Annotated in this window: 36 protein-coding genes (1 of these 36 running past the window's edge); 1 reads left to right on the top strand and 35 read right to left on the bottom strand. The window is 39.1% G+C overall.

Annotated elements, in window-relative coordinates; genetic code table 11:
* The 8 genes from Q8M41_RS06350 to Q8M41_RS06315 form a co-directional block, all read right to left on the bottom strand.
* Positions 1–1,329, bottom strand: the 5' portion of a protein-coding gene (locus Q8M41_RS06350) for a metal-sulfur cluster assembly factor (RefSeq protein WP_305364410.1). Its footprint begins 705 nt before the window's first position; 1,329 of the gene's 2,034 nt are visible here — the first part of the coding sequence; its start codon is at positions 1,327–1,329; the stop codon falls past the left edge of the window.
* A gap of 74 nt (positions 1,330–1,403) precedes the next feature.
* Positions 1,404–3,404, bottom strand: coding sequence for a metal-sulfur cluster assembly factor (locus tag Q8M41_RS06345; protein ID WP_305364409.1), 2,001 nt, complete (start codon positions 3,402–3,404; stop codon positions 1,404–1,406).
* 23 nt (positions 3,405–3,427) lie between these two features.
* Positions 3,428–5,464: a metal-sulfur cluster assembly factor gene (locus Q8M41_RS06340; protein ID WP_305364408.1), complete on the bottom strand. Its 2,037-nt coding sequence runs from the start codon at positions 5,462–5,464 to the stop codon at positions 3,428–3,430.
* Between the two features lie 106 nt (positions 5,465–5,570).
* Positions 5,571–7,619: a metal-sulfur cluster assembly factor gene (locus Q8M41_RS06335; RefSeq protein ID WP_305364407.1), complete on the bottom strand. Its 2,049-nt coding sequence runs from the start codon at positions 7,617–7,619 to the stop codon at positions 5,571–5,573.
* A gap of 231 nt (positions 7,620–7,850) precedes the next feature.
* The gene (locus Q8M41_RS06330) at positions 7,851–9,413 is read right to left on the bottom strand and encodes a SusD/RagB family nutrient-binding outer membrane lipoprotein (RefSeq protein WP_305364406.1); all 1,563 of its coding nucleotides are present in this window, start codon (positions 9,411–9,413) and stop codon (positions 7,851–7,853) included.
* Positions 9,414–9,465: 52 nt separating this feature from the next.
* Complete coding sequence (locus Q8M41_RS06325) at positions 9,466–12,933, bottom strand: SusC/RagA family TonB-linked outer membrane protein (protein WP_305364405.1); 3,468 nt, start codon at positions 12,931–12,933, stop codon at positions 9,466–9,468.
* Between the two features lie 115 nt (positions 12,934–13,048).
* Complete coding sequence (locus Q8M41_RS06320; protein WP_305364404.1) at positions 13,049–14,299, bottom strand: FecR family protein; 1,251 nt, start codon at positions 14,297–14,299, stop codon at positions 13,049–13,051.
* A gap of 81 nt (positions 14,300–14,380) precedes the next feature.
* Complete coding sequence (locus Q8M41_RS06315) at positions 14,381–14,938, bottom strand: RNA polymerase sigma factor (RefSeq protein WP_305364403.1); 558 nt, start codon at positions 14,936–14,938, stop codon at positions 14,381–14,383.
* 314 nt (positions 14,939–15,252) lie between these two features.
* Between Q8M41_RS06315 and Q8M41_RS06310 the strand changes: the two genes are divergently transcribed.
* Positions 15,253–15,450, top strand: coding sequence for a hypothetical protein (locus Q8M41_RS06310; RefSeq protein ID WP_305364402.1), 198 nt, complete (start codon positions 15,253–15,255; stop codon positions 15,448–15,450).
* 3 nt (positions 15,451–15,453) lie between these two features.
* Here the strand turns inward: Q8M41_RS06310 and Q8M41_RS06305 are convergent, their stop codons facing one another.
* The 27 genes from Q8M41_RS06305 to Q8M41_RS06175 form a co-directional block, all read right to left on the bottom strand.
* Positions 15,454–16,590, bottom strand: coding sequence for a formylglycine-generating enzyme family protein (locus Q8M41_RS06305; RefSeq protein ID WP_305364401.1), 1,137 nt, complete (start codon positions 16,588–16,590; stop codon positions 15,454–15,456).
* The gene (locus tag Q8M41_RS06300) at positions 16,590–18,179 is read right to left on the bottom strand and encodes a sulfatase (protein WP_305364400.1); all 1,590 of its coding nucleotides are present in this window, start codon (positions 18,177–18,179) and stop codon (positions 16,590–16,592) included. The genes Q8M41_RS06305 and Q8M41_RS06300 overlap by 1 nt, the downstream gene beginning before the upstream one ends.
* Positions 18,180–18,718: 539 nt before the next feature.
* Complete coding sequence (locus Q8M41_RS06295; protein WP_305364399.1) at positions 18,719–20,008, bottom strand: aminotransferase class V-fold PLP-dependent enzyme; 1,290 nt, start codon at positions 20,006–20,008, stop codon at positions 18,719–18,721.
* Between the two features lie 43 nt (positions 20,009–20,051).
* Positions 20,052–22,232, bottom strand: a complete 2,181-nt coding sequence (locus tag Q8M41_RS06290) for a PQQ-binding-like beta-propeller repeat protein (RefSeq protein ID WP_305364398.1) — start codon at positions 22,230–22,232, stop codon at positions 20,052–20,054.
* A gap of 161 nt (positions 22,233–22,393) precedes the next feature.
* Entirely contained in the window at positions 22,394–23,374 is a 981-nt protein-coding gene (locus tag Q8M41_RS06285; protein ID WP_305364397.1) for a PKD domain-containing protein, read from the bottom strand.
* Between the two features lie 429 nt (positions 23,375–23,803).
* A complete protein-coding gene (locus Q8M41_RS06280; RefSeq protein ID WP_305364396.1) occupies positions 23,804–24,637 on the bottom strand; it encodes an RES family NAD+ phosphorylase in 834 nt (277 codons plus the stop codon).
* Positions 24,638–24,952: 315 nt separating this feature from the next.
* Positions 24,953–25,426 (bottom strand): RidA family protein, encoded by a 474-nt coding sequence (locus tag Q8M41_RS06275; RefSeq protein ID WP_305364395.1) that lies wholly within the window; start codon positions 25,424–25,426, stop codon positions 24,953–24,955.
* A gap of 69 nt (positions 25,427–25,495) precedes the next feature.
* On the bottom strand, positions 25,496–26,761 hold the full coding sequence (dctA, locus tag Q8M41_RS06270; RefSeq protein WP_305364394.1) for a C4-dicarboxylate transporter DctA: 1,266 nt from the start codon (positions 26,759–26,761) through the stop codon (positions 25,496–25,498).
* Positions 26,762–27,035: 274 nt separating this feature from the next.
* Positions 27,036–28,268 (bottom strand): amidohydrolase/deacetylase family metallohydrolase, encoded by a 1,233-nt coding sequence (locus Q8M41_RS06265; RefSeq protein WP_305364393.1) that lies wholly within the window; start codon positions 28,266–28,268, stop codon positions 27,036–27,038.
* 58 nt (positions 28,269–28,326) lie between these two features.
* Positions 28,327–29,598 carry an amidohydrolase/deacetylase family metallohydrolase gene (locus tag Q8M41_RS06260; protein WP_305364392.1) on the bottom strand — a complete coding sequence of 424 codons (1,272 nt, stop codon included), beginning with the start codon at positions 29,596–29,598 and terminating at the stop codon, positions 28,327–28,329.
* Between the two features lie 86 nt (positions 29,599–29,684).
* On the bottom strand, positions 29,685–30,947 hold the full coding sequence (locus Q8M41_RS06255; protein WP_305364391.1) for an amidohydrolase/deacetylase family metallohydrolase: 1,263 nt from the start codon (positions 30,945–30,947) through the stop codon (positions 29,685–29,687).
* Between the two features lie 39 nt (positions 30,948–30,986).
* Positions 30,987–32,225 carry an aminotransferase class V-fold PLP-dependent enzyme gene (locus Q8M41_RS06250; protein WP_305364390.1) on the bottom strand — a complete coding sequence of 413 codons (1,239 nt, stop codon included), beginning with the start codon at positions 32,223–32,225 and terminating at the stop codon, positions 30,987–30,989.
* A gap of 25 nt (positions 32,226–32,250) precedes the next feature.
* Positions 32,251–33,759, bottom strand: a complete 1,509-nt coding sequence (locus tag Q8M41_RS06245; protein ID WP_305364389.1) for a SusD/RagB family nutrient-binding outer membrane lipoprotein — start codon at positions 33,757–33,759, stop codon at positions 32,251–32,253.
* A 110-nt stretch (positions 33,760–33,869) separates the two neighbouring features.
* Positions 33,870–37,238 (bottom strand): SusC/RagA family TonB-linked outer membrane protein, encoded by a 3,369-nt coding sequence (locus Q8M41_RS06240; protein ID WP_305364388.1) that lies wholly within the window; start codon positions 37,236–37,238, stop codon positions 33,870–33,872.
* Between the two features lie 175 nt (positions 37,239–37,413).
* Entirely contained in the window at positions 37,414–38,481 is a 1,068-nt protein-coding gene (locus Q8M41_RS06235; protein WP_305364387.1) for a FecR family protein, read from the bottom strand.
* Between the two features lie 115 nt (positions 38,482–38,596).
* Positions 38,597–39,163: an RNA polymerase sigma-70 factor gene (locus Q8M41_RS06230; RefSeq protein WP_305364386.1), complete on the bottom strand. Its 567-nt coding sequence runs from the start codon at positions 39,161–39,163 to the stop codon at positions 38,597–38,599.
* Positions 39,164–39,398: 235 nt separating this feature from the next.
* Positions 39,399–40,595: a mannonate dehydratase gene (gene uxuA, locus Q8M41_RS06225; protein WP_305364385.1), complete on the bottom strand. Its 1,197-nt coding sequence runs from the start codon at positions 40,593–40,595 to the stop codon at positions 39,399–39,401.
* The gene (locus Q8M41_RS06220) at positions 40,595–41,410 is read right to left on the bottom strand and encodes an SDR family oxidoreductase (protein ID WP_305364384.1); all 816 of its coding nucleotides are present in this window, start codon (positions 41,408–41,410) and stop codon (positions 40,595–40,597) included. Before Q8M41_RS06220 ends, uxuA begins: the two co-directional genes overlap by 1 nt.
* Positions 41,411–41,989: 579 nt before the next feature.
* Positions 41,990–45,142 (bottom strand): heparinase II/III family protein, encoded by a 3,153-nt coding sequence (locus tag Q8M41_RS06215; protein ID WP_305364383.1) that lies wholly within the window; start codon positions 45,140–45,142, stop codon positions 41,990–41,992.
* A 122-nt stretch (positions 45,143–45,264) separates the two neighbouring features.
* Positions 45,265–46,584: a sugar MFS transporter gene (locus tag Q8M41_RS06210; protein ID WP_305364382.1), complete on the bottom strand. Its 1,320-nt coding sequence runs from the start codon at positions 46,582–46,584 to the stop codon at positions 45,265–45,267.
* 73 nt (positions 46,585–46,657) lie between these two features.
* The gene (locus tag Q8M41_RS06205; RefSeq protein WP_305364381.1) at positions 46,658–47,410 is read right to left on the bottom strand and encodes a glucosamine-6-phosphate deaminase; all 753 of its coding nucleotides are present in this window, start codon (positions 47,408–47,410) and stop codon (positions 46,658–46,660) included.
* 13 nt (positions 47,411–47,423) lie between these two features.
* Positions 47,424–48,611, bottom strand: a complete 1,188-nt coding sequence (nagA, locus tag Q8M41_RS06200) for an N-acetylglucosamine-6-phosphate deacetylase (RefSeq protein WP_305364380.1) — start codon at positions 48,609–48,611, stop codon at positions 47,424–47,426.
* Between the two features lie 197 nt (positions 48,612–48,808).
* On the bottom strand, positions 48,809–51,037 hold the full coding sequence (locus Q8M41_RS06195; protein ID WP_305364379.1) for a transglutaminase-like domain-containing protein: 2,229 nt from the start codon (positions 51,035–51,037) through the stop codon (positions 48,809–48,811).
* A gap of 290 nt (positions 51,038–51,327) precedes the next feature.
* Positions 51,328–54,537 carry a DUF4962 domain-containing protein gene (locus Q8M41_RS06190; RefSeq protein ID WP_305364378.1) on the bottom strand — a complete coding sequence of 1,070 codons (3,210 nt, stop codon included), beginning with the start codon at positions 54,535–54,537 and terminating at the stop codon, positions 51,328–51,330.
* 76 nt (positions 54,538–54,613) lie between these two features.
* A complete protein-coding gene (locus Q8M41_RS06185) occupies positions 54,614–55,438 on the bottom strand; it encodes an amidohydrolase family protein (protein WP_305364377.1) in 825 nt (274 codons plus the stop codon).
* Positions 55,428–56,378, bottom strand: a complete 951-nt coding sequence (locus tag Q8M41_RS06180; RefSeq protein ID WP_305364376.1) for an amidohydrolase family protein — start codon at positions 56,376–56,378, stop codon at positions 55,428–55,430. The genes Q8M41_RS06185 and Q8M41_RS06180 overlap by 11 nt, the downstream gene beginning before the upstream one ends.
* A 335-nt stretch (positions 56,379–56,713) precedes the next feature.
* On the bottom strand, positions 56,714–57,082 hold the full coding sequence (locus Q8M41_RS06175) for a hypothetical protein (protein ID WP_305364375.1): 369 nt from the start codon (positions 57,080–57,082) through the stop codon (positions 56,714–56,716).
* Between the last annotated feature and the right edge of the window lie 589 nt (positions 57,083–57,671).

Raw genomic sequence — 57,671 nt, 5'->3', positions numbered from 1 at the left:
AATTCCCCATAATTTCTCACTTAACTCTGCAGGAACATTTCCTGTTTTTAATTTTTCATCTGGTCCCATCCATAACATATCGGTAAATGACTGTCCGGTTATTACCCATTCATCATCTCTTAAAGCTGCAGGTGAGAATTGCTTGACTGCAGTCATATGCCCGAACTTATGGAAATAAGGTAAACCAGCATAAAAGCGATACTCTATATCCATGATCATCCTGGCAGGCGAGAATATAGGATGTACGGGTGAATAAGGGAATCCCCAGCGACGAATAATAGTACATATCGGACCTTTAACAACCTCAAAATCAGGACACTCATCCCATAATGAGATGCGCATTTTTTGAACCCCATCTTCTGAAACATAATCATGAGCCCAATCAATTCCGGCAGGTTCGCCATGACCCTGACCACCGGAATAGATCTCCAGGCCATGCTCACGTTTTAAGATCATTCGGGCAAGCTGTCCGGTTTGTTTGGATAGAATGGCTGTAAAAAATTCATTTTCTATATCCAGTCCGTAGCCTTCACCGGTAACCTTCAAATCAGACTGATAGTTAGGTAATTCTGCATCCGGATTACCGTAGAAAACAATGTATTGTCTCTTTTCCTTACCCTGATTATCAGCAAGGAATAATAATTTACAGATCTTTTCTGACCCTCTTCGTACCTCGGAGAACACCTGAGAAATTACTTCAGTCAAAACACCGTCTTTAATTTCTGCTACCCGTATTTCACGCGTCAGTGATGCAGTTTGAGCTGCCTGAAAACTCAACAAAACTTCAACCGGTTCTGCTTTACGCGGAGTACCAATTTTTTCTTCCAGACTTACAACCTTATAATATTTCCAGCCTTTAGCCCAGGTTTTCCAGGCTGAAGGAAGTGACTCAACCGTTGCAAACTGGCTTGCAGCAACATGAGGGGTTCCGAAATCCTCCTCTTCAGCCTGAGATTGTATTTCTGATATCCGGATTGAATTAGTAAGGGCTCTGGCTGTTCTGTAATCATTCTTTCCCAATGCTTCCTGAAGCAATTGAATTTTTTCCTGAATACTATCAGTCTGACTGGTTGTTTTATCAGCAAAAGGTGCAATGCTCTCCTTTACAAAATTCTCAATAGAATTCTGAGCTTCTGATTTTGAACTTAAAGGTAAGGTCAAACCTGCAAAACCTAAAAGACCCATACCCAAGAATTTACGACGTTTCATCCCGTCAGTGAACTGCGGTTCTGAACCGGCTTTTGTAATTTCTGTTAGCTCTCCTATTCCTTTTTCAGAGGAATTATCATGCATTTTTAATGCAGACTTGCTTGGATTAAATTTCTTCATGTTCATTCTGTTTATGTCAAATATTCATTAGTAAAAAGTATCTTTTTAGATAAACTAATTATATAATCTCAATTCTAAATACCCAATTTTTTGCGTCCATCATCCGTCAGCATATTAGAACTCCAGCCCGGATACCAGGTCTGTTCCATGATCACTTTCTTAACCCCCGGAACCTCATACACCGCTGTTAAAATATTTTTGGAAGTAGTGGGATGCACCACATTAGATCCATAGGCAAAATAGGTCCCAAGCGGGCGGCCCCGATGAGGCATTGCTATTAATACTTTTACAACACTCCCCCTTACTGTCACATCATATACTAAGCCGAGATCTACTATGCTGGTATCTGATTTATAGAATTGGGGATCTTTAACATCTCTAAGAGCCTTCCAGATCAATTCTTTTGAAATCGGGCTATCCTGAGCCTCTGCAAGTCTGGCCAAACGTCCCGGACTTTCCTTTGCAAGACCATTCACTTGAAGCGAACTTGCAGAACCATGCAATGGATTCATTAATTCTTTTCTCAATCCTTCGATCTTTGCGGGACCATCTTTTGTATCAAAAGGAAGGGTAACATAGGCGTTCTTTTGATGAAAAACAGCACCTTCCGGTATTGTTTTTACCCCTTTTGGCACCGGCATTCTTTGCCAGAACTGACCATGCCATTTGTAATAGAAGTTCGGTGATCCGTTATGACTTGGTTCCTGGAATCCATCAGTATGATGGTCAAGAAAGAGCCCAATAAAAGAATCCTTCGTGTCTTTGTTAAAGAAGCCTACTCCCCATAATTTTTCTGCTGATTCTTCAGGCACCGGCCCCAATTGCACCTCACCTTCAGAATTCATCCAGAGCATATCAGTAAATGATTGTCCGGTAATTACCCATTCATCATCTCTTACATAGACCATATCAAATGTCTTAAGCGCCGACATATGACCAAACTTGTGAAAATAAGGTAAACCGGCATAGAAACGATACTCGATATCCATATTCATCCTGGCAGGAGAGAAAATTGGATGTACCGGGGAATAAGGTACTCCCCAGCGACGAATGATTGTACAGATAGGACCTCTGACAACTTCAAAATCCGGGCATTCTTCCCAAAGGGAGATCCGCACTTTTTGAAAATTATCCTCAGTCACATAATCATGTGCCCAATCGATACCGGCAGGTTCACCATGTCCTTGTCCGCCAGAGTAGACCTCTAATCCATGCTCGCGTTTCAAAATCAATCTGGCCAGCTGACCGGTTTGCTTTGAAAGATAAGCGGTGAAATATTCGTTTTCAATATCCAGACCATAACCTTCGCCAGTCACCTTCAGATCCGATTGATAATTGGGCAGTTCTGCATCCGGATTACCATAAAAAATGAGGTAAGTCCGCTTCTCTTTACCCTGATTATCTGCAAGAAACAGAAGTTTACAAATCTTTTCAGCTCCTCGTCTAATTTCTGAAAATACCTGTGATATAACCTCTGTCAATGCTCCATCCTTTATCTCGGCAACACGAACCTCGCGGGCAAGTGAGGCAGCCTGAGTTGCCTGAAAACTCAGCAAAACCTCTACAGGTTCTGCTTTACGCTGGATACCCGCCTTCTCTTCCAGATTCACAACTTTATAATACAACCAGCCCTTCGCCCAGTTCTTCCAGGCAGATGGAAGTGAAGCAACAGTCCCAAATTGATTTGCTCCAACCAGAGGAGTTCCCAAATCCTCATGATCTGCCTGTGCCTGAATTTCAGAGATTCGAAGCGAATTTGTTAATGCCCGGGCCAGACGATAATCTTTCTTATCCCAGGCCTTCTGAAGCATTTTCATCTTATCCTCGAAACTATCCGACTGGCTGGAGACAGACTCTGAGATTGAAACAGATTCAGCCACAAAATTCTCAACGGCGGTATTAGCTTTGGCTGTATTGGCAAGTGGCAAACTTAGACCTGCCACACCCAATAAACCCATACCAAGAAATTTTCGTCGCTTCATTCCTTCCGAATCCCGGGTTTCATTCGGATATGGTCTTGCTGAGGTTGCTTCCTGAAGCATTGATTCTGATTTAGCTGGATTAATTTTTTTCACGGTAAAAATTTAATTCTTCGAAATTATATGCCTAATTTTTTACGACCCTCCTCAGAAATGAGATTGGAATTCCATTCCGGATACCAGGTCTGATCAACAATAACTTTTTGAACACCCGGAATTTCAGTAAGTGCTCCCATTACGGTTTTTGAGACAGTACGATGTACTACACTTGATCCCCAGATAAAGAAACTCGATAATGGTCTGCCTCGATGTGGCATTGTCATCAAAACTTTTACTACACCATCATCATCCATTGAAAGATTATAAATATATCCCAGCTCAACAATATTGACATCTGCGATATACAACTGCTGATCTTTACAATTCCGTAAAGCATCCCACAAAACCTGTTTTGGAATCTGCCCATTCTGTGCTTCACCTTCTCTTGCAAGAACCCTCTTATTTTCTTTCGCCGCTACTCCAGTTGGCAATGCAGCCTGAAAGGTTGATAGCGGACTTAATAATTCTTTTCTTAATGCTTCAATTTTAGCCGGTCCATCAGCTTCGGTAAAACCAATAGTTACATAGGCATTTTTCTGATGCAGAATTGCTCCTACCGACACGATTTGATTTCTTTCGAGCGGATAGCGTGACCATGTGGTTCCATGCCAGTTATAATATAGCATGGAATGTCCGGCATGAAGAAATGTCGGAATTTCTTCTGCAGAATGTTCTAAATACAAACCTACAAATGAATCTTTGGAGTCTTTGTTGTAGTATCCGAAGGCCTTAACACTGTGTTTATTTGCTTCATCTATCTCCCCGAATTTCAACTTTTCATCAGCTCCCATCCACAAACTTCCTGTAAAAGGCTGACCTGTAAATACCCATTCATCATCTCTGAGAGCGGTAGAAACAAATTGCTTGACAGCTTTCATTTTACCAAACTTGTGGAAGAAAGGTAGTCCGGCATAGAAGCGGTACTCAATGTCAATATTTAAACGGGATGGATTATAGACAGGATGCAGGGCCGAATGCGGGAATCCCCAGCGACGGACAATAGTACAGATTGGACCACGTACAATTTCATAATCGGGGCATTCACCCCAGTACTGGATTCTGACCTTCATAAAATTATCTTCAGAAACATAATCGTGAGCCCAGTCGATACAAGGAGTTTCTCCGTGTCCGGGACCTCCTGCATATAATTCAACCCCATGCTCCCTTTTAATTAACATCCGCTCCAATTGACCAGTTTGTTTAGAAAGTGAGGCAATAAAGTATTGATTTTCTATTTTTAAGTGATAGCCTTCTCCGCTTACTTCAAGATCTGAAGTATATTCAGGCAGTTCGGCATCCGGATTACCGAAAAACACGAGATAATTGCGTTTTTCACGACCCTGATTATCAGCAAGAAACATCAGTTTACATAATCTTTCAGCTCCCCTTCTTACAACTCCGTAAACCTGAGAAGTGACTTCCTTTATCTGACCATTACTGATCTCGGCAACACGAATTTCCCGTGCAAGAGAGGTTACCTGTTCAGATTGAAAAGCTAAGAGAACCTCCACAGGCTCTGCATTTCTTTTAATACCTGCTTTTTCTTCTAAACCAATTACTTTATAATATTTCCAACCATTCGCCCATGATTTCCAGGCCGCAGGAAGCGTTGCAACAGTGCCAAACTGGCCCGAACCTACCAAAGGCTTTCCCGGATCTTCATCTTCAATTTGTGCCTGAATACCTGTATTCCGCAATGAATCACTTAATGACCGCACCATTCGGTAATCCTTTTCTGCCCAGGCTTTTTCAATTAATTTTATCTTTGTTTCGAAGGTATCCGACTGCTTCTTATAAAGTTCAGTTTCTGCAGCTATAACTCCTTTTACAAAGTCCTCAACAGAATTATTTTCGGCTCTAGCCCCAAAGGGCAAACTCAGACCAACAATGCCTAACAAACTCATTCCCAGGAATTTTCTTCGTTTGATAGGATCCGAAATCTGAGCTGAGAGCTCATTCTCATTTGCTTTGGAAGGCGAAAAACCTTCATCTAATTTTTCAGAAAATGAGTCATTAAGCATCTTTATTTCGGATTGATTTGGAATATTTGTTTTCATTTTTCTAATTTATATTTCAAATTACTATTGTCATAAAATAAGGTATATCGTATCGGATATCAGGTTAATAATACCAGAACAAAATATTGAATTTGTATCTTATTGCTCATATTCCTAATTTTTTACGACAGTCGTCGGTCATTAGATTGGAATTCCATTCAGGATACCAGGTTTGGTCTACAACAACTTTGCGAACTCCCGGAATTTCCATTAATGCGCCGACAATTGTTTTTGAAACTGTACGATGTACTACACTGGAACCCCAGATAAAGAAACTCGATAATGGTCGTCCCCTGTGTGGCATAGTCATGAGAACTTTAACTACGCCATCATCATCCATAGAAAGATTATAAATGTAGCCGAGTTCAACCAGATTTACATTTGAAATGTACATTTGCTGATCAATACAGCTTTTCAATGCCTCCCATAAAACAGCCTTAGAGATCGGGCTATCCCCGGCTTCACCAGGTCTTGCCAGGGAGCGTTTACTTTCCTTTGCAGAAGCTATAGCTGTTAAGCCGGAAGAATAACTGTCCATAGGACTTAATAGTTCTTTCCTCAGTGCTTCAATTTTGCCTGGCCCATCCTTTTGAGTAAAGGCAATCGTAACGTAAGCGTTCTTTTGCTTAAGAATAGCGCCTTCCGGTATGGTATGGTTTTTTATTCCCACCATGGTTGGATGGCGGACCCATACTGTTCCGTGCCAGTTATAGTAAAACAAGGAACCACCACCATTCAGAAGATCTGGTATTACTTCCGAAGAATGATCTAAATAAAGACCCACAAAAGAGTCTTTCGAATCTTTATTATAGTAGCCAAATCCCCTTACACTGTTTTTATTGGCTTCATCAACTTCGCCGAACTTTACTTTCTCATCAGCTCCAATCCATAAACTTCCGGTAAAAGGCTGACCTGTGAAAACCCATTCATCATCCCGCATAGTCTGGATAACAAACGCTTTTACAGCCTTCATTTTACTGGATTTGTAGAAGTATGGCAATCCTGAATAAAATCGATACTCTACATTAATATTCAGACGTGAAGGATTATAGATTGGATGAAGTGCTGAGTGTGGAAAGCCCCAGCGTCTGACTATTGTACATATTGGTCCACGAACAATCTCATAATCAGGGCATTCACCCCAGTACTGAATCCTGACTTTCATAAAAAAATCTTCAGCAACGTAATCATGGGACCAGTCAATGCAGGGAGTTTCTGCATGAGCCGGACCACCGGCATATAATTCAACACCATGCTCCCTCTTAATCAGCATCCGCTCCAATTGACCAGTTTGCTTAGAAAGTTTGGCAATAAAATACTGATTTTCAATTTCAAGATCATAGCCTTCCCCTCTCACTTCAAGATCTGTTGTATATTCGGGTAATTCAGCATCAGGATTTCCGTAGAAAACTAAATATTGTCGTTTTTCAGACCCATTATTATCAGCCAAAAACATGACCTTACACAACCTGTCAGTTCCTCTTCTCACAACTCCAAAAACCTGGGAGGTAACTTCTTTTAGTAAGCCATTATTAATTTCTACCACACGAATTTCACGTGCCAATGAGTTAACCTGATCAGAACGGAAGCCTAACAGAACTTCTACCGGTTCAGCTTGTCTTGATATTCCGGCCTTTTCTTCAAGACCAATGGTTTTGTAATATTTCCAGCCTTTTGCCCAGGTTCTCCAGGCTAGCGGAAGGCTTGCAACAATCCCAAACTGACTCCCACTGACCAAAGGCTTACCCGGATCTTCATATTCATTCTGAGCCTGAATACCCGTATTCCTGATAGAGTCACTTAGGGAACGCACCATCCTGAAATCCTTTTCATCCCAGGCCTTCTGCATCAATTTCATTTTATCCTCAAAACTATCCGAATGCTTTTTAAACAAATCAGTTTCCGAGGCAACAATATCATTTACAAATTCTTCAACAATTTTATTATCAAATCCATTTGCTCTAAATGGTAATCCAAAACCAGCCATTCCCAGTAATCCCAGGCCTAAGAACTTCCTTCGTTTCAATTGAAGGTTTGCAGAAGATATATTTTCATCAAAAAGTTGACGAGGAAGTGTAGAGATATCATTTTCAGTACTACCACCCGAATGCTCCATATCAGTTAAGGCAGAAAAGTTCTCATTAGATTCTAGCATGATTTGAGATTATCAGGATTATAAGCAATCAAATTTTAAAATGAACATCTGACAAATTCTAACAATGAATCAAAATCCACGCTGTTAAAATCTGGGGACTTTCAGACAAAAAATATCAAAGCAACATCAATACCAATTGATGGGTAAATTAGGGCATACCTGCTTACGCAGGTATGCCCGGGGTATTATGATGATGCATTTAAAGAAATAAGCAACCCGTTAAAAGGGTACTTAATTTGATTTTGATTTATCCCACCACAAACGGGTAGCCACGTTATCGGGACCACCACCCAACAATGGAATTGCTGCCTTAACTGCAACACCATTAGCAATGATCTCCCTGTCGAGGAAGGATATTCTCCGGATCATTTTATCCGGTGTTATATCAGGATTTTGAGAATTCAACAAAGGATAAAATTTAGGATATCCTGACCTTCTGATACTAGCCCAAGCCTCATGACCTTCCGGAAATAAAGCAATCCATTTCTGGGTTCCGATTTGTTCACGCTGTCTTTCAGTAGCAGATTCCCACTTTACAGGAATATCTGTTAATGGGGGAGTAGGGAACAGATTATTAGGTGCGATAGGTAGACTTGTACCATTAACATAATCAGAAATAACTGCCGCACTGGTAATGCCATGCTCACGCAATGAAGTTTCAATCCCCATCTCATATAGTTCTTTGGCGGTTCCACCCATATTCCAGCCATTCAATGCACCTTCGGACCTAAGAAAATATGCCTCAGAGGCATAAAAAACAACCTGTGGAGTTGTAGTCATCGTGGCAGGAGCATACTTCGGACCAACTGCTGAATTATTGTTAATACTATTTGCAGGCAAATTTTGTTGAGCAACGGTCATTCCGTTTCTTACACCACGGAACTTACCATCGGAAAGTGCAGGGCTCCAAAATACAGGTAGCCTTGGGTCATTATAGCCTACTAATAAACTTTCCATAGTGGTACTCATCCGAGAGCCATTTCTACCCATAAAATTATTTAGTCCATTGGTAAAATCTGCATTAGTTGCAAAATATGCTCCATCTGCAACCGCTGTCATTACTCCGGCAGCAAATGCCTTCTCAGCTTCCACTTTGGCTTTAGCAGGCTCTACATCCGAAATTCTCAATGCTAAACGAAGGCGTAATGTATTTCCAAACTTTAACCATTTTGCATTATCTCCATTATAGATACGATCTGATGTTGCAAATGAAGGTTTAGCTAAATTGTTTTTCAGATCCGCTGTTGCTTCGTCAAGCTCTTTGAAGAAATCAAAATAAATACTCTTTTGATCATCATAATTCACAACTGTGGTATCCTTGCCAATTTTAGAATATGGAACTGGACCCCATTCGTCAGTCACACGCATAAAACAGAAAACTTTCCACATTCTGGCAATTGCATTCATGCTAGGTTCTTTTCCACCTTTAGTTGCCGCGATAATATTTACTAATTTAGGCATTGCATTTACATAGGTTCCAGGCCAAATGTCCTGCCATCTTTGCACAATAACATATCTGTGAGACTCCTGAAATGTGTTAGTACTGGCAAAATGTTGAGAGTATACTCCAGGAAACAAGAGCATGGATGTTTCGTTATAACCGATACCACCTCCGGCAACTAATGCACCTGGGAATAAGCTACGTAAATCCGGTGCAGTGAGTTCCTTTAAACCATCTGGTTTTTTATTTATTTCATCGAAATTTTTAGTACAGGCAGTTAGTATTACGATTGGCGCTAAAAATAGCAGAAACCTAACGGCCCATTTTCTATATAATGATTTTTGAGTTTTCATTGTATTCAATTTAATGTTAATAATAATATTTAATTCAATAGCCAATTAGCTATTAGAATGATGCGTTCAGGCTTAGACCAATATTACGGGTTGTAGGTAAAGAAGAATATTCCATACCACCCCTATTAGTCACTGCAGTAGCAATCTCAGGATCGTAAGGCGCATATTTCTTTAAGAATAGCAGATTCCTTCCAACCAGAGATAATCTGGCATTCTTAATAAATCCTGATTTTTGAACAAGCTGATTTGGAATTCTGTAACCAAATACCACCTCTCTTAGCCTAAGGTTAGTCGCAGAAAAAGCATAAAAGTCTTTTGCAGGAGTTCTGTTACCTAATGATTGCCAGTATCTTTCTGCAGTAATTGATGTTGTGTTTTTTACACCGGCTGTAGTATAACCATCCACAACAATCCCGGTTTCTCTATATTGAAGAGAACTTTTCGAGTTACCACTCACATCCATTGCAGCTAAAGTACCGGCTACAACTGTACCGCCATTTCTGTAATCTAATAAGAAACTGAGGTTAAGATTTTTAAACGTAAATGAATTGTTGACACCAAGCATATAATTAGGATTATAATTTCCTGCATAAGCTGTTTTCCCGGTAAGAATTGGAACACCTGCAGGACTAACTAACCTTCTGCCTTGTGCATCTTTACTCCATTCGGCCATATACATTTCTCCAAAGGACTTGCCTTCTTCAACTGTTTCGAGAACCTGTCTGTCATCCCCTAAAACAGCTGTTTTTAATCTCGGTGATAACTCAACAACTTTATTCACATTTTTAGAGAAGTTAGCCATTATGTCCCAAGAAAAATTCTGATTTCTAACTGGCGCACCGCTTAACATAATTTCCACTCCACTATTCCTGATCAATCCGGCATTAATATACTGAGAACTAAAGAGTGTAGCATTTGGAACAGCCAAAGCAATTAACTGGTTTTCAGTATTAGATCTATAATAAGTAACATCAAGCCCTATCCGGTTGGTAAAGAATCGCCAGTCTAATCCGGCTTCAAATGAAGTAGTAATTTCCGGTTGATAATTCCCGAGTGATCTAACACTAGGAGTATTTATGGCGCCACCAGCCCCTACAGAAAAATAATTATCTGTCAAATATTGCTGTCCACCAAAACCAGCTTTTGCGTAGGTAGTCCTGAGCTTGCCATAAGAAATCCAGCTAGGCAAGTCGAGCATATCTGTTATTATAGCTGTCAATCCTACTGATGGATAGAAATAAGACTGATTCGCCTTAGGTAAAGCAGAAGACCAATCATTTCTGGCAGTTACATCCAGATAAAGGTAATCCTTAAATGACAGGGTTGAAGTACCATACACAGACTGTACTTGAGGGGTTTGGCCAACTACGTTTGTAGTTCTTGGATTTTTCGCATTAGACATAAAGAAGAAGTCAAGCTTATTCAGACCATTTGCAAGAGTGTTAATTGATTCATATTTGGTTTCCTGAATTGAACCTCCAAGATATCCGGTTAAATTAAAATCCTTTGTAATGTCTCTTTTAAAGGAAAGTAATGCATCCACATTGGTAAACCTTCTGTTTCCGGAATAAAGTTCATAATAGCTCCCATTTCCCGAAAGTTCATAGGAATCATTATACTGTATATTCTCAGTATTTTCGTCAGTTCTATCCATACTACCACGAACCATAAAATCAAGCCAGTTAGTAAACTTATACTTTGCTTGTAACAGGCCAATCATACGACGCTTTTGCTCATAAAACACTTGCCTGTTCATCTTCCAGTATGGATTCGACAGGTAAATAGAGCCTGGAAGCCAATAGCTTTGTCTAAGGTTACCCAAAACATCAGTATATTCGTAATTCTGCATTTCACTCAGTGGAATGGAAGCCGGAGCATGATATATACTACCAGTTGCATCATTTCTTTCACCAGTAAAGGGCTTATTATCAACATCTTCAACAATATAACTTAGCTTTGTGAAGAATGAAAGTTTGTCGGTAATACTATTATCGATCTTGAAATCAAAATTATGTCTGTCTAACACATGGTTTTGAAGAATACCTTTCGCTTGATTATTACCATATGAAAAATAGGTTTGCATTTTCTCACTACCACCACTAATTCCTATTGTATTTGTCAAACTTGAGCCATCACGATAAAAATCTTTTATACGATCAGGTTGTCCCTGAAGAGAAGTAGTTTTTCCATTCCATAAAGTAACTGATTGCCCGGTAATTTTTGGACCCCAGCTAGTTTCAGAGTTTGCATTATAAACACCACCAGCACCTTGTCCGTACTCTGCCTGTACTTCAGGAAGGATAAATGGGCGATCAACAGTTGTATTTCCGGTATAATCAACGGTAATCTTACCTGATTTTCCTCTTTTGGTTGTAATAATGATTGCACCATTTTGTCCCGCACTTCCATATAATGCCGCAGCTGAAGCACCTTTAAGGATAGTCATGGATTCAATATCATCACTATTCAACATACCTATACCATCTCCACCATCCCGGCTTCCATGTGTACCACCTGTACCTACCTCACGACTAGTATTGTCCATAGGAACACCATCAATAACATATAAAGGTTGGTTACTGCCGAATACAGAGCGTTGACCACGTAAAACCACATTAGAAGAACTACCCGGTCCGGTTGCATTCTTGGTAATAGTTACACCGGCAACTTTTCCAGCCAATGAATTGATCAGGTTTGTTTCTTTAGCCTGATTAAGATCAGCTGTTTTAACAGTCTGTGCAGCATAGTTTAAGGATTTAGAGGATCTTTCGATACCCAGAGCAGTTACCACAACCTCTCCAAGCATTTGTGAATCTTCAACCATAGTTACATTAATGGTAGATCTGCTATTAACAGTAACTTCCTGGCTTATATAACCTATATAGCTAAAAACCAGAGTGCCATTATCAGGAGCATTCAAAACGAAATTACCCTGAGCATCTGTCGTTGTTCCAACAGCTGTACCCTTTACACGGACACTAACACCCGGGAGAGTCTCTCCTTTTGAATCCACAACTTTACCACGGATATCCATAAGCATGAAACTCATGTTCTTCAGGGATTTTCTATCTTTTGCAGATAATTTCTCACTGATTACAATGGTTTTATTCTCAATACTGTAATCCAATGGCTGATCATTAAAAAGAATAGCTAAAGCCTCCGATAATTCGGTATCGACTATTTTTAAGGTTACCGGCTTCGCTGTTTTTAACAGATTCAGGTCATAAAAAAACACATAGCCCGTTTGCTGCTTGATAGTAGAGAAGAACTCCTCCAGCGGGGCATGTTTACCCGTAAGGGTTACTTTTTGTGAATATCCTTTAGAATAGACATTCATTAGTGCAACCATGATTAAAATGAACGTCAGTTTCATAATCCGTCCGATTTGTTTGTAAAGCGACTTTTTTATCAGATTATCAGCAATCTGATGTTGCTCTGTATGGTCTAAGGCGTCTGATTTATGGCAGACTTTTGACCGAGTAATGTCTAAACAATACTCTTTATTAGTTAGAGAATTCATACATTTGTTTGTTTTGTTAATAAATAATCTTTGTGCAACAATTTTTATTTTAGCTAAACAATGACCAGAGGCGCTCCAACGCTTCTGGTTTGTTTTTTAGTTCTTTCGTAGATCTTTATCGCATTACTATAACCTCCCTTCCCTCTAAACGAAAATGAACTTTTGTTTTTTCCAATACTTTAAGTACTTGTAACAGACTTAAATTTCTTTCAATTTCACCACCAAAGCGATAATTGGGCACATCTCCTTCATAAACGACCGATACGTCATACCAGCGTTCTATTTGCCTCATGACTGTCTTTATATCCGCGTCATCAAACTGGAAATAACCTTCTTTCCAGGCAACAGCTTCGTTGGTGTTTTTTAAATTTATCACCTCGATCTGCTCACTCAACTGAGATTGTTCCCCTGGTTTGAGCAATTGAGAAATATTAGTCCGCAGATCAGAGACCCTTACGCTACCCTCCAGTAACGTTGTATTTACAGTTGGTTCATCCAGATATGCATTGATATTAAAATGTGTTCCAAGTACCTGTACGACCTGATTTCTGGTATTGACCTCAAATATTTTTGATTTATCCGGTGATACTTCAAAATAGGCCTCACCTTTTAGTTCAACCTGCCTTTTGGACCCATTGAATACTGTTGGAAAACGAAGTGAAGAGGCAGCATTCAACCAAACTTTACTTCCATCCGGTAACTTAATCTGAAATTTACCTCCCTTTGGGGTTTCTATTGTATTATAAATAACCGGAGTATGTTCATCTACTGTCAGTGGATCTTTTACTTCGCTCAGGAATGAATAGATGACCTCACCTTCTGCCGCCTTCAGAACACTATTTCCACCCTGATTTGCAAGAATTCCATTCTTTGCATCATCCAAAATAATTTTCGAGCCGTCACCCAGTGTAAGTATTGCCTTATTTTCGCCTGCTTCGATATCAATGACCACAACAGGCTTTTGATCTTCAACTTCAGAAACCGGAGATACCCCTCTTATAGGAGAAGCCGTTGTAGGCTCTGAAATTAATTTATCAGCAACATATTGTTTGGTTTCCTTTGTTTCTGAAGAGAAATAAAGGCCCGCAGCGAAAACAGCTATAATTACTGCCGCTGCTGCAAACCATGATTGAATTCTATAGGATGGAGAGAGAATAGGCTCAGAAATATTGTGGTTTATCTCCGCAAAGATTCTTCTTTTTAACTCCTGATCACTTTCAGCATAATCTCTGGGAATATAGATATCATTCTCCTGCCCGCTATTGTACCATTGAAGAAACTCCTCGCTCTCCTGAGGACTTATAGTATTATTGAGCCATTTTTCGGCTAATTCCTGATATCGCTCGTTTGAACTTAAAGGTTTCATGAAAGGGGTCTTTATATACAAGTCCCCCAACCCTGGCCTATCCCTTAGTGGGAATGAAAATATTTTTTGATAAAAATGGAATCAAAGGAAAAGCTGCCCTAAACCTGTTCTTAAAGACTTCAGAGCTTTACTGATATGCGCTTCAACAGTTTTCTCAGAAATTCCGAATTCTTCAGCAATTTGCCTTTGAGAATAACCATCTTCGCGACTTGCTTTATATATCAGGCGGCATTTTTCGGGAAGATTAGAGACCAGAATTTCTAATCTTGATCTTAATTCCACAAACTCGAACCAATCATCAGTTGAATTGGCTGTTATCGGAATAACATTTTGACTATGAACAGCGTACTTATTGTATTGGTTTCTCTTTGCCAGGATCTTTATGACACGGTATTTTGCAGAAACTGACAGATATGCATTGAGGTTTGAGGTAATAACAATTTCTTCCCTTCTGTTCCAGAGAGATATAAAAATGTCCTGAACGATTTCCTCTGCTTCCTCAAGTTGTCCAATTTTATTGGATGCAACGGTAAATACATTCTTCCAGTACCTGTTATATATTTCTGCAAATGCAGACCTGTCCCCTGACCTTAAAAGATCGAGCAACTCGCCATCAGAATATACCGCATACGTAGACATTTCAACTACTAATATAATCGAAATTAATAAATAAAAATCCAATGTGAAAAATAAAAACAAGCAGAAGAAATTACCCGGGTAATATTTTAGATACTGAAACTTAGTGTCCTTTAGACACAATCAGAAGTATTTTCTAAGCTAAGAGCTGACAATTAAATGCCTATAAAAGGATGTAAAAATATCAGAAAATGATAATATAAAACCATACATAATTTCTTAAGAATCCCTGTTGACAAGTTCAAAATCAAATCAAAATTGCAGATCATTTCTTATGAATCAATGAAGGAAGAAATCTATTTCATTAAAGCTTTGGCTTGGCAGAAAAGCGGGATGGTTTTTTTGAACAACAGCTTGGCACTGAATTCTTAATTTTCAAAACTCTTGCAGGTGCATTATTGGCCTGTTTTTCAGAAATAGGACCTGAGCATGATGTGGCTAATAAAATGACCGGTATCAGGACGATTATTATATTCCTGAACAGCATAGAATTCATTATAAAAATTCTTCTTTAAAGATTATTTGGCACATCTGAAACCCAGATTACTCATACCAGAGTCAGGAGAGCTTTTCATTCGGCGGGCAACACGGTACCCGGAACAATAACTTTCATTGCACATAAAAGAGCCTCCTCTTGATACCCTCTTAGGAGTATAGGGTTCATCGGGATCAAAACTATCTGCCGGACCCTGAGGATTTTTGATACCATCGGAATTGTTTATACTCTGGTAATAATCATTCCGGTATTTATCCAGACACCATTCCCACACGTTTCCTGCCATATCATACAATCCATATCCATTTGGAGTAAATGATTTAACCGGAGCAATACCTGTGAAAGTATCAAATGCAGTATTCTTGTATGGAAAGCTCCCCTCCCAAGTATTTGCTTTGGCCTTTCCCTTATTAATATGCTCATCACCCCAGGGATAAATTTTATTGTTCAGTCCTCCTCTGGAGGCATACTCCCATTCGGCCTCAGTTGGTAAACGTTTTCCTGCCCACTTGCAATAGGCCATAGCATCGTCCCAGCTAACATGGATTACAGGGTAATTGCCTTTGCCATCAATATTACTGTCTGGGCCCTCAGGGTGCTTCCAACTGGCTCCTGGAACCCATGCCCACCACTGAGAATAATCATTGAGGTCAACCTCCTGTTTTTGGGGTGTGAATACCAGCGAGGCCGCAACCAGTAAGGACTCATCTGGCTTTGGTGTTCCGGGTGGCAATTGCTTTTTCAATTCCTCCCAGTCGGGTTTGCGTTCGGCTGTAGTTACATAGCCTGTACTTTCTATGAATTTGGCAAACTGATCATTCGTAACCTCATGCTGATCGATCCAGAACGGGTCTAAAATCACTTTATGCTTTGGATACTCATCTTTATCTGCCTGATCATTATCGGCACCCATCATAAATACTCCACCCGGAATTGAAACCATTCCGGTATTAGAGGTATCTCCATTAAAAGTAATCTGATCAAGGGTCTTATAGACTGAACCCTTTCCAACAGATTTATTCTCGATCGAACCTGTTTTTGCTTCCTGATTACATGAACTAAATACAAACAGGCAAAACAAGCCTAAAAACAGACTGAAACAAACTTTTGCCGTGTTAATAAGCTGATTCGCTAAAAATGTTTTAAAAACCCTTATCATTAAAGTCCCCATTTCATCTCTTTAAGATCTGCTATTTTTACATAGCCATCTTTCTTAACACTTCCATCCTTACCGATGGTATATCCCTTAGGTGCCGCATTAGTCCATGACAATCCCGGCACCCGATCCAATAAGAGTTTTCTTTGTTCCTGTATCACTGATTTACTGGAAGCTTTATAAGCTATATTATTCCATTCATTTGGATCAACTTGATGATCATAAAGTTCTTCCAGATTAATAAATGGATAATAGATATAACGATACTTATTGGTGCGGATGGTGTATCCATCACCAGAATTTGCGCCACCCTGCTCATTCATAAAATAAGCTGTAAATGCAGGTTTATGATCAAATCTCTCCAGTTTAAGCATTGGAACTAAGCTTTCCCCATCACAGTATTCCGGAATTTTCTCGCCGGCCAGTTCAGCAAGCGTAGGAAACATGTCCATCATAGAAACCGGAACATGGGTAGTTGAGCCAGGTTTAGTTACCCCCGGTGCCATAATAAACAGAGGAGCTCTCGTAGAACGCTCCCAAAGCGTAAATTTTTCCCAATTTTCCTTTTCGCCCATATGCATTCCATGATCCGACCAAACTACAATAATTGAATTTTTCAGGTAACCTGTTTTTTCCATCCCATCCAAAAATTTCCCTAGCATTGCATCGGTAAATGATATGGTAGCCATGTAGGCTTGCAACACTTTCTTAAGCTGATTATTATCAGTGATAAAGCGATGGAGTGCTCTTCTTCCGTGGATAAATGAATCCTCTAAATCATCCTCCTTAAATGGCAGGTCAGGCACATTGGCAAGTGGGTACATATCAAAATATTTTTGAGGTACCTCCCATGGATCATGAGGTTTAGTCAATCCGACAGCTAAAAACAAAGGCTTATCATGTTTTTGGCTAAGCTCATAATTTGCCCATTCTGCGATTTGAAAATCGGCCATATAATCATCATCCAGTGCAATTGGCCCCCATGTAAAATAATCGGGCTGTTTGCCTTTAAAATTTTTGGGAGAAATAATTTCCTCAGGTGCTCTGACCTGAAACGGAACCGGAATTCTTAAACCAGGGTAATAAAAATCCCATCCTTTGCCTTCCGATTGATTTATTGTTGACCTTGGAGGAGATAAGGTATGGTAGATTTTACCCCCCGCAAGGGTTTTATAACCTTTTTCCTTAAAAAATTGTTCCATAGTTAACAAAGTACTCAGTGCTGGGACTTTTCGCCAGTCAGGATGCTTCCAACCCGTAACTCCAGATCTTGCCGGACTAACACCTGTCATGATAGACACCCTTGAAGGTGCACAGGCAGGCGATGGAATATGTGCATTGGTAAAAGACATTGACATTTTTCTCAACCGATCGAAATTCGGAGTTTTTAATCCTGGTAATCCTCCCAGTCCGGGTGGGTTAATCCAATCGTTCAAATCATCTATTGCAAGAAAGATAATATTGGGTTTAGAACCAGGATTTGGAGACTGAGCCCATGCAAATTCTGAATTTGCAAGTATAAAAAAAGCAACACCTGTAAAAAGTGTTACTTTAAACTTATAGCGAATACTATTTACAGAGAAATTTTTCATTGTGACAAGTTATATAAAACATTCATTTTCGAATGCAAGCCACCAAAGATAATTAAATATTGATGCTAAAATCCTGTAAGTAAGGGAAATTTAGACTACATTCTTAACAAGAATATGAATCTATAGTTTAAAGAGGTTGTATAAAAAGTAAAAATCACAATTTAAAAACAGAATTAAATCTTGATAGTCCCCTATCTAAGACTACCAACCAAAAAAAACGGCAATTTTCACATCGAAAATTATCGTTATATTCCCTAAACTCTGACCTGAAATTTAATTTGTAAACCTATTTTAAAAAATGACTTATTGTCAATTCAATATCGATTTCCCTTAACTGCAGAAGGGCAGGTTGCAAGATTACAGTGCGGCAAGTACATATTTCCTGCTGAGCAGCCTTCCAGCCTGTCATCCAGAACGAAGTGAAGGAACTTCGCTTATTGGAGTCGAAATTTAATCCATAATCGCTAAGTTCCCTCCTGTGTCGGGATGACATCCTGCTTTAATTCAATTCCCCACTCTTAATGAACAGCCTACCTGTTTTAGGAAAGTGTATCCAAAATACGATCGATATCCGCTTGATTGTTATAAATTGATGGAGAGAGTCTTAATTTATTTCCAAAACGCATGGCCACATTAATCTTGGCTGCACGAAGCTTTTTCATTGCCTCATCCGGATCTTTAGCTTTGAAAACAATAATTGGACTTTCATTGCCCTCAGGTGTGATCATAGGATAACCAATCTTTGGCATTTCTATTGCCAGACGGCTTGTTAGGGTACGAACATGGTTCCGGATATTTTCAACCCCTAAAGTGTGTATATATTTCATCGAGGTGATGGCACAGGATACTCCTTCATAAGAGGGGTAGCTAACCTCATACATTGCCGGACCTGTAGTAGGTTTGAAATCAAATTCGCCCAATGCTGAATCCGGGTTATCTGTCCATTCGCCATAATTGAAATTTAAGCTTCCATGGTGTTGCGTTGGTAGAACCCGGGTGTCCTGCAAATCTTTACGGACGTACATAAACCCAAAACCTTTACTACCCATCAACCATTTGAAGGTAGAACAGGCAGCCATATCAATTCCCATGGCTTTTACATCCACCGGCACAGCACCTACACCCTGAATAATATCCACATAAAGCAATGCTCCATTGGCATGAGCCAGATCAGCAATTGCCCGAACGTCTTTAATCAGAAAACCATTCACATTTGAAACGAGCGTGATAGCCACTAATTTGGTGTTCTTATCGATCACACCTTCAAAATCCTTCACATCAAACTTCCAGTCATTATGTTTAATGATTCTCAATTCCAGTCCCTCTCGTTGCTCACGCATCTTGTAACCATATAAACTTGGCGCATAATGAAGATCTGTTGTCACAACATTACCCCCTTTTAAATCCATCCCATTCAGTATATTATTCTCGGCTTCGACAGTAGTCCTTGCAAAAGCGATTTCATCCGGATCTGCATTAATCAGTTTCGCAAAGCTATCCTTACATTCCTGACGGGTCTCTGACCATTTTGGCCACCAGGGCTCACCCACATCATTCTTAGCCCATTCAGCATAGCGATGCAAAGCTGCAGCCGTATAAATATTAATTGGGTGGGTTGATGCATTATCCATATAGACTTCCTCCCTGGTGCGGGGGAAATCTTCCCTGATCTTACTGAAATCCAATGCAGCTCCCGATATATGGGCAGGCATCACATCCGGATTAACAGAGGAAGCAGTGTCTCCGGTTTTACATGAACTTAAGGCACTGAGTCCCAAAGTACCCACACCCACTCCAGCCAGAGATTTTAAAAAGGTTGATCTTTCCATTTTGTTTTTTTTTAAGAATTGAAATTTTTCTATTCAGATATTTTTATTTATCGGGAAGCGAGAAAGCAACATACGTATCAGCCGATTTAGTTCTCATTCTTCCTCCACCGCATGCGATTACCACAAATTGTTTACCATTCACACTATAAACAGATGGCGTTGCATATCCTGCTGCAGGCAAATTCGTTTCAAATAAGAGTTTACCTGTGGCTTTATTGAATGCCCTGAATTTCTCATCCCTTGCAGCAGCGATAAATACCAGTCCGCCCGCAGTTACCACCGACCCTCCCCAATTCTCTGTACCGGAATGAATACCTTTCGCCTTTAATTCAGGGTAGTCACCCAATGTGTTTTTCCAAACTAAGCGGCCGGTGCTAAGCTCTATGGCGCTTAAAGTACCCCATGGTGGCTTAATTCCCGGATAACCTTCTTTAGTCAAAAACTGTTTATATCCACCAAAACGATAAGGCGAACGATAGAAAGGATGACTTAACTTAGTTACCTGAGTAAAAATCATCTTTTGTTTTGATTCAATATTCAATAAATAGGATGCCAGAGCGGTTTTATCTTCTTCACTAAAATGCTTGAAGGCTGGCATCATTCTTTGTCCGGACGATACGAGATCTTTGAATTTGACCTCAGTATACTTCTTTTGAAGATTGATTAATGAAGGAAAATTACCTGAACCTTTAAGATCAGCACCATGACAACCCTTGCAACTCTTATCGTAGATACTTATACCTGCCTGTAAATTAGTTTGATTGGATTTTGGAAGCTTTTCCACCAAAGTATCTATCATGGTTACAACCCAGGGCATTTCAGTAGCGTTGATGTAAAGCAAACCGCTTGAAGGATCATAGGAAGGACCGCCCCATTCTGCACCACCGGTTAGTCCGGGTAGAACGAGCGTTCCCTCCACACTTGGTGGAATAAACATCTTACCCGATTTATGGCTTAAAAACCTCTTTTTCAGATCCTGATAAGAAGAGTCAGGTATAATATTATTAAGATCAGATTCTTTGAATTCCTGTCTCACAAAAGGAGGAAGCACTGTTGGGAAGGGCTGGGTTGGAGAGGTTTGCTCACCGGTAAGATCTGATGCAGGCACTGGCTTTTCCAGAATCGGATGCACAGACTTACCTGTCTCCCTGTCAAGCATGTAAATAAAACCCTGTTTACTAACCTGTACTACGGCATCGATATTTTTGCCACCTTTTTTTATTGAAACCAGAATCGGAGATGTAGGAAAGTCATAATCCCAAAGATCATGATGAACAGCCTGAAAATGCCAGATATATTTTCCGGTTTCTGCATCGAGTGCGAGAACACTATTCGAGAAAAGATTGTCCCCTTTTCTTTTACCTCCATAAAAATCAGGCACAGCTGCCCCGGTTGAGGCAAAAACCATTCCTCTCTTTTCATCTAAACTAAGTCCGCCCCAGGCATTTGCCCCTCCTACATATTTATGAGCCTCAGGGTCTTCCCAGGAATCATATCCAACATCACCTGGTTCAGGGATTGTCCTAAACATCCATTTCAATTTACCTGTATGAACATCATATGCCCTGATATGACCCGGAGCAGATTCCTCTTCCTCCGACAAACTGGTTCCGATGATGATAAGATCCTTATAAATTACTCCCGGTGAAGTTGCTGTGACTCTTAAATTTGATAAATCCCTGTCCAGGTCAAGGCCATCGTGAAGTGGGATTCGACCCTTATTCCCAAAAGAAAGTACCGGTTTACCTGTGGCACTGTTTATGCAGAATAAGGAAGAACCTACAGTATAATAAAGCAGATGTTCTTTGTTTTTACCTTTATAAAGTGCAATCCCGCGGCAGGCATTCATTCCATAACTTTGTCTGCCCTGAATATCCACCATCATTGAATCGACTGGATTAAATACCCATTTTTCCTTACCAGTCAATGCATCCGCAGCGAACAGCTTTAATTTAGCTGAAACGCCATAAAGTACTCCATCAACGATGAGCGGGTTTGCCTGAATCTGACTGCCTGGTTCTGCATCTTTAGTATGGTAAATCCAGGCCAGTTGTAAATTAGCCACATTGGAAGTATCTATTACATCAAGCTCTGAATACTGAATACGTTCCTTGCTTCCACCGTAAACATCCCATTCGCTTTTATGGTTAGCATCGTTACAGGAAACACAAAAGAGAGTAAGAATAATGATGAAGGAAAGAGAGAATTGTTTCAGATTGATCATTTTTATATGGCGACTACAATGCTTCATTGTATAAAGAATAAAAATTCATTAAATTCTGATCAACAACTAATGTTATTTTACGAAATCATGAACATAATTTCTGAAAAAAGCCTGTTAACCAGATTATTACTGCATAATGATCGAACAGGTATAATATTAATTTATTTAATGGCTACATCCCAGACTTTTGATAAACGTGAAGTACCAGCCGGACCATTGATTGATAAAGTCACCACGAAGAGCCCGGGTTTTGAATAAAAATGCACGGGGTGTTGTTGATCTGAGCTCTCACCATCACCAAAATCCCAATTCCATGACGAAATTTCACCATACGACTCATCAGTAAAAGAAACCATCCGACGATTCATATCTGTAATAACAAATGACCATTTAGCATCTATTGGCTTCTGATACTTTTTCTCTAAAGGCATTAAACGAAATGGAAGCAAGTAAGATGCATTACCATACATCTCCCTCACTTTACTGAGATTCCAAAATCCATTGTACCTGGGTACCTTTACATCGTCATAATCAAGCACTGCCCAGCCAAGGCCAATTTCTTTATTCTCTGTTAAAACTGATTCAACCGCTCTGCTAACACCTTCTGGTCCGGCATAATCAAAAGGGGTAATCCAAAACTCAAGAGTCAAGCGTCCTGACTCACCTGGTTTGAAATTGTAATTATAGGCAGCATTGGCATAGGGTAAATCTTTAATCCAGGGTTGGCTTCCCCAAACCATTGCCCAATCTTTTTCTTTAGCCGGTGTGAAAATATGATAGTTCTGAGCATGTACACCATGGTATGAAAAATAGGTATCCATTTGATTCAGTACTTTATTCGGATGAAAAGAACTGATAAATGGTCCACCAGACTGATCACCGTCTACCACCACCTCGAATATATCATTATGTAAATCTTTTAGTGAAAAGTCCCAGTAATTATCATAGGCTTCATAGAGAAAATACAGTCTGTTCATGCCTTTAACCCAACCAACCTTTACATTAACGTCGAGGTTTTTAGGATCAGCAAATCGATGCCGGATACTATCATCCCTGTCATCCCATAATTGATCTATACCAATATTGTAAGAAGCATCAACCATTTTCCAATCTTCAGCTTTACCATCAATACTTGGGATCATATTTGCAGGAAACTGAAAGATCTTAAATTTTCGCTTATTCTGGGCATTTGAAAAACCCGCGTAAAACAGGAGCAAAAAAAGAAGACAAATGAATCGCGAGGAGAGATGCATAGTTAAATATTATAAAAATTTAAGGCTTTTAAATAAAATAATTTTTTTGAATTTTAGGTGACCTGTTAAAAACCAGGATTTTCATAATAGTTGCCCAAGTATGGATGACCATGATTCTCAATACCCATGGACAGGCTGATGCAAATAAAACTCTATCTGAATCAAAAATATCGAGGTATTGATATTAAACCGAATTAAGATTTAGGGTATCTACTAATAATACTGGTATCTATGTTAACCTAGTTGAGCATTGACTTTAAAACAAAATTAAATCGAAAATTGATATTGGTTTTGATCAGCGGATTCATTTTTCTAAAATCAGGATACTACAGGTGGTTTGGGATCGTGAATAAATATATCCGGTTTATCTACGGCCTCTATTGATTTATGTTTAGGATCGAATAAGACAATATTTGAATCACTGTATTTACTGGAGTTGTATCTTATGCCGTTGTATTTTGCTTTTTTAGCACAATCTGCAATAAAATTGGTCAGCAGGTAGCCAGGTTTCCAGGTCGAATTATCTCTTGACATCCTACGTTCTAACACATTATTATTAAGCAGAGCAGTAAATAAGATACTTTCGAAATTTAAAAATCCTCCCCAATCAATTTTAAGATCGAGTATATTGTCAATCCCATCAATATGGTATTTCTGAACCCATATTAAGGCTGGCTGATGATAATCATCCAATATTTCTGCAACAGAACAATCACGACTTTCTGAAACATACAGCACACTTTGACCTGGATGATTATATCTGCCTATTCTTGCTATTCCAACCTCTGGAGCCCCTAAATCTACACTATTAAAGACTTTTGCGTCTCCAACAATTCTACTTCTAAAACAATAAAAATTATCTAAAATGCAGATTGGCAAGGTCTGACTTTCAATTTCCTTTTGAATTTTTCTGGCGAGAGGGTTATCCAAAACCAATGAGGGGTAAAATTTAATATATTCCTGGAGATCAATAATCTTCTTTTTGAATTTTCTGTCCGCCTCAACTAGTTTCACATGAATTTGATTGTTTTTGTCATCTTCTGTTCCAACAAAAGATTTTAAATTAAATTCATTATTTCCACAACTTTTACAAACCAAATTGGCAGCAATATCAGCATGGTAAATTGCGGGGATTTTATACGTATTTAACAAATCAACCAGGCCGCGCTTTTGACCATAAAGCCAAATAACATCACTACTGTCATAAGGTTGGTCATAAGAGCAGTACTTAATCAGATCCTTTACTTTTTGAAAGTGATTTTTGGCTTGTTTTGAAAGTCGGGGCTGTCTAAATTGTGGCATATGTAATTTTTACAAACAATATCATTATATATTCTGTAAAAATAAACTTTAACCAGAGCTAATTCATTAATAAGGAATCCATTCCAATAAATTAGTTAACTATGACCAATAAGATAACTGGCAGACAATTGATTACGAAATTAAGGCAACAAAGGTCCTTTTAAATTAAGATTCTAGTTCAAAGATAACTTCAATCTCAACAGGCTTATTATTGGGTAAAGAGTTGAATCCAACTGCACTTCGAACACCTATTCCATTATCGGTTCCCCAAACTTTAGCAAAAAGCTCACTACAACCATTTATTACATAAGGATGTTTTTCAAAATCCGGCAAACAATTTACCATTCCTAAGGTCTTAACCACGCGCTTAATCTTATTGAAAGTGCCCATGTTTGCCCTAATTGTAGATAAAATATTGAGACCTGTCTGCTGAGCAGCCAATTTCCCCTCATCCAGATCCAGATCCTGCCCAACTTTCCCCTTAGTAAGAGTCCCGTCATTTTGAATAGGTCCATGACCCGAAACATATAGAAATTGACCAACAATGAGAAAAGTAATATAAACACCAATAGGCTGTGGGGTTGGAGGTAAGCTCAAACCTATTTGAGCAAAATTTTCATCCGGAGTTAAATTATTCATGCTTATTTGTTTTAAAATTTAATTTATCAATTAATCTTGGTTTGTTAAAGAACTTTAATCCTGCTAATGTTAAATTATGTCAGCCATTTCTGATCTGATATTCTTATTGTATTCCTTTTCATCGAACTCATTTTCACTTTTGGCTATCACAATTGCAGCTATTCCATTACCGATCATATTCGTGATAGATCTTGCTTCAGACATGAACCTATCTACACCTAATAGTATTGCAATACTTTCTACGGGCAGAATTTTTAAAGCAGCCAATGAGGATGCCAATACAATAAATCCTGTTCCGGTAACGCCGGCCACTCCTTTTGAGGTAATCATTAAGACACCAATTATTGTAATTTGTTGTCCAATTGAGAGATTGACATTAAAAACCTGAGATAAAAAAATCACAGCCATAGAAAGGTAAATAGATGTGCCGTCCTGATTGAAAGAATAGCCTGTAGGAATAACCAATCCGACAACTGATTTTGAGCAGCCCAGCCTTTCCATCTTCAGCATCATACTGGGAAGAACGGATTCCGAAGAAGAAGTTCCCAATACAATGACTATTTCCTGACGGATGTATTTAAGATATTGCCATAAACTAAATTTATATGCATAGCAGATGAGATTCAGAACACCAAAAATAAATAAAGCCATGGTCAGATATACAGCGAGCATTAATTTACCCAATGGATATAAAGTCTCCAGCCCATAAGTTCCAATAGTGTATGCCATGCCGCCAAATGCACCAAAGGGTGCCAGCATCATGATTACCTTCATGATATTAAAAAACACTTTAGACAATTTTTCAAATGTATTTATAAGTGAGGTTCCTGATGAGCCCATTCTGCTCAAACCAAACCCGAAAAGTACTGCAAAAAACAATATTTGCAGTATGTCACCTTTTGCGAAGGACTCGAAAATATTTTTAGTGACAATATGAGATAAGAAGTCACCCCAATTGATGTTATCGGCACTGTCCTGATAAGTCTTAATTTTCGAACCATCTATATTTACCGCCGAAAGATCAAATCCTTTTCCAGGCTGAAATATATTTGCTACCAATAATCCAATAACAATGGCTAAAGTAGTTACAAGTTCAAAATAAATAAGTGCCTTGCCCCCAACTCTTCCAACCTTTTTCATATCACCCATTTGAGCAATACCAAGTACTATAGTAAAAAAAATGATTGGTGCTATGAGCATACTTATCATATTGATAAAGGTTTGGCTGATCAATTTTGCTGTTGGGGCAAAGCCAGGATAATTCAAACCAACCAGGACGCCGATAATAATAGAAACCAATACTTGAAAAGAAAGATGTGATACTACGCGTTTCATAATTTTATTAAAGGATTACGGTTTACCATAATTATCAACCGGAATATTTACCAGGACATTTATGTTTATATAAGCTTTTACAGCTTGATTGATAATATGTGTAAGCTTGATTTTTTATTTATTTCCATGGATCATTTCTGATAATCAAGCCATAGTCCAGTTCTTTGCTTTTCAGATTTATCCTAAGGTGAAAACCTTTCACATGATTATTTTACAGGTGTGAGAACCGCGGCAAAACCTTTTAAAGAAGCAGGACTAAATCTGCATCAGAATTTTAGGGATTGTTTGCAGTAATCGAATTAAGTTCATAAACTACTTTTCCGCCCTTGATGGTCATTTCACATTCAAGTCTTTGCTTTCCTTCTATCCTGTTACCATCGGCATCTCTAAAACCGAATTTACCTGTCCGGATAGACAAAACAGTGACGTCTGCAATTGCCCCCACAGAAAGGTTACCCAGTTCCTCACGTTTGATAGCCTGTGCCGGCGCCCAGGTACTGCGGGCAATAACTGATGGTATATCCATACCAATAGCAAGGAGTGTTGATAATACATTAACCTGATCTTTCATTCCTGCGTTCATACTACCTGTATGAAGATCGGTACTGATTGTGTTTGGAAGAAATCCGGACTTAATGGCTATTATAGCCTGATTGAAGTTAAAACTAGCCCCCCCGAATCCAACATCAAACAAAATTCCTCGCTTCTGTGCCGGAATAATAAACGGCCTTAATTGCTTTGTTTTAATGTCCGTAACAGGCTCTCTTCTAGCAGCTTCTGTAAAAACATGAGTATAAATATCTCCGGGGCGCAAGTACTTAAAAAACAACTCTTCAAGTGGAAGTCTATACCCTAAATCTATAATAACAGGCATATCAGCCAGCTTGCCTGCTTCAACAACCCGCTGAACAGGTACCCATGAAAATGTATTGAAGTGTGCAAGCTTAAAACCAACAATGTAATCCTTGTATTCAAGAGCAGTATTAGCTGCCATTTTAGCATCCATATCGTTAATATCTTGTTCATAATCCGCACGTCCTCTCATTCCCTCACCTACTATATTTAAAAATGACAAAACCCTGGTCTTGGACTTGTCGATTATATTTCTCTTAAATGTTGGGAAGGATTTCCATCCGGCATCACCACAATCAACCACAGTTGTTACACCAGAACGAAAGGTAAATCCATCTGGTGCCACAGCTGTATCCCCATTGCTTAATGCACGATTGACTTCAGTTCCCGCAAAAACATGGGTATGTAAATCAATAAATCCAGGACTAACATACATTCCTTTGGCATCTACAACCTGGATAGCCAACCCTGGATTGATATTTTTTGCTATTGCAGCAATCTTGCCATTCTGGATGGCAACATCCATTAATTCATTGATTTTATTTTTTTTGTCTATAACATGCCCACCCCGGATAAGAATGTCATATCTGGTTTGAGCATGGACAAATCCTGTTAGCATCAATACATAAAAAAACAGGAGGAATACTTTTTTCATAATTCAATATTTTAAATTAATTCAAATTAAACATTAAGTGATTTTAGACTTAATAATTTTACTTCCCTTTAGCAATATCACCACCGATTGCATTCAGGTCATAAACTATTTTTCCGGCTCTGATAGTCATTTCACATTCAAATCTCTTTGTGCCTTCCTGTCTTTTATTCGCCACATCTCTAAAACTAAACTTTCCTTCTCGCAAACCTAAAACAGCAATATCAGCTACCGATCCAACAGAAAGATTCCCAAGTTCTTCACGTTTTATAACTTGCGCAGGTGCCCAGGTACTGCGGGCAATAACTCCCTGAACATCCATACCTAAAGCCAGAAACGTAGATAAAACATTTAGCATATCTTTCATTGCACTGTTCATGCTACCGGTATGAAGATCAGTACTCATTGTGTTTGGATAAAATCCAGCTTTAATAGCTGGAATAGCCTGACCAAAGTCAAAAGCAGCTCCACCGAATCCAACATCAAACACAATTCCTCTCTTTTGTGCTGGTATGACATAAGACTTTAATTGTTTGGTTTTCGGATCTACAATCTGATCTCTTCTTGCTATGTCGGTGAAAGTATGGGTATATATATCTCCGGGGCGTAATAACTTGAAAAATAAATCATCAAGAAGAACTTTACCGCCAGGCAGCTCGCTTCCTCCCAAATCAATGATAACAGGCATATTAGCCAATGTACCCGCTTCTACAACTTTTTTAATAGGAGTCCAGTCGGGTTTGGCAAAATGTGCATGTTTGAATCCCACAACATAGTCCTTATTTTCCAGAGCAGTTTTAGCTGACATTTTAGGATCCATATCACTAATATCCTGCTCAAAATCATCACGGCCTCTCATGCCTTCACCAACAATATTCAGGAAAGACAACACTCTCGTTTGCGACCTGTCAATTACATTTTTCTTAAATGTAGGAAATGACTTCCACCCTGCACTTCCACAATCAACTACAGTCGTAACTCCTACCCGAAATGTATAACCATCCGGCATTACAGAATTACTTCCATTACTGTAAGCATGATTTGGCTCAGTACCATAAAAAACATGTGTATGCAAATCAATCAATCCGGGAGAAACAAACATCCCCATTGCATTTACAATCTGTTTTCCCAGAACAGGATTAATATCCTTTGCAACCTTAGCAATTTTGCCATCTTGTATTGCCACATCCATTATTTCATCGATGTTGTTTTTGGCATCGATCACATGACCTCCTTTGAGGATTATATTATAAATCGGAGCTGTTACCTGTGCTTGAGTATAAGAATCTAAGAGACATAGTACAGATAGAAAAAATAGAGAAATTTTTCGCATAGTTTTGATTATTAAGATTAAAAAATACCTGATTTATAAATTAAATAGTAAAAAATATCAGCGTTAAATTGTCCTGAATTCAAATTCTATCTACTGTTTGGATTAAGTAAAATGGGTTCAGAAATAGCGTTCAACTCGTAAACAATTCTTCCTCCTTTTATGGTCATTTCACATTCAAGCTTTTGTGTACCCTCCTGCCTGTTGCCTGCGACATCTTTAAAGCCAAAACTGCCTTTCTGCAAACTTAAAATTGCAACATCAGCTATGGCTCCTTCTGAAAGGTGACCAAGTTCTTCGCGTTTAATAGCCCCGGCAGGTGCCCAGGTGCTGCGTGCAATCACCCCTGGAACATCCATACCCATCGAGAGAAAAATGGATAAAACATTTAACTGATTTTTCATCCCACCATTCATACTACCAATATGGAGATCGGAACCCATTGTGTTTGGAAAAAATCCGGCCTTAAGAGCTGGCCTTGCCTGATTGAAATTAAAGCTGGAACCTCCAAATCCAACATCAAACAGAATTCCCTTATTCTGAGCTGGAATGATATATGACTTTAGTTGTCTGGTTTGGGGATCTACAATGGGATCTCTTCTGGCTATTTCGGTAAACGTGTGGGTATAAATATCACCAGGCCGTAATAACTTAAAAAAAAGATCATCAAGAAGTACTTTGCCTCCGGGTAATTCATTCCCACCCAAATCTATGATCACTGGCATATTGGCAATTGTTCCGGCTTCTACAATTTTTTGTATGGGTCTCCAATCGGCTCTAAGAAAATGAGCATGTTTAAACCCAACAATGTATTCCTTATTGGCCATTGCCTTTTCCGCAGTTTTTTGAGGATCCATATCATCCAGATCCATTTCATAGTTACCACCACGCATTCCCATCCCTACGATATTTAGAAAAGACAATACTCTGGTCTGCGACTTGTCGATGATATTTCTCTTAAAGGTGTCGAACGATTTCCAGCCTGCCCCACCTGCATCCACTACCGTTGTTACTCCTGAACGAAAGGTAAATCCATCAGGGGATAATGCAGCATTCCCGTTACTATAGGAACCATTTTCAGTACCAGCAAAAACATGGGTATGCAGATCAATCAGGCCGGGAGTAACATACATGCCCTTTGCATTAACAATTTGCATCCCCTTGGTGACATCTATATTCTTTGCCACTTTTGCAATTTTACCATCATGAATTGCAATATCCATTACTTCATTGATGTTATTTTTAGCATCAATTACATGTCCACCCTTTATAAGAATACCATAGGTTTGAGCCTGAGCATAACATGTCAGAAGAATAAATCCGAAAATTAACATGAAGGAAATTCTTCTCATATATTCAGTTTTCTTAAAAATTCAAGGCTTTAATATACATCAGCTAACAGAAGCCTTAAGTAGCTCTTCCTGAATTCGTTTGGCTACAATTTTCTCTTCTCCGGGTTGCAGCATCCATACCGTAATATTAAGAGCCCCGCTCTGACTTGGTACTGAAGCGCTGCGAATTCCTACTTCAATGGATGGATTACCTTCCCGCAATTTTTCGGTCATTTGTTTGGTTGTCAAATTGATTGAAGCAGATTCCCAGGAAATACTAAGATTTGGTGTACGGTTGTGAATTGGAGGAATGACAATTTCAGTTGTTACCCCCTTAATCTTTTTCACAGCATTGTCAATAACTGCCACCTGGCTTTCCCATGTCTTCCATTCTTTATCATGATCCTGATTTACATATCTTTCCAAAGCCGCATATAGTCCAAAAATTTCTTCTTTATTTACCTTCATCCCCCGGCCAATATTTTGGTTATCAGGAGGTGCACTTAAACGGGCGGCGGCTACCAGGTGTTTTCTACCCATAAGAATACCCGTGCTTTGAGGTCCCCTGATTGCTTTTCCACCTGAAACACATACCATATCAAAGCCCATATCATTGAACTTCCAAAGATTTTCGACCGGAGGAACATCTGCAGCTATATCAATAATGGTAGGAATATTATGCTTTTTTGCTACAGCCAACCATTCCTGATGCTTGATTTTACCGTCAGGAGTATGATCATTCAAAAAATACATCAGTGCAGTTTTGCTACTGATCGCTTTCTCCAACTCCTCAGGAGTATCGATTAATACCTTCTTAATTCCGGTATTATTAAGCACATGGATATAGCCGTAATTATGACTTTTTTGAACTATCACTTCGTTCTTGTCAAAATTTTCGACATCTGGCAGTTGGGCTACTTTTTTCTTGTCCATACCGGTAAGCGCTGCTGCTGTACCTAATAATAAGGCAGAGGAGCAACCAGCTGTTACCATAGCTGCTTCTGAATGGCAAATAGCTGCAATTTTTGCTCCAACCTTATCCTGTACCTCTCCATACATAACAAAGCCTTTAGAAGAACTATTAATAGCTTCCATTACTTCATCATGCATCAGAGATGCAGATATCGCAGTATAAGGTCCAGAAGCATTAATGAATCTTCTAATTCCCAATTCATTAATCAGGTCGCGTTTAGGTTTTGTAATAGTTGCAGCATTTGCACTAAATGGTATCCCTGAACCTACAACAGCTCCTGAAAGAGGTGCTAATGACAGGTATTTTATTAGATCTCTACGTTTCATATTATGAATATTTATTTTAGTTTTATCAATTAACCTGACCTGTCCCCGGGCCTACATCCCACCACATTCTTCCTTGTAATAAGTCTATCTGATCTTCTGAAAAGTTTTGTCTCTTAATAGCTTCAAAATAATTAACAGGGTTTAAAGTTTTCTCTGCAATAGGTATTGAGAACCTCCTCCACATCTTTCCACCGGTAACATTTCCAGGATAGTAGGAAAGGGTGCCATTTGGAAGTTTCCAGTTTTTATAATTAAAAACAGGAAATTTTGTACGACGCCAATTTGAAAAAATTTCAAAATCATCGCCTAACATTGATACCCATTTCTGAGTTGAAATCTGCTCAAGTTGATTTTCAAATGTCCCACTTATTAAATATGGATTGTTTGCTAAATATGTATCGACTGCGGCACCAGAAATTACACCGGAATGCGGGGCAACTGTTGGCCATAAAGCCCATTGAGCCATTGCTGCACGAACACCATTGTCATATGCAGCTTTTGCTGTTGTACCGACATTCCAACCTCTTAGCGCTCCTTCGGCCAAAAGAAAATATGCTTCTGCAGGCCCCATAGTAATAATTGGTGATCCACGGTGAAGATAAAGTAAGGAAGGCTCTGAATAAGTATCAAAATCTGTAGGCTTGGTGTTTAGACTTCCGTTTACCATACCCCTCTGTTTTGCAACGGAATTGTCTGCTGTATAAGTATTCCCGGAAGGTACCCACACTACTGAAATTATTGGCAAACGTGGATCCTGAGTATTCTTCAAATGATCGATAAATTTTGCCGACCATTTTCCTCCAAATACATTGTCACCACCAGGAGTAACAAAATCACCTGCAATCAAACCATCAACTCTTGGATTAGTCTGCCCTGTAATATTTGCAAATTTACGGTAAGCAATATCTGTAGATGCAGTCATAACACCTTCCGCTGCGGCCTTCTCAACCCATAATTTCGCGGTAGCTGGCTCAATATTAGATAATCGCATTCCCAGACGCATCATTAAGGTGTAACCAAATTTTTTCCATTTGGTGATGTCCCCCTTAAAGTAAGGATCAGCATTACCAAATACATTTTGCTTACTCAAATCCATTGATTTCAAAGCAATATCAAGCTCGTTTAACATTGCTGTATAGATACTTTTCTGGGTATCATATTTAGGTTTGAGAATAGTTAAGCCTTTCATTGCTTCAGTATATGGCATGTCCCCTATCACATCTGTTACCGGATGGACTGCAAGTATCCTCAGAATTTCTATTGCCGCCCTTTTGTTTACATTTTCCGGACCAGGTATTTCTTCTTTAAGCTGTAAAAGCCTGTTCCACTGATTATTATACACATCAAAACTACCTGCTGTACCCCCAAAATCATAAAACTTATCACCTGATCCATTTACTTCCCTGTAGACAGCAAAATATTGTAATCCACCACCTAATGCCCTGTAACTCTGTCCCGGAATACTATTATGTATAGCTGCTGTAAAAGTGTAATCAGGAATGACATATTCAATTACATTGGGATTTTTATTCATATCCGTTAATTTCTCGTCATTACAAGACTGGAATGTGAACAATATGATAACGGCTATAGACACGCATACCATCCTTTTATATAATATTTTCATCTTATTTGAATTATGGTTTAGAATCTTACATTAAGGTTAAATCCGATATTTCTGGTTCTGGGTCCGGCAACTCCCTGAGTACCTTGTGCATTCCCTACAGTTGATTGCATTTCGGGATCTACACCTGCTTCCTTAATACGCTTATCCTGATAAAGTGTTGCCAGATTTAATCCCGTAATACCTAAGGAAGCGCCCTGAACCCTAATGTATTTCAGAATATTGGGAGGGAAATTATACTTAAAGACAACTCTACGCAACTTGACAAAATCTGTTTTATATACAAACTGTCCAGGATATGCACTTCCAAAATTATTATAGTAGGTGTCCAGATCAACAACTGACCATACTTTTGTATATGGTGCCCCAGTTGCATCAACTCCGCTGACAGTCAAACCCGATTCTCTTCCTGGCAGGGTCAATGGAGTGCTGCCAAATCTAGTTGCATATTGAATAAGGTTACTATAACCTACAGCACCAAATTTTGAATCAAAATCAACTGTCAGTGAAAAAGCTTTATATCTGAAATTATTCCCTATTCCCATAAGATATGGAGGATTTCCAACACCCATATCCTGCTCAATCCTTTCTTCATATCCGGTTGCTTTATTATAGATCAACATTCCATTTTCATTTCTCTTCATTACAAAAGAACGTAATGTAGAATATGGAAGACCAACTGCATTAATCATGTTTGTACCACCAATTCCAGTTCCTAGAGATAATATCGAAATTCCTTCAGCGAGCTCTACAATTTTACTTTGATTATACCCGAAGTTATAATTGATATCCCAACTAAAATTATCCTTCCTTATTGGAGAACCATTCAAGCTTATCTCCCAGCCTTTGTTTGTAATTAGCCCCATATTTTGTCTCCCGGCAGAATACCCGGTGGTTTGGGATATTGGTGGTGAAAGTATATCATTAGTAGTTCTTCTTGAATAATAATTCACATCCAATCCCATCCGGCTATCGAGCATTTGAACTTCGAAACCACCTTCAAGTGTCGTCACTGTAACAGGCCGAATATTTGGATTTTGTAAATCATTGGGTGTACTCAAAACAGGAAGACCGTCTGCATTGACAGAATTAAGTGCATATGTACGATTTATACTGCCTGCGCCAACTGTTGCACTACCTACCTGAGCCCATGAAGAACGAAGTTTGGCATAATTAAAAAACTTAGGAAGTTTAATCACATCAGAAAGAATTAATCCACCTCCTACAGAAGGATAAAAAATAGAATTAAAGCCTCGATTTAAAACAGAAAACCAATCTTGTCTTCCGGTAATCGTTAAATAAAGAACATTTTTATAGTCAATATTAGCTTCTCCAAAAAGAGAATTTATCCCTTCAGATCCTTGTCCGACGTTTACCAGTTCTCTGTTAACAAGGTTTGAAACACTATAAAAATTAGGTACAACCCACTCTGTACCATTCGCCGTATTCATTTGAGCATAGCTTTTTTCACTGTTTCCACCTGCCATCAGATTAATACCGATTTTCTCTGAAAGAACCTTGGTATTATAGTTGACTATAGCCTGGAAATTTGTTTTATTAGTCTGATCGGTTGAAGAATTAAAATATCCAAGAGGTCTAAATCCATGACCCTTGGGTACATAATTTGATTCTGTATAATAACTGAAATCTCTTGCAACGGTTCCTTTAATGAAAAGCTTTGGAAGAATATTAACCTGAACACTGGCCCTACCAATTAAGCGCTGTTGATCATCGTCGTTTCCCATTTGATAGGCAGTAAAATATGGGTTAGTTGCCTGAAGAACCGGATTCCATATTAGCTCATTGCCGGTTGCGATATTAATTCCCGGTCTGGCAGGATCCTGACCTCTGAAATTCCTTATATCAACCGTGCTGGCAGCGAGATAAACTGGCCAGGCTGCACTTTCGGCATAACCTACATTGGGTCTGTTTATCCCCTCAACAATATTATACTGAACACCTGATTCAATTTTTATAAAATCGTTTTTACCCATTTTAGCCTGAACATTTACGTTCACAGTTTTTCTGTTGAATTTAGAATTAGGTTGATTATCCTTTGAACGCAGGTCACTTACAGATAATCTCATTTGCATGTTTTGATTACCTGCATTGAAAGCAACAGTATTGGATATGTTCTGGCTTGTTTGGTAATAACTCAAAATATTCTGTTTAACATAAACAGGAGAATATGGCCGAGCTACACCATCAAACTGCATCACCATAGATCCATCCATTTTTGCACCAAAAGAAATACGGCCTGCACTCAATGCAGCGGCTACAGTTGCAGGTTTTACACCATCGTTCCCTGAGCCATATTCATATTGAAAATTTGGGAAAACAGATGGAGCGCCGAAATTTGCATCAGAGCTTACTTCAATACCAACTCCTTTTTGAGAAAAACCCTTTTTCGTTGTTATTAGGATAACTCCATTAGCAGCTTGGCTACCGTACAAGGCTGCAGCAGCACCGCCTTTCAACACAGAGATGGTGGCTATATCATCAGGATTCATACTTGAAATGCCATCTCCACGGTCAACATTCAGGCCTTGTGCATTTGTAGCAGCTCCCCGATTTGTATTATTAATCGGCATCCCATCTACTATATATAAGGGCTGCTGATTACCATTTAAAGAGGTGTTACCCCGTATAATAACCCGACTTGAACTTCCAGGACCGGAGTTTACCTGGGTTGCATCAACACCGGCAATTTTACCCGTTAATGCACTGGCTACATTATTCATTCGGCCCTCTGTAAATTCCTCGCCACGAACTTCTTGAACTGCATACCCTAATCCCCGTTTGGCTTTTGTAACACCAAATGCAGTTACAACAACTTCTGATAGAGTCTGACGGTCTTCAAACAATGTAACATTAATACTCGCCCTTCCACTAACAGGAATTTCTTGTGTTACATATCCGATATAGGTAAATATCAATGCACTGTTATCCGGGGCGTCCAGTGTATAGTTACCAAGAGCATCTGTTGTAGTACCAACTGCGGTTCCCTTGACCCGAACACTAACCCCTGGTAAAGTTTCTCCTTTAGAATCAATTACCTGCCCTTTTACAATTGCTTTAATATCCAACAAATTATTATTGATCAATTTTACCACGACAACCTGATCAACAACTTCAAAAGTTAGTGGTTGGTTTCTTAAGACCTGACCCATTACATTTTCAATGGTCCCACTATTTATTACAACATCAATTTTTTGATCAAGATTAACCTGATCCAAACGATAGAAAATGGAATACTTGCTATTCTTTTCAATCTGTTTAAACATTTGTTTAACAGTGGTATTCGTCTCATTAAAATTGAAGGACTGAGAATGAACCTCGGCACGGAGCTGAAAAATGGCGGCTAAGGTAAATAATGCTATTAGTTTCATTGTCCTGATAATTTTTCGCCGCATTAGACAGACGAATCCTGCATTTTGATAAAGAATTTTCATAATTTTGTATGTTTTTAGTTAATACTGGCTTCCCAAAGCATTGGGTATTAGCTATTGCTCTTTTACCGAAAGTGTTAGCGCACTTTCGGTTTTTTTTATGTTTGATTTTAAATCATAGGCTTTGGCTTTTAAAATTAATACCTTTTCGAATCTTGATTATTCTGCCTTGCTTTTCATAGGCTATATCAGTAGTTTCCTTCATTATCTTTAGTGCCTTATCGATATCATCTATATTCTTGAAACTTCCGGTATACTTTAGATTTTTTACTTCTGAATTGTCCACAATGATTTCAACATCATATCTTCTTTCCATTATTCTGGTTATTTCTTGAAAAGTAATTCCTTCAAAAACAAGTAGATCCTCAGTCCATCCTGTATAGACTTCAACCTGGGCGGGGCTTATTTTCTGGACCTTAACCTCAATTATCTCAGAAAAATCCTTGTCGGGTTGAATAACATGATTTAGAGAGGATGAATAATTTAATTTGAGTACCTGCTGCTGTTTCACAGAGATCATTTGTGACTTATCTGAGTCTATTGACAATTTGCCTTCAACCTGAACCTCTCCTTCAATAACCATTGTTTCAAAAGAGAGATCATCAGGATATGCTTTCACATTAAAAATGGTTCCTATATCACGAATAGTATAATTATTTGCATTTACTATGAATGGGATTTTGCTTTTCGAGATATCAAAATATGCTTCTCCATTTAAGTGAACAGTTCGAGTTCCTTTACCAAAGTCGGATTCAAATTTCAAGGTACTTCCTGCATTGATAGTTACTTTTGTTCCATCCGGCAAAACTATCTTGCGCATAGCCCCTTTTGGAACATTGATTTCGGTAATGGTATGTACCTTATCAGGCCTGTATGCCTTGTAAAAATAAAAAGCCACACCACAAATAATTAAAAAAGATGCTGCGATGGTTAAGTATTTCAATCTGAATATAGTGCCCATTTTCCTTACAGTAGATTTGTCAAGAAAATCTGAATAAGCCTGTTCAGAATCTATAAAACCTATTTTATAATAAATGGACCTTTGCCATGTTTCATAAAGCTGTAAATAGAATTCTTCATGAACTTTACTGCTGCTAATCAAATATTTTGCCATAGCAATCTCTTCTTCATTGGCTTGCCTGGTTACATATTTTGTTATTAAAACTTTGTCTATTTCTTTCATGCTTCTAGATTTAAAGACAACTATTTATACCTATACCCCCAATACACGTTAAATTTTTGTTAAGTTTTTATAATCCAAATGAATTCTGAATTTTTTAGAAGTGGAGAAGCATTTATTACATAAGCATGGAAAGTATAATACCAATCGTATATCCTAAACTTTTTCTAAGCTTTTCAAGCGCTATGGTGATGTGTCGCTCAACTGTATTTTGGGAAATGTTTAACCTTTCAGCGATTTCTTTATTTTTTAGATACTCGAAACGGCTCATCTCAAATACAAGCTTACATTTTTCAGGAAGAGTATCTATTGCTTGTCTGATCTGCTCTGCAAGTTCCTTTTCATGGTATGGATTTGTGTCATGCTCTGGAATTTCATCAATAAGTTTATTCCTGATCATATAGTTCACATATTCATTCTCTATTCGTTTATGCTTAATACGGTTCATACACTTATTCTGAACCATTTTATATAAATAGGCAGTGACCGAAGTTGTAAAAGATAGTGATTCCCGTTTTTCCCAAAGAAAAGTTAATGAATCGGAAGCTATCTCTTTAGAAATATCGATATCATTTAAAAATCTATTCGCATAGAGGGTTAACTTCACGTAATGAAACTTGAATACTACTTCAAACTCCTTTGCGTCAACATTCCAAATGTTTGTATCTGAAGTATTATCATTCATATTTCAATAGCCCTTAAATGTGCTTTTCATGAATAAATTTTAATTAAAATAATATGATAAAAAAGATAAAGCACAAAGTGCCGGGAATCCACAAAGAAATCTTAGTTCAATCTGACTGATTTTATATAAATCCATTGTCAGAAAGCAAAAAATTGAAACTGGATTCTGAAATTCAATAGTTATGAGATGGAAAATAAAAAATAGAGAATTAAGGATGAATCTCAAATCTCATATCTCACATCTCACTCCTAATAATCCCATATTCCAGTCCCCTCAACTCTGCCAATCCGCGGAGGCGGCCAATTGCTGAATAACCAGGGTTGGTTTTCTTCTTCAGATCATCGAGCATCTGGTGTCCGTGATCAGGGCGCATTGGAATGGAAACATTTCTTGCATGGGATATCTTTACCAATTGCTTAACAACCGCATACATATCTACATTACCATCCAAATGGTTATCCTCATAAAAATCACCCCACTCATTGCGGCGGGTACTTCTTAAATGTATAAAGTTGATATGATCGGCAAATTGTTCTACCATGGCTGCTAAATCATTATCAGCCCTCACACCAAAAGAACCTGTACAGAAACAAAGTCCGTTAGACAATGAAGGAATAGCAGTAATCAGGGCTTTAAAATCTGCAGCAGTGCTCACAACCCTTGGTAATCCAAGTATTCCATAAGGCGGATCATCGGGATGAATGACCATTTTTACTCCACTCTCATGTGCAACAGGAATAATTTCGCTTAGAAAATAGATCAGATTCTGGCGAAGACGATCAGCATTAATGCCCTTATAGGTATCCAAAGCCTGCTGGAATTGCTCGATGGTAAAACTCTCTTCACTGCCCGGTAAACCGGCAATGATGTTTCTTGTCAGCAAGTGCTTCTCTTCATCATTCATTCCGTCAAACCGAACTTTCGCGCGACTTATTTCTTCTTCGGTATAATCAGATTCAGCCCCTGGACGCCTTAAAATGAACAAATCAAAGGCAATGAACGCTGCTTTTTCAAAACGCAGGGCTTTCGATCCATCCTCCATGGTATAGGCCAGATCAGTTCTGGTCCAATCGAGAACCGGCATAAAATTATAGGTAATGCACCTGATCCCACAGGAAGATAAATTGCGGATACTTTGTTTGTAATTATCTATATGTTTCAGAAATGGACCGATTTGGGTCTTAATATTTTCATGAACAGGAACACTTTCAACCACGCTCCATATCATGCCGGCATCAGCGACTTCCTTTTGTCTTTTTTTAATATCCTCAATAGGCCAAACCTCTCCGTTTGGAATATGGTGTAATGCCGATACAATTCCGGTACAACCAGCCTGACGAATATCCGAAAGACTTACAGGATCATTCGGGCCATACCATCGCATGGTTTGCTGCATTGCGCAGGATCCGTCTATTTTATTATTTGTATTCATTAAACTCCAGCAAAAATTGAGAACCCACCATCAACACATACCATAGAACCGGTAACAAATTTAGAGGCATCACTTAATAGCCATACCAGTGCGCCCTGCAATTCATCCGGATGACCAAACCGCTTAAACGGAGTATTTCTGATCACCTTTTCGCCCCTGTCGGTAAATGTTCCATCAGGATTAGTTAATAAATTTCTGTTTTGCTCAGTAAGAAAGAAACCAGGTGCCAGTGCATTCATGCGAATACGATCACCATAACGATTTGCTAATTCTACAGCAAACCATTGATTATAACAATCGACCGCTGCCTTACCCATATTATAACCCAAAACCCGGGTAATTGCACGCTTCGAATTCATAGATGAAATATTCACGATACTACCCTTCTCAACAGAATTAACCATTGCTTCACCAAAGATCTGGGTCGGAATCAGGGTACCCCAGGTGTTCAGATCCATCACGCGCTTCATCCCATCTAAATTCATCTTAAAGATATCATCACCAGGCAAAAGTACACCATGCGGCTGATTACCACCTGCTCCGTTTACCAGTCCATCAATCCGTCCAAAAGCATCTAATACCTTATTTTTGGCATCAATCAATTGACCCTCATCCATTGCATCTGCAATGAGAGCGACTGCACGACCACCGTTCTTGTTGATTGCATCTGCACGCCCATTGGCAACATCCTTATTTCTGCCTAAAATCCCTACTGCACCACCGGCTTTGACTATTCCCTTAATAAATGAATCGCCAAGTATGCCTGTGCCTCCTGTTACTATGATTACTTTGCCTTTTAATGAGAATTCTTCCATTTGTATTAGTTTGTTAGTAGTTGGTTGGTTAGTTGTTAGTAATTTATCGTTATTGTCAAATGAATTACTATTAGTTAATATCCTTGAGCACAAATTTAAAATGAACTAGGTTTCAATCTTGATTCCTCGTTCTTGATACCTGATTCTCGAAATCCTCCCCCTGCAATCGCTCAAACCTTACCCGCCCCCCTCCAAAGGGGGACAATAATCCTGGTTCATTGTCTATTATTCTTCCAAAACACAAATTTCAAATGAACGCGGATTAAGTCTTGATACTTGGCTCTTGATACTGTTATATTAACAAGCGACTGACGAATTTATCTTGCATGATGCCTATGTAAATTCGTAAGTCTGAAAACCAAATTTCAATTGAACCAGGATTAAGTCTTAGTTCAGTTGTCTGTTGCCAGTTGCCAGTTGTCTGTAATTTATCCTAAAAATTAAATGACTTAGTAATAGCTAAAATCCTCGAGCACAATTTTCAAATGAACAAGAATAAGTCTTGAATCTTGGTTCTTGGTTCTTGCTACTTAAAATGAACCCGGATTCAATCTCAATACTCTATACTCTATACTCAATTCAATTAACCTTAATCACTCCCTCTCCCGCCTGCACTTCCAATGATACCTGCTTCTTAGAAATATCATAAGTAAAATTACGGGTTGCCTTGCCATTCAAAAGTACAGATTTCGGTTTTGATGCGGAAGAAATACTCAGTTTTGCAGTTTTTCCTACAGCATATTTAATACCATCAGCCGACCATTCGAAAGTTAAAACTTCTGATGAATTTAGTGCTTTTGAAGCACTTTTATTACTGAAACTTGTTGCCAGTGCAACAAAATATCTGTCGCTGCTCCAGGTCATCGAAGCTGCATCAGTCTCTATTCCACCAGTTTGATAAACTTTACCCGGCTTTGTGCTGAAAGCAAACTTCTTACCGGATGCCACACCACTCACAAATCCATCACCTTCTTCTGTAATCACTTCAGAAACACCATTGCTTCCATCAGTAGTTATAAGATTTGCAATTACAAGCGGCTCTCTGTTTGTAGTACTGGCAGATACCTTTAACATGCCTTCCTTCTTCAAATGACGCACACGCTGTAAGGTGTACAGATAATGCGGAGTTTCCTCTGCTTCTGTTTCAACAACCTTCGGTGCAAGGTGCATGAAATTAAGCGTCACGCCTCCCTTTGTGATATTTGAAACATCTTTTCCAGCCTTGATATGCTCAAGTTCTGCAGTCTGATAAAGCAGGGTTACTTTCGCATCCTTCTCAGAAGGAATAGCCGTATCCAGCATTAAAAGGGTGCGTGGCTTGATAAACAATACATTCCGGCTCAAATCTTTTACTTTATCGAAATAAATACGTCCGATATTACCGGAAGAAAATGCGGCATCTTTCCCATCCAGGAAATTAGCAATATAAGCATGATCATCAAAACCAGGTGCATGATAAAGGTGGTCTCCGGTACGCTGACTCTGCTCATTTCCATCGATAAGTATGGTTGAATGTGCGACCGGCTGAATCAGTTTTGACTGATAGATCGGATCATCATAATAAGTAGAATTTTTGAGGTGACGTTCTTCAATGAACAAAACCCCCTTATCAGCTAACCAGATACTTCCCTGATCAATGTGCTGGTGGTTATAGAATGCACCGGTACGCATTACGAATGAAAAATCATCCTTTTCCCAACCGCTTTTGAATACCGTAGTTCCTATCTCTCGGAAAACCTTTACCGGATTCTCATCAAAAGGACTATCCTCAGGAATATTTTTGGTATTGAAAATTACATCCTCATAATTCTCCTGAGTTTTCATGTAATTATAAAACCAGCTTAAACGTGGTTCTCTTCTTTTTTCAAGCAGAAAGCTCCAGAATGTTGCAGGCACCATTGCACCTCCTGAATCACCGTATTCAAACCAAAGCTTGTCTTTGATCAATCCGCCCCAGATAAATTCATTGTAACTTCCAACTAAAGGTGCAGTAAGATCGATCTTAAATACATTATTGAGTGAAGGAAGGCTGTATGCCATATTGGAGAATGAATAGCTGTTGTATCCATATCCTTCACCCCAGGCACCATCCTTCTGATCTATCACACGATTAATAAATCGGTAATATTTTATCAAACCACCGGTAAAATATGGCTCCAGGTTTTCAGTTTCTGGCCCGTCTGCATAAACAGCAGCCATATTCATTAATGATCCACCTAAAATCATTGCGAGCCAGTTTGATGTAGCGGCAGTAATATCATCATTGTAAACATAGGTACGGTGAGCACCATCAACGATATTTGCCATAATCGCTTTACGGATAACACTACTCTCAGCAGGTGTCATTACATCATAGGTCAGGTCATAAGCCTCAGCAACCCGATGTGCCCAGCTACCTGTGCGATGCTCACTGTAACGACCGCGATTAGTTTGCCATGGATGCGTCCAGTTTGGCCAGCCGGCTATCTTAACCAGAACATCTTTAACATAAGTACCAGCTTCCTTATCCCCATGAAAAGCATAAGCTCTGGCATTTAAACGAAGGGCTTCGCCGGTATGATAAATTTTATCGCCCCAGGCCGACCAGGTTGGAAGCCAGTCCTCTTTTGGAAACTGGTCCAAATCAAAAATCAGACTGCTTACCGGAATCTTGTCACGCTGTACTTTTGCATTCTTAAGGATATCATCATATACTTTCTTATACTCAGGCTGCTTAATTTTAACATCCAGTTCTTTCTTCTTTTCAGCATCAAACAATAAGCGGGGGTGTTTTCCAGCCATGTTCTGAGGTGCGATATGAATCGTGAATTCTGTATGAGCCAATTCCTTAGCACCATCCAAAGCCTTTATTTTTCCGATATAAAGTCCTTCGGGAAAGCTAAGCTTTAAAGGTTTAAGCGACCAATCAGTACCCGACTTAGTTAAATCGCCCTTAAAAAAAGATTTAGACTGATCTGTAAATGAAACAATTTCAAGGTTAACATTTTTCGCATCCAGTGGCCATTTACCGCTCAAATTGAAATCATCTCCGGCGGCATAATGCTTTTTTGGAATATACTGGGCATACTCAGGTAATTTAAACATTTCCGGAGTACTAAATTGAAAAGTTGATTCACGGGCGGCAGTAAAGGAAATGTCATCAATTCCAAAATAGATCGGCATATCCGGATCTGCTGAGGGGAATTTAGTAATAAAAGCTAAGGCATAAATTTTGACTTTATCTTTACCTGAAATCTTCGGATTCTCAGACACAAGTTCATTAAAACTTACAGTAGCTGTCACCCACTTATTCCGTTCGGGATTATTGATCGTATAATCCAGCTTGCCAAGATCACCTGCAGCAAACCTGACCTTATAATATTCTGAAGGAGTATTTGACTTCAGATAATATCTAAATTTTACACTTGCACCGGGAACAAGATACATATCGAGCAATTTCTGTGCACCGGCATAAGCATCCACATTGGTAAAAGCACGAACCTTCTGAACCACCGAAATATTAGGATCGCCGGGAACAATTTCATTAGGGCGAAAGTCCTGATTATAGGCAATATCCTGCCAGTGAGGGTATGATGCCCATGCTCCTAATTCACGATCCTCGAAGTTTTCGGTATAGGACCATGGTTCAAGAACAACATTAGGGTTGGATATGACTGGTGGAGCTAGTTGGGCATTGGCAAAAGCTGCAGAAAAAACTGCTCCCAGAGCAAATACATTTCGTAAATGATTCATTGGTATTAGATTATGATAAGAAAATTTATTATTGCTTAATTTAAGACATCATCAATTAAAATGATCGGCAAAAGAATTGCTTACAATACCTGCTTATTCATTGAAATCAACAGTATTTAGAATTAGCTGGTCCATTTGCGTAAACGATAGCCTCTGAATGCATAGAAAATCAGATACAAATAACATGGCATTAAAACCCAGTATGCATTACGGGCATCCCATACATCTACGAAATATCCGTAAATAAGTGGGAGTATTGCATTACCTGCTAATCCCATGACCATCAATGATGCTCCGACTTTAGTAAAACGGCCTAAACCATCTAATGCCAAAGGCCAGATCCCCGCCCAAACTAATGAATTAGCCAGACCAAGCATCACGACAAACCATAGAGAAATATCATTGGTATGTCCAAGGAAAGTAACATCCCCTTTTGCGTAGATAATCATCAGGGTCAGAATTGCACCAAATATGGTACTTGCCTTCAATGCCGTTAACTGCGACATAAATTTCGGAATAAAGAATATACCAACCAGATAAGCACAAATCTGAGCAGTAAGGGTATAAGAAGGGAAAACCTTGGCTTCAATCAGATTGAGGTTCATTGTTGCCGCATAACTGATTACCGTATCAATTGAAATTACCTGGGTTCCTACATGCAGAAATATCGCAAAAGCTCCTAAAACAAGGTGTGGGAACTGCATAATACTGCTTTTTGAGGAGTTTGCCTGAGCCAGTTCTTCGCTTTCATGCTCAGTATCAATTTCAGGAAGTGGTGAATAACGAATAAACAGTCCAATCAGAAAAAGAAAGGTTCCTACACATGCATAGGGAATAATTACCCTTTGGATAAGTTCATGAAAAACAGCATCCTTTTCAGCCTGAGACATGGAGCTGATATTATCCAGCATCGCACTATCCGTGGCTTTGAAGATTACAGCAGCAAATAACAATGGCGCCAGAATACCGGCACCCTTATTACAGATACCCATAATACTGAATCGCTGAGCAGCACGCTCTGTAGGCCCTAAAATGGTGATGTAGGGATTCGCGGCCGACTGGAGTAATGCCAAACCGGCTCCAATTGAAAATAAGCCCAATAAGAACAATTCATAGGTCATCGTAATTGCAGCCGGAACAAAAAGAAATGCTCCTGTCGACATGATCCAGAAACCGATCATCATCCCTTTCTTGAAACCTACATTTTTGAGCAGGTAAGATGCCGGAACAGAAAATAACAAATAGGAAATATAAAATGCGAAGGTTACCAAATAAGACTGAACGTGTGAAAGCTCAAATGAAATCTTAAAATATGGGATTAAGATCGCATTGATCCAGGATGTGAATCCAAACATGAAAAACATGAATGCGATAATCACCATGCCTGTGATGGTATCCCGCTGACTTAATGATCCTACTGATACTGTTTTATTACTACTCATATTTTCTATTTTAATTTCCGGATTTAAAGCCCCAATTCTTAAATATAATATTTTAATCGTTCTACCTTAATAATTACAATTTGGATGCACTGTCTTCATCAATAAATAAGATTGCATTGTTGTGCCTTCTGAGTATTGTTGAAGGGTATTTCTCACTAATCTCGCTGTTGATGGTGTGATCAATAGCATTTGCCTTAAACTTACCCGGTACAATAGCAATAGCATAAGTTGATTTGAATAATGCAGGCATGGTGATCGTAAGAGCATGGGTAGGAACCTCATCAATCGCGCTAAAACAGCCATCATTTACCTGTTGAACCCGGCAATCCTGATCAAGATCAACAACCTTAACAATTAATGGATCATTAAAATCGGCAACATGCGGATCATTAAATGCCAGATGGGTATTTTCACCTATCCCTAAACAAACGATATCTGTCGGATATTTAATTAAAAGGTCTGAATATCTTTTGCACTCTTCCTGAGGATCTGTATTTCCATTCAGATAATTAACAGTATGACAAGTCACATGACTAAACAGTCTGTCTTTGAGGAAATTACCGAAACCCTGTGGTGCATCCGGATGCAAACCGATATACTCATCCATGTGGAAAGCATTGATCTTCTCCCATTGGATATCCTTTTTCAGCAATTCGGCAAGAAATTCATTTTGTGAAGGAGCAGAAGCGAAAATGATGTTTACCTGCTCTTTCGTCTTTAGTAATTCAGCAATTCTGGCCGTCAGAGTTTCTGCAGCTGCAGCACCTAATTCAGGTCTTCCGGCGTATATATTAACCTGTAATTTATCCTTTTTAATCTCTCTCATAATTGTATTCGTATTAATCTAATTTATTATAAACAATTCTTCCCTGCACAATCGTGGTACTGACATTGATATTTGAATCAAAAATGACAATATCTGCATCCTTGCCACAAATCAATGAACCTTTACTGGCTCCCAATCCCAAAATATTTGCTGGTGTAAGTGATGCCATTTTAACTGCTTCAAGCAATGGCACCTCGGCCATATTAACCATATTCCTCACCAGACGGTCGCAGGTTGCGACACTACCGGCAAAAGAAGTACGATCGAGCAGTTTGGCCACGCCATCTTCAACGAGGACCTTTAATCCGTTGTGCTTGCTTCCAAGGATGCTATCTCCAGGAGGCATACCTGCAGCCCGCATAGAATCAGTAATCAAAGCAATGCGGTCCGGGCCTTTAATCTTATAGATCAGCTTTAATAATGGTGCCGGAAGGTGAATACCATCAGCAATGATCTCTACATCCATCTCATCGAGAAGATAAGCGGTTTCAATCACGCCTGCATATCTGAAACAATTTCTACGGCTAACTCCCGACATGCAGGAGTAAAAGTGTGTACCTAATGTAAATCCAGCCTCAAAAGCCTCCAGAGCCTCCTCATAAATAGCATCGGTATGCGCCATGGCCACCAGGATGCCTTTAGAACGAAGATGGTTTCCAAATTCAATTGCACCTTTCAATTCAGGCGCAGCACTCCATCTTTTGATATCATTGGAGCGCGACAAAATTTCCATATACTCCTTAGGATCAGGATTTCGAATATATCTCGGATCCTGTGCACCACGTTGAGACATCGCAAAATAGGGTCCTTCAAGGTGCATTCCAAGAAACTGAGCACCCATTTTATTCTTTTTATCTGCTTTTTTGTATAAGTCGAGGGTATTGTAAAGCTCATCCAGTTCACTGGTCAGGGTAGTCGGCATCAGACCGGTTGTTCCATATTTGGCATGAGTCTCGGCAATCTTCAGGAAAGCTTCTTCCGATCCATCCATGAAATCATGGCCACCACCTCCGTGAACATGGATATCAATAAATCCGGGAGCAATATAATTACCCTTTGCATCAATTTCAACTGCACCGGGAACCTCAATATTTCCTTCCCCAACTTCCTTTATCTTCCCGTCAACAACAACCACAGTACCGCTGATGATGCGATAAGGGGTTAATATTTTACCATTGTATATTTTAAGTGTTTTTTCCATAATTGAATTGTATTCTATAAAAATCGGGGATCTAGCCCCGGGGTAATTTTAGTAAAAAATAATTGAGTTTAACACTAATCTCATAAATATTACCTCTGTTTATCCAGAACAGAAGTATCCTATATTTTAGGACTCCGGAAAGCGGAAATGTCCTACCCTGTTGCAAAATAAATCTGATTTAAGGGAACCGAAAATTATTATCCGGCGACAGGGATATAATTAATTTTAATCCTGCTTTTTGTACCGGAATTGCCCATAACATCAACCACATAAACTTCAATTGCATTCATACCCGGACTCAGTCTGACTGTGCTTTCCTTTGCCTTTACTGGACTCTGAACCCCATTTACCACAATATTAAAATGATCAAAGCCCGGGGAATCAGTTGCCAGATCAAATTGAATTTCCCCATTCTGTATATAATGTGCAGCAAAATCTACCTGGAACAGGCTGCCGTAAATGTCTGAAGGTCTGCGGACATAAAATCGATGCTCAGGAGTTTCGGGAGTTTGTGCATCTGTCCAGGCATAATACCCATCCCAACCCCAATGGGTTCTTCCATGAGTTACCGGCAAAGGGGATTTCTGACTCAACCAGTTGCTACGGGGTAGCCAGCGGACTTCAGCAGTATTATAAAACCCATAACCACCGGAATATCCGGGATTGGCTTCATTAAAAGTCACCTTCCACCAGACATAATCCTTGTTAATTTTACCTGAAAAAGCCTTCCCTCCTGCTTCCATAGCAATTGGAAGATCTTTGGGATCAATTCGGTTTGCACGCCTGTCGCGATCTTCAAATGACCATTTATCCCTGTCAATAATTTCCCCACCCTGATAATAGGTCTTAAGAAATAAATCATGCAACTCCAGAATATTTAGAGGGATTCCTGTTTTTTTATCGTAGAACATGGTATCAAAATTAGGGTCTGCCATGATCCACTTTTGATAATCCCGCGACCATACTTCAACCAGTTCATGACCACCCCAGATTGCATAATTTGTATTTACAATCCTGGCAGGGATACCAAAACTCTGGCAAGCTTGAGCGAAAACAATTGCATAATGCAGGCAATTCCCTCCCTTTTTAGACAAATTTCCTGGCGCCGCAGGACCGCTGAGTATTTTACTCGCATCCCAGCTCAGCAAATCTTCAAATTCAGAATTTGGAAGAAACCAATCCCAATTTGCAGCTGTCCATGCCCGCAAAAGTTTAATCTTTTCCCTTTCTGTTGTTGCACCCTCTACTACCTGGTCAAGTTTAAATTGCTTCCTGAATTCCTGAAGTTCAGGCAAGGCAGGGTTCTCATGAACAAAATCAAAGGAAGACCTGATTATAGGGTAATTCTTTACCTCAGTTATAAAAATACCTGCGCCTTTTGAATTGCTACGCCATGCACTTTTCAAATCCAGTCCCGTAATTTTGGGCGTACTGTTTCCAATACCCGGATCAATACTATATTCAAGTTGAATGAAACGATGATTATTCCCTACTGGCAAAGTTGAACCCTCAAAATTCTGCCAGGCTGTCCACCCTCCTGCTTCAGGCAGATGCGTATTTCCGCTTCTTATCCGCGTTTGCCATTTTGAGCCTTCTGCATTTAAAATGCGGGGCTTGATCTCTACAGCTTCCAAAGCAACAGGAAAATACATCACTCCTTCTAAGGCTTTATCAGCAAGATTAATGACCGGAGTTTGCAGCCAGGCCTTTTTGGCATAAGCCTGCACCTTTAGACGGATTGGATATTCGGCTATATTGGACGAGCTACCTGCATACTTCCAGGTTTTTCCATTATCAATACTCCGCTCACTGTTACCTGTGAATGAAGAAGGCTGTCCGATGACATTACGAATAATCGAACTCAAAGCCATTGGAATCCTGAATTTTTCATTCTGATTGTGCACCTTAAGCTCAATAAAATTTCTTCCCTTTTTTAAATAGGATACCGGAACCGGAACAGAAGTCCAGAAGTGACGTAGTTCATAAACAATTGGCTTATTCCCGTTAACCCTAAATTCAAGCTTTCCACCACTCATTGGTTCAGCAGGAAGCATAGGGTAAATGAGCATACTAATCCATGCATTCTTAGCAGGCAATACCGGTAATTCAAGAATTTTCCTGATAATACGGCCTTTAGACAGTGTATCCCAAGCTTCTGAACGTATAGAACCTAAGGTAACAGCATCATTTTCTATCAGAAGATTATCTTCAAGCACAATCGAATTACCTTCCAGTTTTAGATTCTGAGAAACAGATTTAGCCCATAACTCTGCTGCCGTCCAGGTTTCAACTTTAGATTTAAGGGTATCCGATTTAAATGATCCTTTTGTGTAAGAATTCTCAAAATCTGCAGAAAGACCCTCCATGATTCCGGCAAGGCTTGATATAGCAATTAAGACAATTCTGAAAATGGGTTTTAGTGTCATAGTATAAATCCTTAATTTTTAACCACATAGTACACATAGATCATTTCTTTAACAGCTATAAACTCTATGTTTCTATGTGGTTTTTTAATTTTTAACCACATAGTACACATAGTTCATTTCTTTAACAGCTACAAACTCTATGTTTCTATGTGGTTCCATTAACCTTAAATCTCCCTCACGTTATTTAAATTACCCATTAACAAAAATACCGGACCTCCATCATTAGATGAAGATCCGGAATATTTAAAATTGGAGGAAAATTGATTTCTTTTAAACAGAAAACAAAACCCTTATTTGTTGATTTTTAATGAAACTGTTCCAGCCGGTAATTTCACTGCAACAGTATTAGTACCTGCGTCAAAAGTCCAGTCTTTTATAGTCTGTCCGTTAACCTGAACAGAAGCCGGTTTTCCGGATACCATAATTTTCAGAGAACAACCTTTCCAGGATTTGATTTCGGCATCAATACCAGTAGAAACTAATGCCATAGTACCTCTTGTACCAACATCAGCAATAAGAGACAAACCATTACCGGAAATCGAGCTTCCTTCATAGTAAATTTTCTGAAGAGCACCTGATTTATCATAGCTGGCAGTAAATCGTTTTGCATCGGTTGTAAAACCAGCTGCAACCCCATTTTCTGTTCCGGTTCTGAAGAAACCGATATCCGAACCATTAGCATGTACCATTTTAGCACCGATCCATCCCGGAGCTTCCATTTTTGTGGTTACCGGAGCAGCTCCTGCAGCTGGTTTAGATTCCGGTAAAATAACTGCAAGGAAATTAACCTGATTCAGATCTGGTTTACTTGCAAGATCAAGGAATGACTCATAGAATACTTTTCCAACACCTTTATCATAGATCTTTGAGGCATCAATCTCCGGACTAACAACATCCATAGTTAATTTTGCATTAGGGCGATCGATTACCATACGTCCTTTATCATAAGTGATCGCAGTTGCATTATTCTCTCCCGGAGGGGCATGAAACAACCAATCGTAAACATGTCCTTTAGGTGATTTGCTTTTAACTTCATCAAACAGGAAAATAGGTCCAGTCTTGGTGTAAAGTAAGGTACGTGAATAGTTTTCAAGTTTACCCTTGTACACTGAACTCAAGTCACTCTCCATTCCATCAGCATCTTTACCATTGAATAAATGCTTTACTCTTGGCCATTCGGTCAGCGCTTTTATACCATTATCGTAATGAGCAGGTGCCTGACTTTCAGGATCATGATCAACAAGCATTACGTTATGAGCATTCGCCTGAACGTGATAGCTCAGATATTCAAGGTTTGCATAATAGCCCAATGGACCGTATGCAGGATCAGTAAGTAACGTTTCACCATTTTTCATGATCTGAAAACTTCCCTGATCATAATGATAATGATTGGAGTTTGGCCCAACACGGGTACTCAATACCATGGATGCATCATCCCAACCGGAACGCATCACCATCCCTTGTGCGGTAAAGAATTTAGATGGGGGCAATGTTTCTCTCGATACCGGAGTAATATCATCCCTGTACCATACATAACTCAAATAACCTCCTTTTCCGGATTCCCAGAATGGTTTTACATAATTATAGAGGAATGGATTTTTTGTACGGTTTACCAACCACCAGGAGTGAATCTGTCCGCCAATATCAACTTTTGATCCTTTTGCTCCGCCACCATCACCATAATCCTGCATCAAACCATTTGAATAGCTCGCCTGAATGAGGTATTTGTAAAAATCTTTAAAACTGGTGGTTGTAGAATAATCAACTCCAAAATTACGTTCCAAAGCCGGAAGCAATTCACCCATATCCCTGCTCGCCATATTCATATAGCCACTTTTTGGCTCACCATAACTACCATCCTCATAATAAGTCCGGTCGATAAAGGTTTTAGTTTTGGTGAGGATACCAGAAATGTATGGTTCCAAATTTGGATTTGAGGGATCATCACCATAAATAGCGGTAGCAGCTAAACCCATACCACCTGCTAATACTGCAATGTGGTTGGTCTGGTTAGAAGGCATACGATTCATTTCAACCATATCGCGGTGGAACATTTTCAAACCTTTTTCCATAATGGCAGTCCGTACAAATGCACGCTCTGATTCAGAAAGCAGATCGTAAAGCATATCATAACCATAAGCTACAGGCTTGATCGTATAACCTACCGGATAATAAGTCCAGAACTTACGTTCAAGCATCCAGTCGGCATTCCATTTTTTAAATGAGCAAAGTTTAAGTAAAGCTTTTTTAGCCTGCTCACCCGCAGCACGATCACCTTTAAAAGTGTACTGGAAGCTACCTTCCTCAATTACATTTCCAAGAGTCGAATTAGGATTATTCCAAAGTGCATAGGAATTGAAACCCACTGAAGTTTTTGAATGCGGACCACCAACAAGGTTCTCGGCAGTAAGATCCCTTCCTTCATTGATTGCATCAACATTCACTTTCATGAAATCTTTATGAGCAAGAGCATTATCAAGAATCTTTTTAGCAACAGGCGATTTTTCATTTGCCAGACGGTTTTTAAGCTCCTCAGCAGAGAAATATAGCCTCGGGTGACCATTGACCTGTTTACCCGGCATCAGAAAGCGTATAGCCCAGTTTACTGATCCGCCCTGATTATCCTCGCCTTTCAGACGGATCTCCCACTGACCACGGGCATCCTTTTCTGAAAGTTTATAAATAGCTGTATTTGCCCATTCATTACCACTGCGGCTGAATGAGATATTATCCTTAACAATTTTTCCTTTGCTGTCTACCAATGTGCCCGTAACCTGTTTCAGACTTACATTTCCTTCGGGTGCAACTTTAAGACTGATATTGTCACCATAAAAAAAGTGCTTATTCAAGATCGTCACATCGAACATATCCAGATTAGTAGAGCTGGGTGTAGTAGCTATAAATTGTCTGTCGCGCTCACCATTGATGCTGAAATCATCCATCAGAATAGTATAGGTCAACAGATAATTCACAATCGGGTATGATCCCTTCAAAGTGATCACCTGAATATGCTCATTAGCACCAAGGGACTTGCCATCCAGCTTAAATGCTGAGATCGGTAGATCCAGTTCTAACCAGGAATTTGCCTTTGGATTATTGATCTTGTGGAAATAACGCTTGCCTTCGAAAGTTCCTAATGAAAGTTCAAGCGATTCAGGATTACGATCTCCCTGAAAATATACCGCAGCTTTCACCCTGGTGTCCGAAATCGTATAAAGATTTAAACGTTTTGTAAATCCCTGATATAACTCATTGACATCATGGGCTTTAAACGGACGAGCAAGTGCATACTTGCTATCTTTATAAGTCGGGGACTTTACTGCAAAATACAGCGCATCAAAGGCTATATCCTGAGCATAGGGATAAGTTTCCCAGGCAAAAAGCTCACCGGTTTCAAAGTCGTTGAACAAAGTGTAGGGAGTCCTGCCGGGGTTTTGAGCATAAGCAAGATTAAGAATCATGCAAATGGAAAGCATTTGTAAAAGGAATTGTTTCTTCATTTGAATATAATTTATTTTTATTTTCCGCTTCTGCGGGATGTTTATATTTATGTCACGCTACTGCGGGATAATACTTTTAAGTCCCGCTACTGCGGGATAGCATTCTCATCGCATTCCCCGACCATACCTTTTCCTTTTCAGTCTCGTTGATAGCTTTAAAAGCTCCGAGTCTTAAAAACGGGGAGGTATAATCCACAAAAGGAGTCTCCGTTCCAAAGGCCAGTTTATCAACTCCAAAATTCTCAAGTAAATAAGTTAAACTTTCACTATTCGGGCCTTTTACGACCACTCCACTGCCTCTTGACGTGTCGAAAAGGACATCAGCAGCCTTAAGTATTTTAACAGACTCAGCTGTAGTGGGTTCCTGTCCGTCAGTGATCCGGGCTTCAAGAATCATATATTTTGCATCAGGCACTTTACTTACCAAAGCAGCAACATCATTATAATTGATTGCCTTGTCCACATCCAGCCAGGACCGTTCTCTCAAATCAGTCATACGGAGTGGGATTGAAACCGGCATACCCAGATCTCTGGCAGCTTTAACCATTTCAATACAAGCCTCATCAGTCAGCTTGTAATGATGATAATGTGGAAAGATCCGGATCCCTTTCATTCCAAACTCTTTATGGCAGGTTTCCAAAGCATCCCTCCACCAGGGAAGAATCGGATTAATGGTAGCAAACAGAATAAAGCGATCTTTAAATGAAGCATCGGAGTTCAGTTCAGCAAATAACTCTTCATTTGCAATTTGTCCATCTACATAAAAAATCCCATTGAGATTGGATACTAGTGCTTTATCCACCCCATAAGTATTCATACGTTTCAACAGGTCTTTGAGGTTATTCCCTCTTAAGTTCCGGTATGGCCAGTGACCAACGAATGCATTGATATCAACCAGCATGATTACCCGCCTTTCTCAATAAATTGTTAAAGTTTTCGAAGAAGATCTTTTTCCTGTCGGCCTCACTCAGATCAGCCCATATAATTTTACCGACACCAGTTTCATAGTTCATATCTGTAGCAAATAACAAACGATCTGCGCCAATATATTTAACCGCCATATCGATCATACCTTCATCACTAACACTGCCGCTCGTATCCAGAAATAAGGTTGGAGCCTTCTTTAAAATCCGGCACATGTATTCCCAGTTACCACCCCCACCAATATGACCACAAATGATCATGGCTTCTGGATAGCGGTTCGCTATTTCAACAAAATCTTCAGGAACAGAGGAATTGGGGGGATTAGTTGGTAAATATCCAGGGCGCCAGTTTCCGAGTGTGGTCACGCCATGAAGCATCAATGGGATTTTATGTTTGATACAACGCTCAACGATTGGATAATACAGCGGATCAGAAATTTTAACCGCATCATAAAGTTCGCCAAGCATCACCATACCATTATCAACGCAACGGTCGATCTCATCCAAAGCTTCTTTTTTGAATAAAGGATTGATATAACATTGTCCCATGATCTTTTTGGGATGCGATTTCATTGCCTGAATGATAATATCATTATTGGCACGAATTTCTGCTACAGTCTTCCCTCCCGGTATAGAGCAGGCTGCTTTTGTAATACCCAGCGCCTCGCAACTTTCATCTACCTGGGCTGCATTACTGCCCGACCAGACATGATTATGAGCATCAAGCTTGGGATATTTCTTTGCCGATTCCATAATGGCTTTCCAGCCATCTTTCTGAAAGGTATTGGCAGCCTTTTCAGTTTCTTCTTTCGAAGGAACATTACATAAAACACCCGACATGGAAGCCCCTAAAAGTCCGAGGCCGCTGGTACTTAAAAATGTTCTCCGGTTTAAACCAAAATCAGTCCGGTTTTTCATGAATGGAATTATAATTCTCTTTTTTAACGATTAAACAAATAAATGACCCGCAAAAAGAAAAAAGCCCCATTCGGAAAATAAAATATGTTGAAAAAGATGGAAGCAGGCTAGATGATTGTCATAGGATTCCAGTATATTTCTAATTGTCTGAACTGTAATTTTTGGAGTTTATATGATTCGCTTGATTTAAGTAAAATGTATAACAACCATTCATTATCACCATTAAACTCATCGGATGACTCAAGTCATCCGATGAGTTTAATAATGTTGTGCTAAAAAATCAATTTTCGTAATCGCTGGAAACTATACGGAAAGTGGTCCGTATTAGCGGTAGTTTAAATATTTAAGTCAGGCGAATAATTAGAGTGTTTGCTAATCCAACTTTTAATTTCAGTCTTTAAGTCGTCAATAATGTTTAGAAATTCAAAAATTGTCATGTCTTGATGGTTAAATCGTCCAAATTTGGCTTCTATTAGAGATTGACCTGAAACTTGAACAGTTGCATAATTATCAAGGTCTTCGTCCTTCACATCCATGACAAGTACATGATACCTTAGTTTGTCCACTTTTCTATAAATACTTTTAGGCATAAAAGGACTTTCGGATATTTTCATAAGTCTATCAAGTCCCGAAAAATATTCAGTTGAGAAAAGCAATTTCTGACTGTACCAATCTTCAAAATATTTATGATGTTGGTCTTGCATTCTTATAAAGAACCCGAAACTTTTTCCTTGAATTTGAAAACTTGTCTTTTAAATTCCTCCAGAAATGAAAAAACTACATCTGTATTCTTTTGTAATAAAGGGGTTTCAATTCCAAATTTATTGAACAGAATAATTGCAATTAGCAAAGTCAAAAACCCAGCTATTGAACTAATCAATGTCCCAATAATATTTAGGGTTTGGTTAAAGCCTTCTGTTTTTTCTCTGAAAATTACAGGTAATAAGACTGCTAAACTAATTGTCAGTATGAGTATAAATATTATGTTTCTCTTGTTCGTCATAAATTACCGCTAACTTATTATACAAGCTATAAACCCTCCCAAACCACCAAAATAGCAAGGTTTGGATTTTTTATATCCCTTTATTAAATATCCCCATTCTGTCCCCAAATACCTAATCCAAACTACAAATAATAAAAGCAAATAATATAGAAATGAATGACCCCGAAGCAGAGCTTCGAGGTATCGCGTTATTCGAATAACCGTAATTGTGCCCTATGAAACTTCTTATAAGCAGTCTTTTCTTGGCCTTGTTCATTTATATATTTTTGAATAGTCTCCTCATTTGCGTA

Origin of the sequence: Daejeonella sp. (assembly GCF_030684675.1) — a bacterium.
Classification (GTDB): Bacteria; Bacteroidota; Bacteroidia; order Sphingobacteriales; family Sphingobacteriaceae; genus Daejeonella.
This window is presented reverse-complemented; position numbering and strand designations above follow the sequence as displayed.

Bases quoted from the DNA above. Each gene is read 5' to 3' on its own strand.
- Q8M41_RS06340 (WP_305364408.1), bottom strand. From the start codon at position 5,464: ATGAAAACAAATATTCCAAATCAATCCGAAATAAAGATGCTTAATGAC.
- Q8M41_RS06335 (WP_305364407.1), bottom strand. From the start codon at position 7,619: ATGCTAGAATCTAATGAGAACTTTTCTGCCTTAACTGATATGGAGCAT.
- Q8M41_RS06330 (WP_305364406.1), bottom strand. From the start codon at position 9,413: ATGAAAACTCAAAAATCATTATATAGAAAATGGGCCGTTAGGTTTCTG.
- Q8M41_RS06325 (WP_305364405.1), bottom strand. From the start codon at position 12,933: ATGAATTCTCTAACTAATAAAGAGTATTGTTTAGACATTACTCGGTCA.
- Q8M41_RS06320 (WP_305364404.1), bottom strand. From the start codon at position 14,299: ATGAAACCTTTAAGTTCAAACGAGCGATATCAGGAATTAGCCGAAAAA.
- Q8M41_RS06315 (WP_305364403.1), bottom strand. From the start codon at position 14,938: ATGTCTACGTATGCGGTATATTCTGATGGCGAGTTGCTCGATCTTTTA.
- Q8M41_RS06305 (WP_305364401.1), bottom strand. From the start codon at position 16,590: ATGATAAGGGTTTTTAAAACATTTTTAGCGAATCAGCTTATTAACACG.
- Q8M41_RS06300 (WP_305364400.1), bottom strand. From the start codon at position 18,179: ATGAAAAATTTCTCTGTAAATAGTATTCGCTATAAGTTTAAAGTAACA.
- Q8M41_RS06295 (WP_305364399.1), bottom strand. From the start codon at position 20,008: ATGGAAAGATCAACCTTTTTAAAATCTCTGGCTGGAGTGGGTGTGGGT.
- Q8M41_RS06290 (WP_305364398.1), bottom strand. From the start codon at position 22,232: ATGATCAATCTGAAACAATTCTCTCTTTCCTTCATCATTATTCTTACT.
- Q8M41_RS06285 (WP_305364397.1), bottom strand. From the start codon at position 23,374: ATGATCCCAAGTATTGATGGTAAAGCTGAAGATTGGAAAATGGTTGAT.
- Q8M41_RS06275 (WP_305364395.1), bottom strand. From the start codon at position 25,426: ATGAATAATTTAACTCCGGATGAAAATTTTGCTCAAATAGGTTTGAGC.
- dctA (WP_305364394.1), bottom strand. From the start codon at position 26,761: ATGAAACGCGTAGTATCACATCTTTCTTTTCAAGTATTGGTTTCTATT.
- Q8M41_RS06265 (WP_305364393.1), bottom strand. From the start codon at position 28,268: ATGAAAAAAGTATTCCTCCTGTTTTTTTATGTATTGATGCTAACAGGA.
- Q8M41_RS06260 (WP_305364392.1), bottom strand. From the start codon at position 29,598: ATGCGAAAAATTTCTCTATTTTTTCTATCTGTACTATGTCTCTTAGAT.
- Q8M41_RS06255 (WP_305364391.1), bottom strand. From the start codon at position 30,947: ATGAGAAGAATTTCCTTCATGTTAATTTTCGGATTTATTCTTCTGACA.
- Q8M41_RS06250 (WP_305364390.1), bottom strand. From the start codon at position 32,225: ATGAAACGTAGAGATCTAATAAAATACCTGTCATTAGCACCTCTTTCA.
- Q8M41_RS06245 (WP_305364389.1), bottom strand. From the start codon at position 33,759: ATGAATAAAAATCCCAATGTAATTGAATATGTCATTCCTGATTACACT.
- Q8M41_RS06240 (WP_305364388.1), bottom strand. From the start codon at position 37,238: ATGAAACTAATAGCATTATTTACCTTAGCCGCCATTTTTCAGCTCCGT.
- Q8M41_RS06235 (WP_305364387.1), bottom strand. From the start codon at position 38,481: ATGAAAGAAATAGACAAAGTTTTAATAACAAAATATGTAACCAGGCAA.
- Q8M41_RS06230 (WP_305364386.1), bottom strand. From the start codon at position 39,163: ATGAATGATAATACTTCAGATACAAACATTTGGAATGTTGACGCAAAG.
- uxuA (WP_305364385.1), bottom strand. From the start codon at position 40,595: ATGAATACAAATAATAAAATAGACGGATCCTGCGCAATGCAGCAAACC.
- Q8M41_RS06220 (WP_305364384.1), bottom strand. From the start codon at position 41,410: ATGGAAGAATTCTCATTAAAAGGCAAAGTAATCATAGTAACAGGAGGC.
- Q8M41_RS06215 (WP_305364383.1), bottom strand. From the start codon at position 45,142: ATGAATCATTTACGAAATGTATTTGCTCTGGGAGCAGTTTTTTCTGCA.
- Q8M41_RS06210 (WP_305364382.1), bottom strand. From the start codon at position 46,584: ATGAGTAGTAATAAAACAGTATCAGTAGGATCATTAAGTCAGCGGGAT.
- Q8M41_RS06205 (WP_305364381.1), bottom strand. From the start codon at position 47,410: ATGAGAGAGATTAAAAAGGATAAATTACAGGTTAATATATACGCCGGA.
- nagA (WP_305364380.1), bottom strand. From the start codon at position 48,611: ATGGAAAAAACACTTAAAATATACAATGGTAAAATATTAACCCCTTAT.
- Q8M41_RS06195 (WP_305364379.1), bottom strand. From the start codon at position 51,037: ATGACACTAAAACCCATTTTCAGAATTGTCTTAATTGCTATATCAAGC.
- Q8M41_RS06190 (WP_305364378.1), bottom strand. From the start codon at position 54,537: ATGAAGAAACAATTCCTTTTACAAATGCTTTCCATTTGCATGATTCTT.
- Q8M41_RS06185 (WP_305364377.1), bottom strand. From the start codon at position 55,438: ATGCTGGTTGATATCAATGCATTCGTTGGTCACTGGCCATACCGGAAC.
- Q8M41_RS06180 (WP_305364376.1), bottom strand. From the start codon at position 56,378: ATGAAAAACCGGACTGATTTTGGTTTAAACCGGAGAACATTTTTAAGT.
- Q8M41_RS06175 (WP_305364375.1), bottom strand. From the start codon at position 57,082: ATGCAAGACCAACATCATAAATATTTTGAAGATTGGTACAGTCAGAAA.